The organism is Neolewinella litorea, from assembly GCF_004803465.1.
GTDB lineage: Bacteria > Bacteroidota > Bacteroidia > Chitinophagales > Saprospiraceae > Neolewinella > Neolewinella litorea.
In genome coordinates this window covers 173015-230685 of the sequence record NZ_SRSF01000002.1, presented here as the reverse complement: position 1 = coordinate 230685, position 57671 = coordinate 173015, and the positions used below count along the sequence as shown (strand labels likewise).

44 protein-coding genes (2 of these 44 running past the window's edge) are annotated in these 57671 nt (G+C 62.0%); 20 read left to right on the top strand and 24 right to left on the bottom strand.

All coding sequences use genetic code 11. From position 1 onward, the window contains the following. On the top strand, window positions 1-2492 hold the 3' portion of the coding sequence (locus tag E4021_RS06665) for a TonB-dependent receptor (RefSeq protein ID WP_136457650.1). 130 nt of this gene lie to the left of the window's left edge; only the last 2492 of its 2622 coding nucleotides appear in the window; its start codon lies beyond the left edge, outside the window; its stop codon occupies window positions 2490-2492. A 117-nt stretch (window positions 2493-2609) separates the two neighbouring features. Further along, entirely contained in the window at window positions 2610-3728 is a 1119-nt protein-coding gene (dnaN, locus tag E4021_RS06660) for a DNA polymerase III subunit beta (RefSeq protein ID WP_136457648.1), read from the top strand. Between the two features lie 71 nt (window positions 3729-3799). On the opposite strand, the gene E4021_RS06655 is transcribed toward dnaN, so the two are convergent. Continuing rightward, complete coding sequence (locus tag E4021_RS06655) at window positions 3800-7081, bottom strand: S41 family peptidase (protein WP_136457646.1); 3282 nt, start codon at window positions 7079-7081, stop codon at window positions 3800-3802. A gap of 146 nt (window positions 7082-7227) precedes the next feature. Here E4021_RS06655 and E4021_RS06650 point away from each other — a divergent pair, with 146 nt between their 5' ends. Both E4021_RS06650 and E4021_RS06645 read left to right on the top strand, forming a co-directional pair. Further along, on the top strand, window positions 7228-7674 hold the full coding sequence (locus E4021_RS06650) for a hypothetical protein (RefSeq protein WP_136457644.1): 447 nt from the start codon (window positions 7228-7230) through the stop codon (window positions 7672-7674). A 185-nt stretch (window positions 7675-7859) separates the two neighbouring features. After that, window positions 7860-9107 (top strand): M16 family metallopeptidase, encoded by a 1248-nt coding sequence (locus E4021_RS06645; protein ID WP_136457642.1) that lies wholly within the window; start codon window positions 7860-7862, stop codon window positions 9105-9107. On the opposite strand, the gene E4021_RS06640 is transcribed toward E4021_RS06645, so the two are convergent. From E4021_RS06640 to E4021_RS06605, 8 genes are all read right to left on the bottom strand, one after another. Continuing rightward, window positions 9104-10099 (bottom strand): aldo/keto reductase, encoded by a 996-nt coding sequence (locus E4021_RS06640; RefSeq protein WP_136457640.1) that lies wholly within the window; start codon window positions 10097-10099, stop codon window positions 9104-9106. The two genes, E4021_RS06645 and E4021_RS06640, sit on opposite strands and share 4 nt — an antisense overlap. Before the next feature lie 52 nt (window positions 10100-10151). Next, on the bottom strand, window positions 10152-11906 hold the full coding sequence (locus E4021_RS06635; protein ID WP_136457638.1) for a sulfatase family protein: 1755 nt from the start codon (window positions 11904-11906) through the stop codon (window positions 10152-10154). A 494-nt stretch (window positions 11907-12400) separates the two neighbouring features. Then, window positions 12401-13642, bottom strand: coding sequence for an Nramp family divalent metal transporter (locus E4021_RS06630; protein WP_136457636.1), 1242 nt, complete (start codon window positions 13640-13642; stop codon window positions 12401-12403). A 66-nt stretch (window positions 13643-13708) separates the two neighbouring features. Next, complete coding sequence (locus E4021_RS06625) at window positions 13709-14446, bottom strand: phytanoyl-CoA dioxygenase family protein (protein WP_136457634.1); 738 nt, start codon at window positions 14444-14446, stop codon at window positions 13709-13711. A 109-nt stretch (window positions 14447-14555) separates the two neighbouring features. Continuing rightward, the gene (locus E4021_RS06620) at window positions 14556-16025 is read right to left on the bottom strand and encodes a potassium/proton antiporter (RefSeq protein ID WP_136457632.1); all 1470 of its coding nucleotides are present in this window, start codon (window positions 16023-16025) and stop codon (window positions 14556-14558) included. 148 nt (window positions 16026-16173) lie between these two features. Further along, the gene (locus E4021_RS06615; RefSeq protein WP_136457630.1) at window positions 16174-17475 is read right to left on the bottom strand and encodes a serine hydrolase domain-containing protein; all 1302 of its coding nucleotides are present in this window, start codon (window positions 17473-17475) and stop codon (window positions 16174-16176) included. Between the two features lie 198 nt (window positions 17476-17673). Continuing rightward, window positions 17674-18069 (bottom strand): Hsp20/alpha crystallin family protein, encoded by a 396-nt coding sequence (locus E4021_RS06610; RefSeq protein WP_136457628.1) that lies wholly within the window; start codon window positions 18067-18069, stop codon window positions 17674-17676. A gap of 52 nt (window positions 18070-18121) precedes the next feature. After that, entirely contained in the window at window positions 18122-18646 is a 525-nt protein-coding gene (locus E4021_RS06605) for an RNA polymerase sigma factor (RefSeq protein ID WP_136457626.1), read from the bottom strand. Window positions 18647-18975: 329 nt separating this feature from the next. On the opposite strand from E4021_RS06605, the gene E4021_RS06600 reads away from it, so the two are divergent. Further along, window positions 18976-20058: a DUF3616 domain-containing protein gene (locus E4021_RS06600; protein ID WP_136457624.1), complete on the top strand. Its 1083-nt coding sequence runs from the start codon at window positions 18976-18978 to the stop codon at window positions 20056-20058. A 73-nt stretch (window positions 20059-20131) separates the two neighbouring features. On the opposite strand, the gene E4021_RS06595 is transcribed toward E4021_RS06600, so the two are convergent. After that, the gene (locus tag E4021_RS06595; RefSeq protein WP_136457622.1) at window positions 20132-22600 is read right to left on the bottom strand and encodes an FtsK/SpoIIIE family DNA translocase; all 2469 of its coding nucleotides are present in this window, start codon (window positions 22598-22600) and stop codon (window positions 20132-20134) included. An 855-nt stretch (window positions 22601-23455) separates the two neighbouring features. On the opposite strand from E4021_RS06595, the gene E4021_RS06590 reads away from it, so the two are divergent. Further along, window positions 23456-26953: a sulfatase-like hydrolase/transferase gene (locus tag E4021_RS06590; protein WP_136457620.1), complete on the top strand. Its 3498-nt coding sequence runs from the start codon at window positions 23456-23458 to the stop codon at window positions 26951-26953. A gap of 7 nt (window positions 26954-26960) precedes the next feature. On the opposite strand, the gene E4021_RS06585 is transcribed toward E4021_RS06590, so the two are convergent. Continuing rightward, on the bottom strand, window positions 26961-28460 hold the full coding sequence (locus tag E4021_RS06585) for a DASH family cryptochrome (protein ID WP_136457618.1): 1500 nt from the start codon (window positions 28458-28460) through the stop codon (window positions 26961-26963). A gap of 148 nt (window positions 28461-28608) precedes the next feature. Between E4021_RS06585 and E4021_RS06580 the strand changes: the two genes are divergently transcribed. After that, window positions 28609-29409, top strand: coding sequence for an alpha/beta hydrolase (locus tag E4021_RS06580; protein ID WP_136457616.1), 801 nt, complete (start codon window positions 28609-28611; stop codon window positions 29407-29409). On the opposite strand, the gene E4021_RS06575 is transcribed toward E4021_RS06580, so the two are convergent. From E4021_RS06575 to E4021_RS06555, 5 genes are read right to left on the bottom strand one after another with little or no spacing between them, the layout of a single operon-like run. Next, window positions 29406-30554 carry a mechanosensitive ion channel family protein gene (locus E4021_RS06575; RefSeq protein WP_136457614.1) on the bottom strand — a complete coding sequence of 383 codons (1149 nt, stop codon included), beginning with the start codon at window positions 30552-30554 and terminating at the stop codon, window positions 29406-29408. The genes E4021_RS06580 and E4021_RS06575 overlap by 4 nt on opposite strands. A gap of 55 nt (window positions 30555-30609) precedes the next feature. Beyond that, on the bottom strand, window positions 30610-31875 hold the full coding sequence (locus tag E4021_RS06570) for a hemolysin family protein (protein WP_136457612.1): 1266 nt from the start codon (window positions 31873-31875) through the stop codon (window positions 30610-30612). 19 nt (window positions 31876-31894) lie between these two features. Further along, window positions 31895-32893 (bottom strand): sugar phosphate nucleotidyltransferase, encoded by a 999-nt coding sequence (locus E4021_RS06565; protein WP_136457610.1) that lies wholly within the window; start codon window positions 32891-32893, stop codon window positions 31895-31897. A 60-nt stretch (window positions 32894-32953) separates the two neighbouring features. Further along, window positions 32954-34003 (bottom strand): type IX secretion system protein PorQ, encoded by a 1050-nt coding sequence (porQ, locus tag E4021_RS06560; RefSeq protein ID WP_136457608.1) that lies wholly within the window; start codon window positions 34001-34003, stop codon window positions 32954-32956. A 36-nt stretch (window positions 34004-34039) separates the two neighbouring features. Continuing rightward, window positions 34040-34699: a toxin-antitoxin system YwqK family antitoxin gene (locus E4021_RS06555; protein ID WP_136457606.1), complete on the bottom strand. Its 660-nt coding sequence runs from the start codon at window positions 34697-34699 to the stop codon at window positions 34040-34042. 42 nt (window positions 34700-34741) lie between these two features. Between E4021_RS06555 and E4021_RS06550 the strand changes: the two genes are divergently transcribed. Together E4021_RS06550 and E4021_RS06545 are read left to right on the top strand one after the other, a co-directional pair. Then, a complete protein-coding gene (locus E4021_RS06550) occupies window positions 34742-35419 on the top strand; it encodes a hypothetical protein (RefSeq protein WP_136457604.1) in 678 nt (225 codons plus the stop codon). A gap of 9 nt (window positions 35420-35428) precedes the next feature. After that, window positions 35429-35995 carry an FKBP-type peptidyl-prolyl cis-trans isomerase gene (locus E4021_RS06545; RefSeq protein ID WP_136457602.1) on the top strand — a complete coding sequence of 189 codons (567 nt, stop codon included), beginning with the start codon at window positions 35429-35431 and terminating at the stop codon, window positions 35993-35995. Window positions 35996-36280: 285 nt separating this feature from the next. Here the strand turns inward: E4021_RS06545 and E4021_RS06540 are convergent, their stop codons facing one another. Together E4021_RS06540 and E4021_RS06535 are read right to left on the bottom strand one after the other, a co-directional pair. Continuing rightward, window positions 36281-36892 carry a DUF4294 domain-containing protein gene (locus tag E4021_RS06540; RefSeq protein ID WP_136457600.1) on the bottom strand — a complete coding sequence of 204 codons (612 nt, stop codon included), beginning with the start codon at window positions 36890-36892 and terminating at the stop codon, window positions 36281-36283. A 71-nt stretch (window positions 36893-36963) separates the two neighbouring features. Next, a complete protein-coding gene (locus E4021_RS06535; protein ID WP_168797488.1) occupies window positions 36964-37812 on the bottom strand; it encodes a hydroxymethylglutaryl-CoA lyase in 849 nt (282 codons plus the stop codon). Between the two features lie 83 nt (window positions 37813-37895). On the opposite strand from E4021_RS06535, the gene E4021_RS06530 reads away from it, so the two are divergent. Then, a complete protein-coding gene (locus E4021_RS06530) occupies window positions 37896-38117 on the top strand; it encodes a hypothetical protein (protein WP_136457598.1) in 222 nt (73 codons plus the stop codon). 4 nt (window positions 38118-38121) lie between these two features. Here E4021_RS06530 and E4021_RS06525 read toward each other — a convergent pair whose 3' ends face one another. Then, window positions 38122-40476 (bottom strand): TonB-dependent receptor, encoded by a 2355-nt coding sequence (locus tag E4021_RS06525; RefSeq protein ID WP_246050240.1) that lies wholly within the window; start codon window positions 40474-40476, stop codon window positions 38122-38124. A gap of 7 nt (window positions 40477-40483) precedes the next feature. Then, entirely contained in the window at window positions 40484-41095 is a 612-nt protein-coding gene (locus E4021_RS06520; RefSeq protein ID WP_136457596.1) for an L-threonylcarbamoyladenylate synthase, read from the bottom strand. A gap of 198 nt (window positions 41096-41293) precedes the next feature. Here E4021_RS06520 and dnaK point away from each other — a divergent pair, with 198 nt between their 5' ends. After that, on the top strand, window positions 41294-43177 hold the full coding sequence (gene dnaK / locus E4021_RS06515; protein ID WP_136457594.1) for a molecular chaperone DnaK: 1884 nt from the start codon (window positions 41294-41296) through the stop codon (window positions 43175-43177). Between the two features lie 756 nt (window positions 43178-43933). Here dnaK and E4021_RS06510 read toward each other — a convergent pair. Then, window positions 43934-45829 (bottom strand): hybrid sensor histidine kinase/response regulator, encoded by a 1896-nt coding sequence (locus E4021_RS06510; protein ID WP_136457592.1) that lies wholly within the window; start codon window positions 45827-45829, stop codon window positions 43934-43936. A gap of 12 nt (window positions 45830-45841) precedes the next feature. Continuing rightward, a complete protein-coding gene (locus E4021_RS06505) occupies window positions 45842-46633 on the bottom strand; it encodes an alpha/beta fold hydrolase (RefSeq protein ID WP_136457590.1) in 792 nt (263 codons plus the stop codon). A gap of 136 nt (window positions 46634-46769) precedes the next feature. Here E4021_RS06505 and E4021_RS06500 point away from each other — a divergent pair, with 136 nt between their 5' ends. From E4021_RS06500 to aat, 3 genes are read left to right on the top strand one after another with little or no spacing between them, the layout of a single operon-like run. Next, the gene (locus tag E4021_RS06500; RefSeq protein WP_136457588.1) at window positions 46770-47237 is read left to right on the top strand and encodes a redoxin domain-containing protein; all 468 of its coding nucleotides are present in this window, start codon (window positions 46770-46772) and stop codon (window positions 47235-47237) included. 30 nt (window positions 47238-47267) lie between these two features. Then, a complete protein-coding gene (locus E4021_RS06495) occupies window positions 47268-47564 on the top strand; it encodes an ATP-dependent Clp protease adaptor ClpS (protein ID WP_136457586.1) in 297 nt (98 codons plus the stop codon). A gap of 3 nt (window positions 47565-47567) precedes the next feature. Further along, entirely contained in the window at window positions 47568-48251 is a 684-nt protein-coding gene (gene aat / locus E4021_RS06490) for a leucyl/phenylalanyl-tRNA--protein transferase (RefSeq protein WP_136457584.1), read from the top strand. Between the two features lie 19 nt (window positions 48252-48270). Here aat and E4021_RS06485 read toward each other — a convergent pair whose 3' ends face one another. Further along, window positions 48271-49686, bottom strand: coding sequence for a Gfo/Idh/MocA family protein (locus E4021_RS06485; RefSeq protein WP_136457582.1), 1416 nt, complete (start codon window positions 49684-49686; stop codon window positions 48271-48273). Between the two features lie 184 nt (window positions 49687-49870). Between E4021_RS06485 and E4021_RS06480 the strand changes: the two genes are divergently transcribed. Continuing rightward, window positions 49871-51196: an NAD(P)/FAD-dependent oxidoreductase gene (locus tag E4021_RS06480; protein ID WP_136457580.1), complete on the top strand. Its 1326-nt coding sequence runs from the start codon at window positions 49871-49873 to the stop codon at window positions 51194-51196. A gap of 12 nt (window positions 51197-51208) precedes the next feature. Here E4021_RS06480 and E4021_RS06475 read toward each other — a convergent pair whose 3' ends face one another. Continuing rightward, window positions 51209-51952: a SpoIIAA family protein gene (locus E4021_RS06475; RefSeq protein ID WP_136457578.1), complete on the bottom strand. Its 744-nt coding sequence runs from the start codon at window positions 51950-51952 to the stop codon at window positions 51209-51211. Window positions 51953-52189: 237 nt separating this feature from the next. Here E4021_RS06475 and E4021_RS06470 point away from each other — a divergent pair, with 237 nt between their 5' ends. From E4021_RS06470 to E4021_RS06450, 5 genes are all read left to right on the top strand, one after another. Then, entirely contained in the window at window positions 52190-53320 is a 1131-nt protein-coding gene (locus E4021_RS06470) for a glycosyltransferase (RefSeq protein ID WP_136457576.1), read from the top strand. Further along, window positions 53310-54377: a hypothetical protein gene (locus tag E4021_RS06465; RefSeq protein WP_136457574.1), complete on the top strand. Its 1068-nt coding sequence runs from the start codon at window positions 53310-53312 to the stop codon at window positions 54375-54377. Before E4021_RS06470 ends, E4021_RS06465 begins: the two co-directional genes overlap by 11 nt. An 84-nt stretch (window positions 54378-54461) precedes the next feature. Continuing rightward, the gene (gene lon / locus E4021_RS06460) at window positions 54462-56879 is read left to right on the top strand and encodes an endopeptidase La (RefSeq protein WP_136457572.1); all 2418 of its coding nucleotides are present in this window, start codon (window positions 54462-54464) and stop codon (window positions 56877-56879) included. Between the two features lie 76 nt (window positions 56880-56955). Then, window positions 56956-57603 (top strand): carboxypeptidase-like regulatory domain-containing protein, encoded by a 648-nt coding sequence (locus E4021_RS06455; RefSeq protein WP_136457570.1) that lies wholly within the window; start codon window positions 56956-56958, stop codon window positions 57601-57603. Between the two features lie 45 nt (window positions 57604-57648). Further along, window positions 57649-57671 carry the beginning of an ABC transporter ATP-binding protein gene (locus tag E4021_RS06450; protein ID WP_136457568.1) on the top strand. 1810 nt of this gene lie beyond the right edge of the window, so only the first 23 of its 1833 coding nucleotides appear in the window; the start codon lies at window positions 57649-57651; its stop codon lies beyond the right edge, outside the window.

Here is a 57671-nt window from a genome sequence, read left to right as displayed (position 1 = left end):
AGGTCGTGGGGTCGGTCATCGGCGACGTCACCGGCGTGGACGGCCACTACCGACTGGAGGTGCCGCCGGGCCGCATCCGTATCCTGGCTTCCTATATTGGATACGAGAATTTCGATACGACCATCCGGGTCACGCCCACCGACCGTCATATTGAGCTCGACATCCGGATGGGGGAATCCTTCGTGGAGATGGGGGAAGTGATCGTCTTCGGTCGGCGCGCTTCCGGCCAGGCGCAGGCCCTGCGGCTGCAGCAATCGGCCATCACCCAGCAAACGATCATCCACTCCGAGCTTTTCAATAAGTACCCGGACATCACGCTGGCGGAGACCGTGCAGCGGATGCCCGGCGTGACGATCACCCGCAACCGGGGGGAGGGAGAGCTGGTGCAGGTCAGGGGACTCCCCGAGCAGTACACCGCCATTTCCCTTAACGGCCAACGGCTGCCGGCGGTACAGCCCGAGGCCGACCGCGCGGGCAGTCTGGATATTATCCAGTCCAACCTGGTGGAACAAGTGCGCGTCATCAAAGCACGTAGTGCCGATATGGACGCCGATGCGATCGGGGGTACGGTAGACTTCCGGATCCGGCAGCCGGAGCGGCAGTTTGAGGTATTGTTGCAGGGCGGCGGCGGCTCGAACTTCGGGTTCGACCGCTTTAACCCGCAGGGTTCCGGGATCCAGCAGGGGGCTGCGGTACTCAATTCCGAGCTCAGCGACGAGACCATCTACGGGCTGATTGCGGGCAGTTACTTCCGACACGCCCGCGGTAACCGGATGCAGCGCTTCGACTACGGGGATGACGGCGTGACCGGCCAGGAAGTCAGCCGGGTGCGGCCCATCGACACCGACCGGGTAACGGCCAAGAAAGGCATGATCGGGGCCATCGAGTTGCGGCCCAGCATCTACAACCGCCTGCGGCTGAGCTACAACTATAGCGCGGTCGACGAAGACGTCTATACCCGTGAGGTCAACTTCTGGGGGCGCGAGAACGCCCGGGAAAACCGCATCGCCACCAAGTGGCAGGAACAGCGCCGCCTGAACATGGTGGCCCTGGAGGTGGAGAACAACTTCCCCAACGCCCAGCTGGCCTATGCCCTGAGCTTCGCCAGTACCAGTGAGCGGCTGACCGACCGGCAGCGGGCCGTCAACAGCGTAGCGGGCGGTAACGCGGAACCCCTGACGCCGGAGGAGTATCTGTCGCTCACCGCCGACGATACGCGCTATCCGGGACAGGGATTACCCCGCACGGCCACCGAACAAGAGCGCCTCAACCTGGAGGAGGACATCGCCATCGGTGGCATTAACTACACCCGCTACACCAACGCGAACCGGTCCAGTTTCTTCCGTGCCGGGGCCCGCTACCGGATCAAGGAGCGCAGCTACCAGGAATTTTTCGTCCGGCAGACCGGCGACCGCGGTCCCGACGTGGGGCCGGGCGGGTTTGCGGACCTGGACAGTGAAGCCAGGCTGGTCGAAAATCCAGACCTGGAGGCCGGCCCCAATTACACCGCCGGGGAGAAGATCGCCGCCGGTTACCTGATGTACGTCAACAACTGGAATGCCAAGCTAAGTACCTCCATGGGCCTCCGCTACGAGTATACCGATCTCGACTACGCCCTCGCGCTCTCCGGTCAGGTAGACTCCAGCAGCTATAATGACCTTTTCCCTAGCCTAAACGTCACTTACCGGGTCCGCCGCGACCGCCAGTTCCGCCTGGCCTACTACGAAGCCATCGCGCGGGTACCTTACGCCACCCTGGTGCCCACCCTGGACTACGCCGAACGCCGGCAGGCCCGTCTCGACGTGTTTTCCATCGGTAATCCGACAGTCGCGCCGACCTACAGCCGCAACATCGACGTGGGCTTCGAGCGCTACGGTCGCAACGACGGGCTAATCAGCATCGGTGCCTACGCCAAGTTTCTGGAAAACCCCACCGTCCGCACTGCCGAGTTCGCCCTCATCAACCAGCAGCCCTCCCTGGGGTACTCGATCGCCAATACCGCCGACGCTACGCTGCTGGGCCTCGAACTGGGCTTCTACCAGAACCTGGCCTTCCTCAATCCGGGCTGGCGCTTCCTTAACCTCAACGGCAACGTCAACTTCAACAGCTACAAGCTTGACGGGCAAAGCAGTGAAGACGCCACCCTGGCCCAGGCCCCGCGCCGTTCCGCCAACCTCAGCGTGGTATACAGCAACCCCAAGCAGCGCCTTAACCTCGTCATCGCGGGCAACTACCGCAGTTCTACGCTCGATCTGCTTCAGGACGGCCAGCCCGTATGGATCAACGCGGTAATCAGTCTGGATTTCGCGGCGGACTACGAGTTGTTCAAGGACATCTCCGCCTACGCCCGCCTCAACAACGCTACCGACCACGCTTCCGAGCGCTACATCGGCAAGCCGGACCAGGACAATTCCCTCTTGCTCTCCACCACCCAGTATGGCGTGTGGGGCGTATTGGGCCTGCGGTGGCGACCGGGCGGAGCCAATTTTTAAGCTCCGGCACGAGTAAATTCTCACCGCATGGCAGCCCCCGGAAGGGGCCGGGGCCGTCCGCAAGGAGTTTACCAGCAAACCGGGTAAATGCGTAAGTTTGCCAAAACCTTAACCACTATGAAATTTTCCGTTTCCAGTTCCGATCTGCAGAAAAAGTTACAACTCGCCGGGGGTGCTATTGCTTCCAACCCGGTGCTGCCGATCCTGGAAGATTTCCTCTTTACGATCGAGGGCAATACGCTGAAAATTGCCGCCACCGACCTGGAGACCAGCGTGGTCACCAGCCTTGAGGTGAACGCCGACGGCGACGGCGAGGTGGCCGTACCCGCCAAGATCCTGATCGACACGCTGAAGGCCCTGCCGCAGCAGCCGATCACCTTCGACGTGAACGAGGACAACTACGGAATTTCGATCACCTCCGCCTACGGTAAGTACAAGCTGGCGGGTGAACCCGGTGGTGACTACCCGAATATCCCCGAGCCTGCCGAGGCGGATGAAGTAAGCGTAACGGCCGCCGCCCTGCAGGAAGGGATAAACAAGACCCTTTTCGCCACCAGTACCGACGAGCTGCGGCCCGCCATGACGGGCGTGTTTTTTCAGGTTGATTTCTCCAAACTGACCATGGTGGCCACCGACGCCCATAAACTGGTCAAGTTCAGCCTCAACGACCTCAGCGGAGAGGTGACCAGCAGCTTCATCATCCCCAAAAAGGCACTCAACCTGCTTAAAGGTGCCCTGCCGCACTCCGACGTGGCAGTGACCGTCACCTTCGACAAGTCAAATGCCTTCTTTGAATACGGCGACACCAAACTGGCCTGCCGCCTGATCGACGCCCGTTACCCAGACTACAATGCGGTCATCCCCGTCGATAACCCCAACGTGCTGCTGGTCAATCGCGCCGATTTTCAGAACAGCCTGAAGCGTATTGTCATCTACGCCAACAAGACCACCAACCAGGTCATCCTTAACATCGCCGATGGCAGCCTGACGGTCAGCGCCCAGGACCTCGACTTCAGCAACGAGGCCACCGAGCAACTCAGCTGTTCCTATGAAGGTGCCCCGCTGCAGATCGGATTTAACGCCAAGTTCCTCGTGGAAATGCTGGGCGTCCTGGAAGGTGAAGAGGTTCGCCTCGAGATGTCCACCGCCACCCGCGCCGGCATCTTGCTGCCCACCGAGCAGCAAAACGGGCAGGACATTATGATGCTGGTTATGCCGGTTATGCTCAGTAATTAGTGAAGGAATGAATTAGTGAATGGGTGAATTGGCACGCATTCACTAATTCACTCAATCACCCATTCACCAATTCACTTTCTTTCATCTCCCAAAGCCGGACGGGGGTAGGGCGGATTGACCACCTCCACCTTTTTCTGCGCTTCCAGCAGGCGCAGGACTTCCTGCACCGCGCGCTGCAACTGCGGATCTTCGCCCAGGCTCAGGGAGCGGGCATCCTGACGCACGACGATGTCGGGGGCAATTCCCGTATTCTCGGCGATGAACTGTCCCTTGATCGGGTCGAAAACGGCGTTGTCCGGAGCCGTCATGGCACCACCGTCGATGAAGGGGTAGTGCACGGAAGATTTTACCAGCCCGCCCCAGGTGGTGACGCCGATCAGCGGGCCGGCCCCCTGCTGCCGGAAGGCCCAGGGGAAGAAGTCGCCCCCCGAGCCGGCGCGTTCGTTGATGAGCAGCGCCTTCGGACCGAGGATGCCGGCCGGCAGGGTAAAGGGCGTGCCGCCCGGCACTTCGTTGGTTAGGGCGGCGCGCAGGGAGCGCGTCATCAGGTCCACCATGTAGTCGTCGAGCAGTCCGCCACCGTTGAAGCGCTCGTCGATGATGGCGCCCTCCTTGTCCTGCTGGGCAAAGTAGTAGCGGTTGAAGTTCACGAATCCCGACCCACCGGTGTTCGGCACCCAGACGTACGCCAAGCGGCCGTCCGAAAGGGAATCCACCTTGCGGCGGTTGTCCTCTACCCAGGCGCGTTGGCGCAGGGCGTTCTCGCTGTCGATGGGTTCCACGATGACTTCGCGGTTATTGGCGAAGGCGGGGACGCTATTGAGGTGCAGTACCGTCTGCTTTCCCTGCGTGCCGTCGAGCAGGCGGAAGGGGTTGTCTTCGGCGGTGAGCTCCACGCCGTTGATGCCCACCAGGTAGGTGCCTTCCCGCACGTCGAGGCCGGGCCGGTCGAGCGGACTTGACAGGTTCGGGTTCCAGCTTTCCGTGGTGTAGATACGGGCGATGCGCCAGCGGCCCTGGTCCCGTACCAGGTCGGCCCCCAGCAGGCCCACTTTAACCTTCTCGGTTTCGGGGGTGTCGCCACCGAATACGAAACTGTGGCCCACGGATAGCTCCCCGCCAAGCTGGTCGAGCACGTAAGTGAGGTCGTCGCGGTGGCGGATGTAGGGCACCAGCGGGGCATAGCGTTCGTAGACGACCTTCCAGTCGCGCCCGTGCAGCCCCGGATCGTAAAAGTAGTCGCGTTCGTAGCGGTAGGCCTCCTCGAAAATCTGCTGCCACTCAGCTAGCCGGTCGAGCTTCATGCTCAAGTCGGGTTTGAGGGCTTTGCCGGACTCTCCGCTGTCGGCGCCGGTTTTGGCCAGCGTCCACTGCTCACCGGACTGGAACAGGATGGCCTGCCCGTCGGCGGATACGGCGAAGTTGCGGACGTTCTTCGCGAAGTCCTTGGCCTCCCGTCCCTCCAGGGTGAATTTCTTCAGCGTAGCGCCCTCACCGCCGGGGTTTTCTTCGGCCAGGAAGAGGGTGCCGGCCGGGCCCGCGGCCGTGGCGTAGTAGTTGGCACCCGATACCGGCAGGGCAATGATGCGGCGGCTGATGCGGTCGAAGTCGATCACTACGCGGGTTGCCCGCGCCGTGTCGGCCTTTTCCGATGCCGCCTCAGGTTCTTCTTGCCCCTTTTCATTGTCATCGTCATCGTCATCGTCCTCCTCGGCCACGGCTTCCTCGTCGCTTTCGGGCAGGAAGGGGCTCTCCAGGTCGGCGGGTAGTACGACCACGTAGGCCTTGTAGTTCGGGTCGGCCTGCATCGAGCTGGTGTTGGCCCAGCCGGCGCCCAGGGCCAGATCTGTACTGGCCAGGAGGTAGAGGTGCTTGCCGTCGCGGTCCCAGGCGGGCGAGAATGAATCGGCGAAAGCGTCGGTCAGCGCGTTTCGTTCACCGGTTTCCCGGTTCCAGGTCCAAATCTGCCGGAAGCGGTTGCTGCCGCTTTTTACGTAAGCCAGGTAGCGGCTGTCGGGCGACCAGACCGGCTCGGTTCGGCTGCGGTCCATGTTATTGGTGCCGGTATCTACGGTGCGGATGCGCTTGGAGGCGAGGTCCACGACCCGGATGCGTACGTCGTCGTCGACAAACGCGATGGACTTCCCGTCGGGCGACCAGGCCGGGTTCCAGGCCATTTTGGATTCCCCGATGGGGATGTTGGTGGTGTCCCCCCGGCCCGTCTGGTCGGCGAGGTGTAGGGTGTAACCGTCACCGCTCGCGTCGGTGAACCAGGCAATGCGGTCTCCCTTGGGCGACCATACCGGCGCGCGGTCGGCCGCGCCGGAGGTGCGGGTCAGGTTGCGGGAATCCCCCTTTTCGGTGGGAACGGTAAAGATTTCGCCGCGGGCTTCCATCAGCGCCCGCTTGCCCGTGGGCGAGAGGGATACCGAGGTAGCCTGCTTACCCACGTCTTTCCATTCCGGTTCGGCCCAGGGGAAGTCGCCCACGACTTCGATGGTCAGTTGCTCGAGAGTCCCCGTCGCGGGATCGACCAGGTGCAGGTAGCCATCGCGTTCCACGATCAGGTCGCTGCCGTGGCCGCTGAGCCACTTGATGTCGGAGCCGGTAAGTTGGGTAACCTGCCGCAGTGCTTCCGCTGCAGGATCGTAGGCCCAAACATTCATAGCACCGTTGCGGTCGGAGAGGAAGTACACTATTTCGCCAATCCAGGTGGGTTGCACGTCGGTGGTCTGCTCGTTGGTTAGTAGCACTTCCTCCTGCGTGGCCAGATCCAGCAGGATCAGGGGCGTATTCTGCCCACCGCGGTAGGCGCGCCACTCGCTGTCCCAGCGACTCATCCGGTCCAGGGCAATCCGTTGTCCGTCGGGGGAGTAGCTGCCGTCGTAGCCCCACTGTTCGCTCACCCTTTCAACCGGGCCGCCGCCGGTGGCCACCGTGTAGAGGCGGTGGAAGGGGACGGGGGCGGATTCCCGGTTGGAAGCAAAGAGGATACGGCTGCCGTCCGGTGTCCAGCCCCGCACCTGGTCCGCGGCCGGGTGCCAGGTCAGCCGGGTGGGGATGCCGCCTGCCCGGGGTACCACGTAAACGTCTTCGCTGCCGTCGCGATCCGAGGTGAAAGCCAGCCATTGACCGTCCGGGCTCAGGTGCGGGTTGGACTCTACGGCCGGGGTACTGGTGATGCGGCGCACGTTGCTCCCATCGCGGTCGGCGGTCCAGATGTCGGCCCCATATGCGAAAGCGATCTTGTCGGCCCCCAGGTCGGGTTGCCGGAGCAGACGGGTGCTTTGAGCGGCGAGCATAATCGAGCAGCAGCTGAACAGCAGCATCAGGAGGCGGGGACGCGGGTGCATGTATCGGTTGGTTTTGAACGGAAAGATAGGAGGAAGTACTTTTAGTACCGTGGCCGGCCGGCGAAGAACTTAGACGTGTAATTGTGTCGGCGATTAAGCCGAAAGTGTAGCCCCCGCCCCCGGGCCGACCGCCCTAAAACTGAATCATGAGAAGAATAAAAATCAACGTAGGGAGCCTGGTCATGGGAAGAACCCTCGACCGTGGCCTACTCTCAGCCGTGCCGGAAATCAGCGACGTCGGTACGACGAAGGACGACGACGATCCGCACCACCGCTTGCCCTGGCGAGCCCGATTTCAGGGCTACGCCGCACCGCCCCGTTCGCCGTACGAGAAATTGCATCAGCACCTGGTGCTCCTCCACGAGCGCTATCCAAAGCTGCGGGAAGCCGGGGTTGAGAAGGTGCAGGTTTACCTCACCTATTCCACCGACGATCCGCACCTGCCGACGGAATTGTCCGCGGAGGAAATAGCCCTCCTGGCCGGGGTCAACGGTTCGCTGTCCACGACCTTTGATTCCTCCTTCACGGAAAACTCCTGGATCCCCTTTGCGGACTCCATCGAGCAAGAGGGAGATCCGGAGACCACACCCTAGCGGAAGGGCGGAACCGGCACGCGCGGCCCGAAAGTCCACCGCACCCGGCACCCGCGCGCCGCCGCCTGGAAGTTACCTTTGCGGGTGGGGATAAACCCCGCCGGACCTCACCGGTTCTTTACTCACCCCACCAAGCCCAAGCCGCCATCAAGAACCGACACGCACCGATCATTCACCCGCCCCGGGTGCCGCCCCTGCCGCCCGCGCGGGAATGGACGCTGGGAAACGGCCTGCGGGTGGTGGCCGTCCACGTCGAGCAGGCTCCTATCCTGACCGTCGAGATGATCTGGCGGGCCGGACGGCCGTACGAATCTCAGCACTTCCTGGCCGGTGCCACCAATGCCCTGCTCACCGAGGGAACCAAACGGCACAGCGCCGCGCAGCTGGAACGCCTGTTCGAGCAGTACGGCACGAGCCTGGACACTCCCGACGACTACGACACCGCCAACCTTGCCCTGGCCACCATCACGCGCCACGCCGACCGCCTGCTGCCGGTAATGACGGAAGTGATCGCCGAGCCCGCCTTCAGCGAACGCGAGCTCAAGCGCTACCGCAAGCGCAGCCGGCAACAACTGCGCGAGGACCTGCAGGACCCCGACTGGCTGGCCTACCGCCACCTCTCGGAAGCCGCCTTCGGAGCCGAGAACCCCTACGGATACGGCGGCAGCAAGGAAGACTACGATGCCCTTACGTTAGAGGCCGTGCGCGACCACTACCGGAGATACTACGGAGCGGCGAACGCCACCCTGCGGGTAGTGGGACAGCTGAGCCCGCAGGTGGAATCCTTGCTGGAGCGGACATTCGGGCAACTACCCATGGGCCCCCGCGTAGAAATGCCGACGTACCGGGTGGATGCCGGTGAGCCGTGCCTAATCCAGATACACCGGCCCCGGGCGCAGCAGACCATGATCCGTCAGGGGCGACGGGGCTTCATGGTGACCGACCCCGACTACCCCGGCTTGGCGGTGCTGGAGACCATTCTCGGCGGCTACTACGGCAGCCGACTGATGCGCAACATCCGCGAAGAAAAGGGCTACACCTACGGCATTGATTCCGACCTGGACACCTATCGCTTCGACGGCACCCTCGGCATTGCCGCCGACGTGGCCAACGAGAACCTGGACGCGGTGCGCACCGAGATCCGCACCGAAATGGAGAAACTGCGTCAGGACCTGGTGCCCGCCGGCGAGCTGGATATGGTGCGGGCTTACCTGCTGGGCGGACTCATCATGGATCTCGACGGCCCGCTGGCCGTCAGCAGTCGGTACCGCTCGGCCATCATAAAGGGTTACGACGCTCCGGAGCACCTGCGGCGCCTGGACGATACCATCCGCCACATCACCGCCGAGGAACTGCGCGACCTGGCTGGCCGCTACCTGCGGCCCGAACTCGATTGGGAAGTGATCGTGGGCGGCGGGATAGTGGATGTCTAAAGACCGGTCAAACGCTCAATCGCCTCCGGATAGCGGGCGCTTTCCAGGTCGATCCGCTGCGCGGCCTCCTCGATATCTTCCAGGTCCTCCGGCGTTAGGTGCACCTCGGCCGCACCGATGTTTTCTTCCAGCCGGTGCAACTTCGTGGTGCCGGGAATGGGCACGATCCAGGGTTTCTGCGCGAGCAACCAGGCCAGGGCGATCTGGGCCGGGGTGGCGTCCTTGCTTTCGGCGATGCGGGCCAGCAGGTCGACCAGCACCCGGTTGGACCGGCGGGCCTCCGGCGTGAAGCGGGGCAGGACGTTGCGGAAATCGTTCTCCGCAAAGGTGGTACTGTCGTCGATCTTGCCGGTCAGGAAACCCCGGCCCAGCGGACTGTACGGCACCAGACCGATGCCGAGTTCTTCCAGCGTAGGAATGACCTCCGCTTCCTGCCGGCGCCACCAGATGGAGTATTCGCTCTGGACGGCCGCCACGGGCTGTTCAGCGTGGGCGCGGCGGATGGTGTTGGCACCGGCTTCGGAGAGCCCGAAATGCTTGACCTTGCCCTCGCCGATGAGGTCCTTGACGGTGCCGGCCACCTCCTCGATGGGTATCTCCGGATCCACCCGGTGCTGGTAGAACAGGTCGATCGCCTCCACCCCCAGGCGGCGCAGACAGCCTTCGGCGGCGCGGCGGATCTGCTCCGGCCGGCTGTTCAGTGCGTGGTGACCCACTGGCAGGTCCCGACTCAAGTCGAAGCCGAACTTGGTGGCGATCACTACGCGGTCGTGGTAGGGTGCCAGGGCCTTGCCCACCAGTTCCTCGTTTGTATACGGTCCGTACACTTCGGCGGTATCGAAAAAGGTGACGCCGCGGTCGACGGCCGCCCCGAGGAGGGCGTCGACGGCCGAATGATCGAGGGAATTGCCCAGGGAGAAATTCAGGCCCATACAGCCGAGGCCGATGGCGGAAACTTCCGGTCCGTGGTTGCCAAGTTTGCGGGTACGCATGACGTAGGATATTGGTGGGTGATCAAAAAAGAAATGTACGCTGCACGGGCCGCTACCACCCTTCGCTGAGGCCACTTTCGCGGTAGCCGATGCGCTGGGCCACGGCGCGCAGGGTATCGCCGCTGTCGAGGTCGAAGTCGATCGGTCCGGTATAGACCCGCCAGCCCGGTTTCCCGCTGTCCGCCGGCAGGATGCGATATGCGATCTGGGCGCCGGGGGTCTTGCTTTCCAGGATGAAGCGACCGAGGCTGTCGCGCCGCAGCTGGGGCCGGCCCGTAGTGGGCATTTCGTCCGCCCCGCCCCAGAAGCGGTACACCATTTCCGCTTCGGTCTCATCGCCGAGGTCGCCCACGCGGGCCAGCCATTGGTCAGTGGCGGTGCGCAGTTCCACGAGTTTGTCCTGGTACTCCGGCCGGCCGGCTAGGTTCTGCAGTTCATGGGGGTCGTTCCGGGTATCGAAGAGTTCCTCCGCTGGCTTGCGGTCGCGGAACCACTGCGCCTGGACGTCCGTGAGCTGGCCGGCGTCGCGCAGGCGCAGCAGTTCCTGCATACTGGCCATTTGCTCGCGGTAGGCGAGGGGCAGGTAGTAGCCGCGGTCGGGGTTATAGTTCCGCAGGTACTTGTAGCGGTGGTCGCGGGCGGCGCGGATGCGGTCGTAGTGCTCATCCAGGCGGTCGGAGGCGGCAAATACGTACTCCCTTTCCGAGGCCTTGAATGCGCCGAAATTAGCCTGCCCCTGCAGGTACTCGGGCGGTTCGATGCCGGCCAGACTGAACACCGTGGGCGCGAAATCAACGAAGCTGAACAGCAAACTGTCCATCTCTCCGGCGCGCCGGTCGTCGGGCCAGGCCACGATCATCGGCACGCGGATGCCGGAGTCGTAGAGCAGTCTTTTCTGGCGCGGCAGCGGTCCGCCGTGATCGGTGTACCAGAATATGATGGTACTGTCGGTCAGTCCGTCGGCCTCCAGCTGGTCCAGCAGCACGCCCACCTGCTCGTCCATGATACGGATGTTGTCGTACACCCGGCGCACGTCGCCGCGCGTTAGGTCGGTGTCGGCCAGGTAGGGCGGCAGGGGAAGTTCGTCGTCCGCCACCGCAATCTCCGGTTCGGGGCGCGCTTCGTCGGGGTACACATCGCCCCAGCCGTAGATGGTGGAGGTATCGTTTTCAAATCCCGGCCGGAAGCGCAGGTTGCCCTTGCTGGTCTGCCACACCTGGCTTTCGTGGGTGATCTCCAGGTTGAAGACGCTGAAGAAGGGTTGCCCGGCCGGCCGGTGGCGCCAGTGGGCGCGGGGCCCCTGCTCGTCCCAGGCGGTCTTCGGGGCCTCGAACTGGTAGTCGGTCTTCTGGTTATTGGTGGCGAAGTAGCCGTGCTCCCGCATCACCTGCGACATCATTTTCACCTCCGGATCGACCAGCGCCCCGTACTCGCCCGGCAGGCCGATCTGGCGCAGCCGCTCTACGTTCCCCTGGGTGCGCATGTGGTGGCCGCCGGCGCTGATGGGGTACACGCCGGTGGCGATGGCGAAGCGGCTCGGCGCGCACACCCCGGCCACGCTGAAGGTATTGGGGAAGCGCACACCACGGGCGGCCAGCCGACTCAGGTTGGGCGTCTGGATGGTGGAGTCGCCAAAGGCGGCAATGAGTGGACTCAGGTCTTCGGCCACGATCCAGAGGATGTTGGGGCGGGCGGGTCCCGCAGGTGCCGGGGAATCATCGGTTCCGGCCGGCTCGCAGCCCATCATGAACAGCAATAAGGACAGGGCGGCAAAAGCGCGGGTGCAGGGTAAGTGAGAGAATCGCAATGCGGGACGGGTTGTTCCGGTTAAGGTAGCTCGCGGCGAGTAATCGGGCAGGCCGGGCAACCCATCCGACGAGCGGGCATGTACCGGAACTCGCCGGACGAAGCCCCTGAACGAGCGCAGCGAGCAGGTATCAGCGGCAGCCAAATCAGGAATCAAGTATCAAGAACCGCGAACCAAAATCACCCTCCGGACGAAGCCCATGAACGAGCGAAACGAGCAGGTATCAGCGGCAGCCAAATCAGGAATCGAGTATCGAGTATCGAGAATCACGAATCAAAGATCAACCTCCGGACGAAGCCCATGAACGAGCGAAGCGAGCAGGCATCAGCGGCAGCCAAATCAGGAATCGAGTATCGAGTATCGAGAATCACGAATCAAAGATTAACCTCCGGACGAAGCCCCTGAACGAGCGAAGCGAGCAGGTAGCAGCGGCAGCCAAATCAGGAATCGAGTATCGAAAATCGAGAATCGATAATCGATAATCAACCTCTTACCTACCCAAAAACCTCCAATTGAACCCCCAGCAACACCAGAAAAAGCAGCAGGCAAATGCCCAGCAGCGTATTGGTGATCCAGCCGTTGCTCAGGCGGCCTACCCACCGCGATCGGTTGTTCATGTAAAGCAGGGTAAGGGCCAGGAAGGGCATGAAGGCCGCGCCGGAAACCGCGTAGGCCACTCCGATCCAGGCGGGGCGCTGGTAAACGGTCAGCAGGATGGGCGGCAGCGCCAGGTAGACCAGGAACCAACGGTAGGTACGGGTGTGGCGCAGTGGTTGGTCGAGGGGGGCGGTGTTCCCGTACCGTTTGCGGTACCGCCGCCAGAGGTCTGCGAAGAGATACGGTACCCCGCTCCATACCCCGATCATGGAGGTGAGCACCGCGGCCCAGAAGCCGACCAGGAAGCACCAGTACCCGAAGTCGCCCATCACCTTCGCCAGTTGTCCGGCAATGCTGGTCACCAGCGCGTAGCCACCCACGGCTTCCGGACGCACCCCGGCCGCGATGACGGTCACCGCGATCCCGAAAAGGGCGGTCAGGACGTAGGCCACGCCCAGGTCGAGCCGGATCTCGTGCAGGCGTACCTCCCGTAGCTGCCGCTTCTCCCGCAGCCAGTAGGCGTAGCACATGATCGTCAGGGTGCCGCCCACGCCCCCGATCAGGGCAAAGCTGAAGAAGAGCGCATCGGTAGACTCGGGTACGGACGGCAGCAGGGTGTTCGTCAGGACCGCCCCGTAAGACGGCGCCACCACCAAGGCACAGCCGATCACCACCACGAACAGCAGGGCGATGACGCCTTTCATGAGGCTCTCCACACCCCGGAACCCGCCCCAGCGGACCAGCGCCAGGACCAGTACGGACTGCAGGGCGCCCCACACCGTGGTACCCGTCTGGTCGGAAACGGGCAGCGGGAAGATGCTGTTGGCCACCACGCCGTTGTAGGAAATGAGGGTACCCGCCACGAGCAAGGCCCAGAAACAGAGGTAGGCCCCGAAAGCGAGCACGACAACGCATGGCAGCCGCTCCACCCACCCCTCCAGCAGCGTTGTATCGGTGGCGAGTTCCCAGCGGGCCAGTCCCTCGTTAAGCGTGAACTTCAGTACCGCCCCGAGCGCGATGGCCCAGAGCAGCGTGAGGCCGTAGCGCGCCCCGCTCAGGGAGGAAATCACCAGGTCGCCCGCCCCGACGCCGGTGGCGGCCACCAGCAGTCCGGCAGAAAGGGAGGGCAGTTTGCGCATGGAGGGAAGGTAGGGTTAAGAATTTCCTCCCGGGGAAAGGCCCCGCAAGGTGAGGGGAGCAGCCCCCTACACATCCAGGATAGCCCGGCCCCTTTCCCCGATCCGCTCCCGGGTCTCCGGGGTGATGTATTTCCGCTGGTCGATTTGCTGGGGTTGGTCCCGGGTGCAGAAGTAGCTGTGGATGCTCCGGCGGTCGCGGTCGGTATGGTTGGTGGTGCCGCCGTGCCAAACGTGGGAATTGAAGATCACGACGGAACCGGCGGGCGCGGTGATGAGGATTTCATCCGGGTGGCTGGCGTGGGGATCGGGCATGGCGGCGTCGGGCAATTCCTTCGACCGGTGGGTGCCCGGCACGATCCGGGTGGCGCCGTTGCGTTCGGTAAAGTCGTCGAGTAACCAGATGGTGTTGCATACCTTAAAGCCATCTCCTGCCACGGCATTTTTGTAGTCTACGTGTAGTTTCTGCTGGCCCATCCCGGGTTTGGCGGCCCGGTAGTTCAGCGACGATAGCTTGTAGTCGGCGCCCAGCACGGCTTCGATGCCGGCAAGGACGCGGGGGTGGGTGTAGCAGATGTCGAAGACGAAACCCTTGTTGACCAAGTCGGCTAGCCGGTCCGCGCCCTCCTCCTTCGGATGCCGGATGTACTTTGATTCAGCCAGTTCGGCTCCCGCGCGGTCGCCTTCCTGTTGCTGTAGTTCCGCCAGGCGGGCGTTGATGCGGTCGACTTCCGCGGGCGTGAGCAACTGGCCCAGGTTGAGGTAGCCGTGAGTATCCAAGAAGTCTTTTTCCTGTGGGGTTAGCATGATGAGGTCAATGGTAAAGGGGTGACGGTCTGGGCTGCGGGCGGAATGCCCGGGATTAAGATAATTATTAGTTATTGATACGTCCCCCCGGGGTAGTAGCCATCCAGCCTCAGGCATTGCCCCCCTTCAGCGTTTTGGCAACGGCATCCAGGACGCCCGGCCCGTCGGCCAGGACGATCAGGGAATCTCCCGTTTCCAGTTTCGTGGAGCCATTGGGCAGGAGGTAGTTTCCCTCCCGCTTAATCATGGCGATGATGGCGTTCTTCGGGAACCCCAGCTGCACGATCTCCTTGTCCACCGCGTAGCAGTCCGGGGTAATGGTAAATTCCTCCATCTCGGCCTTGGGATTATCCGCCAGCAACAGGTCGGTGGCGTTCAACTTCTTCGCCTGCTCGGGCAGGGCAACCTTCAGCCATTTGGCGAACAGCGAAAGAGTGGTACCCTGGATGAGAACGGAGGATACGGAAATGAAAAAGACGATGTTGAAAATGGCCGTGGCCTTGTCGATGCCGGCCAGCAGGGGGTAGGTGGCAAATACGATCGGTACCGCCCCCCGCAGCCCCACCCAGGAGATATACCAGCGCCTCCTCATTTCCATCTTGAAGAAGATTAGGCTGACCAGCACCCCAACGGGGCGGGCCACCACAATCAGGAAGAGTGATACCAGCATTCCGATGCCGGCGTAGGGCATCATCTGGGACGGGAAGACCAGCAGCCCCAGGGTGAGGAACAGGACAATCTGCATGAGCCAGGCCAAACCGTCAAACATCTTCAGGATGGTCCGTTTGTGGATCAGGTCCTGGTTGCCCAGGTACACCGCGCAGATGTAGATGGCGAGGAAGCCGTTGCCGCCCACCGCGTCGGTGGCGGAGAAGGTGATGAACATAAGGGCAATGACGAGCACCGGGTATAGTCCTTCGAAGTCGAGTTTGATCCGGTTGATGATCTGCTTGCTGAGGTGGCCAAAGGCGAATCCCCCAACGCCGCCCAGGGCCATTTGCAGCAGAAACATCGGAATGACTGAGGCCAGGCCCTGGTCCTGGTTGACCACCAGCGTCAGGAAGGCCAGCGTCAGCACGTAAGCCATGGGGTCGTTACTCCCGCTTTCCAGCTCCAGGGTGGGGCGAAGGTTGCTTTTCAGGGCCAGGTTCTTCGACCGCAGGATGGAAAAAACGGCCGCGGCATCCGTCGAGGATACAATGGACCCCAGCAGCATGCTTTCGTAAATGGTGAAGTCGGTAACGTACCACACGAAGGTTCCCAGGGAAACCGCCGTCAGCAGGACGCCCATGGTGGATAGCGCCACGCCCTCCCGCAGGATGGGTTTTACGGTGGCCCAGTTGGTGTCCAGTCCGCCGGAAAACAGGATGAAATTGAGCGAAACGATCCCGATGAACTGGGCGAGGCTTGGGTCGTCGAAAAGGATTCCACCGATACCATCCGACCCCGCCAGCATGCCGATAGCCAAGAACAGCAACAGGGTAGGGACGCCAAACTTGTAGGACGTCTTCCCCGCAACTATGCTGATCAGCAGCAGAATAGAGCCAATCAGCAGGATGTTTTCAATGGTAAGGTTCATGGATTCGGGGGTGAGGCAACAACTGGAAATGGCGGAGCGGAAACGATAGCTGAAACCCAATGGGTTCCCACCCAACAGCAAACGTCGTAAAGTATCAACTGGCCCCACCTCTCACCCGGCCCTCGCCGTGAGAAAGTGGGGAGAAAAGCTAATTCACCAGTCCCTCCAGCCCCCGGAAGATCTTCCTCCGCTCCGCCTGGTCGCCCGGTCGGTTAAGGAAGAGGTAAACCTGGCCCCCGGGGGGCTCGGAAACGCTGAACAGTTCAAATCCCCGCATGGAGCCATCCACCTCCACCGACGAGCCGCGAAAGCGGCGGGAGTGCTCTTCGTCGAACACCCGGTCCCCCCGGACCAGGGCGTAGAATCGCCGCAAGTCTCCGAGGGTGGAGTACATCCCCCCGCTTCCCTTGATCAGCCAGGATGTCGGACCCCAGTTCGGGGGGATATTGGGCAGTCCCACGAACTGGGGGCCGCCGCCCACGGCAAAATCCTGCATGCTAAATCCCTGGCGGTCACCGTACTCCCCGGTGCGGGTCATCCCCGCGGGGGTGAAGAAGTTTTCGCCGAGGAAATTCATGTACGATTGCCCGCTGACCAGTTCCACGATAGCCGCCAACATCCCGTAGGCGCCGTGCGAGTGAGCGCGACCAGTACCGGGCGGAAAGATCAGGGGCTGGTCCAGCAGCCGGCGGAGGGCCTCGTCGCGACCGATCCACTGCAGGTCGGCGTCCCAATCCGATTCGTTGTGGAAGAAGTCCGGCAGCCCCGAACGGCCGGTCATCAGATGGCGCAATGTGATGTCGCGCTTTGCGACCGGCACCCCTTGCAGGTGTACCCCCAGGGTATCGTCCAGACTTAGTTCGCCCCGTTGGTCCAGCAGCAGGATCGCTGCCACGGTGAAGTCTATCGGCCGCGATCCGATGGCGAAGATGGTGGCTGTGTCGTTGGCGACACCCAGACTTTCGTTAGCCATTCCGAAGGGTTGCTCGATCAGTACCTCGCCGTCGGATTCGACGTAAAGCAGTCCGGCCATGCCCCGATCCAGCATATACTCCACGGCACTTTCCGGACGCTCCAAATCGAAGGCGAGCCGCTCCTCTGGTGGCAGTACGGACAAGCCGGTCACCCGCTGGGCGTCAAAATCATAGGCAACGAGCAGTCGCTTTTCCACACCGTTTCCGATGAGGGTCAGGATGGCCCCGACATCTTCCACATCCAGCAGGATACCGTCGCGCAGTCCGGCAAGCTCCTGTTGCAGGGTGCGTATTTGGGTTACGAGCGCCGGTCGGTCTTCCACCTTGCCCATGTAGGTATTGATGAAGGTCGTAATGTCCTCCCCACTTTCCTGATCCAGCAGCCGCTCGACGGCCATGGCGGCGGATTCAATGCCCGTTTCCTGGGCCAACAGGGGAGCGGTCAGCAAGATCAACAGTGGAAGTAAATATTTCATGCCGCAGGGTATTGGTTGGAATTAAGTTACTGCGGTATGGCCAGTGGCCGGGACCCGTAAGCGCCGAAATGCCAATTCATCCCGGGCGTCCTCTCCCCCCGCCCGGGTTTTGTAGCGTATTGTAAACCGATAAGCGGAGACACGGGGCGGCGGCGCGCGGGTGCAGGGGAAGTCGGCAAGGCCTGGAATATCCGACGCCTAATCGATCACGACTTCCCGCTCAGGTCGCTGCGCTTCCGGGATCTTCGGGGCGGTGATGACCAGCACACCATCCTCAAAACGGGCGGTGATGGCCGCCTGGTCCACTGCCTCGCTGAGTTCGAACCAGCGCTCGAAGCTCTTGATGGGGTACTCCTGCAGCAGGAAGTCGGGGCGGTCGTTCTCCGGCCGGCGCGTGCCGCTGATGTAGATGAGGTTGTCGGTCAACTGGATCTTGACGTCCTCCTTGGCGAAGGTGACGCAGTACACCCGGGCCTCGAAGCCGTTTTCCGTTTCTTCGATGTTGACGGGAACGTTGTGCTTCGGACGGCGGGGACCGTACTGCGGGCGACGGCGACGTTGACCGCCTTCCTGGTTGCGATGGAAATGACGCATGGTGTTTAGGTTTTGCTCTTACCCCTGTTGACGAGAGACCATACCGATTACTTTAGTCGATCCCGAAATAATCCTCGTACACCTCCCGCAACGCCCCCTGCAGCCGCCGGCGCGCGTACCCCTTGCGCGAAATGGCGGTCTTCAGCGGAATACCGAGATCGACGGCGATCTCTCGCAGGGTTTCTCCGCCGAGTTCGTTGCGGACGAATACCTCCCGCTGGGCTTCCGGGAGCAGGGCCAGGGCCGCGGTGATCTCTTCATCCACGTCCTCGTCGGACAGGTAGCCAATGGATACTGGCGCGTCGGTCACCTCCAATTCAGCGGTAATGTCCTGAATGGGTGGCCGCGCGGCGCGGCGGCGGTAGAGGTCGGTAAGGCGGTTGCGGGCCACGCGGAAGAGCCAGGCCCGGGGGTCGCGCAACTCCTGTTCCTCCAATGCTCCGGTCAGTGCCGACCACACCTCCTGCAGCAAGTCATCGGCTTCCCCCGCCGGAGCCCGACCGCGCACGAACGCCTCCACCTCGGCGGCGTGCCGGTCGTAGATCACCTGCCAGGTCTGGAATTTCGGTTCGCGCATCGGTGGGGTAGACGTAGCGATGGAATGAATACTCTACGGGAATACTTCCTGAAGCTATTCCGGACACTGAATTTTCACCCACTTTATGCCGTTACTACCCTCCTCCTTTCTACCTATGGAGCCACGGAAGCTGTAATTGCACCGTCGTGGTGATTCGCTGTGGCGCTTTGGTTCAACTATCCGGGCGAGGCGAAGCGAGCCCGGCGGGGTTTTGCCTGGGGTGGCTGCTATTCCAGCTTCCTTTGTCCATTCCGCTTTTCCGACGGTCATGGCACCCGCGCGCCGCCGCCCCCCGTGCACAAATCAGCGCATCCGGAGATTCTACTCGCATGAAAATGAAACGCCGCGATCCCGTCCGTCAGGTGAGGCTGACCTTTGACAAGAAGGCGAAAAACCTCCAGGAAATCCGCTGCCAGCTGTCTACCTCGGTGGTGGTGGACAACACCCTTTTCGTGGCCTATGACGAAAGCTCGGCGATCGAGCGGCTGCTCGAGGAGGAGGGGGGCTACGGCAGCCACCAGACCTTTGAACTGGCCGACTTCTTTGACCTGCCCGACGGCAGCGAAGGGGAGATGGACATCGAGGGGCTGGCCTGGGAAACGCCCTATCTGTGGTTCACCGGGAGTATGTCGTTGAAGCGGCATACCCCGGACGAGGACGACGACGATCTGGCCGGCGCTGCGGCCCTGAGTACCATCAGCGTGGACCGCAACCGCTTCTCCATGGGGCGCATCCCCTGTCGGGTAAACCGGAAAACGGGAATCTGGACGCCCCTGCGGCAGGTCACCATCGAGGGAAAGAAACACACCGCCAAACTCTTGGAAGGGGGTTCCGACAGCACCGTGCTGACCGAACTGCTGAGCACCGACGTACATATTAGCAAGTTCATGCACATCCCCTGCAAGGACAATGGCTTCGACATCGAGGGGCTGGCCGTCCACCACGACCGCATCTTTATCGGATTGCGTGGACCCGTGATCGGCGGCTGGGCCGTAATACTGGAGTTCGGTGTGCATGAGCGGGGAGACTTCCTCCACCTCGATGGCCGCGGTCACGACGACAAGCCCTACCGCAAACACTTCGTCAAGCTGGCTGGCATGGGCATCCGCGAAATCAACATCGACCACCGCACCGGCGACGTCCTCCTCCTGGCGGGCCCCACCATGGACCTCGACGGCACCATCAGCGCCTGGTGCATCCGCGGCGGCTTTCCAGAAATGGAAGTTACCGTCTGCCACCGCCCGGAGCGGCTGTACGACGTTACCCACGGTGGGGAGCACGCCTACGGCAAGGACAAGGCGGAGGGAATGGCCATTCTGGCCGACGGCACCCACCTGGTCATTTACGACAGCCCCCTTCCCGAACGGCTGGTGGGAGAAGAGGCGGTGCTGGGGGATGTGTTTCACCCCTGAGGGGAAACGATGGGCTAGTTGGGAAACGATAAAGCATCGGGGACCTTCCGCCCGAGTGACGTTGGCCGCCGATCTACCCCCGATTCCGCAAGTCGTCGATGAAGCGCGTAAGTTCCATCTCGTCGTACACCAGTACTTCGCGTGGTTTGGAGCCCTGGGCCGGACCAACGATGCCGAGTTGCTCCATCTGGTCCATGATGCGGCCGGCGCGGTTGTACCCCAGCTTGAGGCGGCGCTGCACCATACTGGTGGAGCCGTGTTGCTGCTGGATGATGAGGCGGGCGGCGTCCTCGAACATGTCGTCAAGGTCGGCATACGACAGCGCCCCGGAGCCGGCCATTTCCTCGTCGGTATTGTACTCGGGCAGCAGATAGGGCTCCACGTAGCCGCGCTGATTGCCGATGAAGTTGATGACCTCTTCCACCTCGGGCGTGTCCACGAAGGCGCCCTGCAGGCGCACCACGTCGCCGCCGTTGCTCAGCAGCATGTCGCCCCGGCCGATAAGCTGGTCGGCGCCGCCGGAGTCGAGGATGGTGCGGGAGTCGACCTTGGCCGTCACCTTGTAGGCGATCCGGGCCGGGAAGTTGGCCTTGATGACGCCGGTGATGATGTTCACCGAGGGCCGCTGGGTAGCAATCACGAGGTGGATGCCTACAGCGCGCGACAGCTGGGCGAGGCGGGCGATGGGCATTTCCACTTCCTTGCCGGCGGTCATGATGAGGTCGGCGAATTCGTCGATCACCAGCACGATGAAGGGCAGGAACTTGTGGCCCTTCTCCGGGTTCAGGCGGCGGGCCACGAACTTCTCGTTGTACTCCTTGATGTTGCGCGAGGCCGCTTTCTTGAGCAGGTCGTAGCGCTGGTCCATCTCGATACAGAGCGAGTTCAGGATGTGGATCACCTTGGTGGTCTCGGTGGTGATGGGCTCCGTCTGTCCGGGCAGGAAGGCCAGGAAGTGGCTCTCGAGCTTGGCGTAGGGGAAGAGTTCCACCTTCTTGGGGTCGATCATTACCAGTTTGACCTGGCTGGGGTGCTTCTTGTAGAGCAGCGACATGATGATCGAGTTGATGCCCACCGACTTACCCTGTCCGGTTGCGCCGGCCACCAGCAGGTGGGGCATCTTGGCCAGGTCGGCGATCAGTACCTCATTCTTGATGGTCTTGCCGAGGGCCAGGGGGAGGTCCATCTTGGCGTTGCGGAACTTCTCGCTCTCCAGCACCTCTCGCATGCTCACCATCTGGGGGTTGGTGTTCGGTACTTCGATACCGATAGTGCCGCGGCCGGGGATGGGCGCGATGATCCGGATACCGAGGGCGGCCAGGGAAAGGGCGATGTCGTCCTCCAGGTTCTTGATCTTGGAAATGCGCACGCCGGGGGCGGGTACGATTTCGTACAGGGTGACCGTGGGCCCGATGGTGGCGCGGATCTTGGTGATCTCGATCTTGTAGTTGAGCAGCGTCTCGATGATCTGGTCCTTGTTGGCCTCCAGTTCGGCGCGGTCTACCTCGTGCTTGCTGGTATCGCCCTCCACCAGCAGCTGTAGGTGTGGCTTCTCGTAGGCGGGCAGGTCCAGGGTGGGGTCGTAGGGCTCGGTGTGGTCCTGGTTCTCTTCGGTTACTGCCAGACTGGTATCGATGCCGGTATCGCCGTCGGCTACGATGAGGTTGTCGGCGCCGGCCGCCAGGGGGTCGGGGTTCACGAGAGTGACGTCGCCCACGGATTCCAGCGGCATTTCCATCTGGTCGCCTCGGATCTGTTCCAGGCCTTTTTCGGAAAGGGTGCGCGGACTGTCGATCTCAAAGTTGCCGCGGTCGCCGGGCGAAAGGGAGGGTGGCGTAGCGGGGCGTTCCTTGGGCGCGGCCGCGGGTGCCGGGGTACGGGCCGCCGGGGGTGCCGGGCGGCGTGGTTTGCGGCCCAGGCGCATCATCTCGGAAAAGTGGTCGACCACGTCGTTGCGGATCTGGCCGGGCGAGCCGTTGAAGTCGATCCGCGCCTCGAAGATGAGGTACAGTCCGAACAGCAACAACAGCAGCAAAATCACCCCGAAGCCACCCAGTACGCCGCTGAGGTGGGAGACCAGGTAATCGCCTACGCCGCCGCCGAGTGGGAAGTCGGTCAGCCCGCCGAAGGCGAAGCTCAGCAGTACGGCCAGGCCGATCGTGAAGAGCATGAGCTTTACGAACAGGTTGGCCATTGGCTTCAGGGGCGCCCGGCGCAGACGGTTCAGGCCCAGCCGGCCGATAAAGTACACCAGCAGGAAGCTCGGCAGTCCAAAGCAGAAATAAATAAAGAAATTCGAGAGGAAAGCCCCCAGCCTCCCCAACCAGTTGTCCACCGAGGCGGCATCCTCGCTCAGCAGCTTCCAGCTGAAGCGCAATACGCGGTCCTGATCGATCTTCCAGGTGAAGAGGTAGGAGACGAAGGCTACCGTGAGGTAGACGGCAATGAAGAGTAGCAACAGTCCGAACAGTTTCGGAATGCGCTCGTCTTTCAGTCCCATTCGGAGACCCAGTTGTCCGCTCTTTTTTTGTGCTTTGGCCATGCAGTAAGTGGCTTGTGGGGCCGGGCGGCGAAATTACGATAAAAGGGGAGAACGCCGGGGTGGGGGGGAAGGAAGTTAACAAATGATACATCCGGGCCGTCGGGCCGTCGGGCCTGTGGCCCGGCGTGTAATTCGCGCGTAGCGCCGACTTGCGTGTAGCGCCGACTTGAGTCGGCAAGCTGCCGGTCCGGCGAGGAACAAAAGCAGCGTGACGGCTGAAGCCATCGCTACACGTAGCGCCGACTTGAGTCGGCCAGCTGCCTGCGCCGCATGGAAAAATGCAGCGTGACGGCTGAAGCCATCGCTACGGGTAGCGCCGACTTGAGCGTAGCGCCGACTTGCGTCGGCAAGCTGCCTGCGCCGCATGAAAAAATGCAGCGTGACGGCTGAAGCCATCGCTACGGGTGGCGCCGATTTGAGTGTAGGGCCGACTTGAGTCGGCCAGCTGCCGGCACGGCCAGGAAAAAATGACCCGTGACGCCTGAAGCCATCGCTACGGGTAGCGCCGACATGTGTGTAGCGCCGACTTGAGTCGGCAAGCTGCCATCACCCTCAAGAACAAAAGCAGCATGACGGCAGAAGCCATCGCTACAAGTGGCGTTGATTTGTGTGTAGCGCCGACTTGAGTCGGCAAGCTGCCGGAAAGGCAAGTGACAAATGCAGCATGACCGCTGAAGCCATCGCTACGCGCGCCTGTTATCCGGCAAGCACCTGCAAGTGACCGGTCGTTGCCCCGCTCGACCCGCAATGGTCCGGCAATTTCAACACTCGACCTGAAGGCATGCGGTATCAATAAGAAGCCTACCCCCCACAACAGGACACCCCCCACTGCCCGGCACAGTAAGTTTAGGGATCATGTACCGATTCCTTCCGCTGCTGCTGGCCCTCTGGGCGACCAACCTCCGCGCCCAGGCCGACGACCGACCGAATATTATCTTCATCCTTACCGACGACCAGCGGCACGACGCGCTGGGCTACACGGGTAACCCCCTGGCGCATACCCCGGAAATGGACCGCCTGGCCCGGGAGGGCACCTACTTCAGCCACGCCTTGGTCACCACGCCCATCTGCGCGGCCAGCCGCGCCACCTTGCTCACGGGCCTCCACGAACGCACCCACCGCTTTAATTTCCAGACGGGCGACATCCCCGAATCCTATATGCAATACGCCTACCCGGCCGTGCTGCGCCGATCCGGCTACCGCACCGGCTTCTACGGCAAGTATGGGGTACGCTACGCCCGGGCCGGGGAGCAATTCGACGAATCCGATTTCTACGACCGCAACAACGCCTACCCCGACCGCCGCGGCTACTGGTACAAGACCCTCAACGGCGATACCGTCCACCTGACCCGCTATACCGGTCAGCAGGCCCTCGACTTCGTGGATCGCCACGCCGACGATGAACGACCCTTCTGCCTCAGTCTGAGCTTCAGCGCACCGCACGCCCACGACCCGGCCCCGGAACAGTACTTCTGGCAGCCGGAAACCGACGCCTTATTGCAAGACGTCTCCGCCCCGGCACCCGCGCTCGGCGCCCAAAATGATTTTGACGCTTTGCCCCTCCCGGTGCGCGAAGGCTTCAACCGCCTGCGGTGGACCTGGCGCTACGACACCCCCGAAAAGTACCAGCACAGCGTGAAGGGGTACTACCGGATGGTCGCGGGCATCGACCTGGAGATCGGCAAACTGCGCAAGAAACTGGCCGAGAAAGGGATCGACAAGAATACCGTGATCATCGTGATGGGCGACAACGGCTACTTCCTGGGCGAGCGGCAACTGGCAGGCAAGTGGCTGATGTACGATAACTCGGTACGCGTGCCGCTGATCGTCTATGACCCCCGCACCCCCGGCGGCACCCCCACCGCCGCCCTCGCCCGCAATGTCGACGTGCCCGCCACCATCCTCGACCTGGCCGGTACCCCGGTACCTGACGGCTACCAGGGAATATCGCTGCAACCCCTCCTGCGCGGCAAGCCTGCTCCAGCCCCGCTGGATACCGTCCTGATCGAGCACCTCTGGGAATTTCCCGACATCCCACCCAGCGAGGGCGTCCGCACGGCAGAGTGGAAATACTTCCGTTACGTGAACGACCGATCGGCTGAGGAACTGCACTACCTCCCCGACGACCCCCGGGAATCGACCAACCTGGCCCGCAACCCTGCCTACCGCGCGCAACTGCTCACGCTCCGCCGGGCGCTGGAGAACAGGATTGAAGCCTACAGCGATTCGACTTCCGCCAGCCCCCGGGGGCTTTCCGTGGAATACCTGCGCGACCCCGCGAATGTAGCCCTGCACGACACTACTCCGGAGTTCGCCTGGGAAGTGCCCGACGGTGCCGTCCGCCAGGTGGCCTACCAGGTGCTGGTGGCTTCTACCCCCGAAATGCTGGCCGAGAACCGCGGCGACGTGTGGGACAGCGGCCGGCAAGCTACCAACGTTAACACCGGGATCCCCTACGCCGGAAAGCCCCTGCAGCCGGGTCACCGCTATCACTGGAAGGTGCGCATCTGGGACCACCTCAACCGCCTGTCCAGCTACTCGGCGGCTCAGTCGTTCCAGGGGCCGAAAGCGGATGCGGCTTACCTCACCACCCCCAATGTTTTTCAGGTCGACCGCGTGGCACCGGTGGTGCGGCGCGACACGCGGCAGGGCGTCTTCCTTGACTTCGGTCGGGCGGCCTTCGCGAACCTGGAACTGACTTACACGGCCAGGCGCTCGGGTACGGTGACCGTGAGGGTAGGGGAATTGCTCAAGGACGGGGCCATCGATCCCGCTCCCGGCGGCACCATCCGCTACCAATCCGTAGAACTGCCCGTCCGCCCCGGCACCCACGCCTACATCCTGCCGCTGCCGCCGGATGACCGCAATACCGGTCCGGCCGCCGTGGCCCTGCCCGATTCCTTTCCCGTGCTCCTGCCCTTCCGCTACGCGGAGGTGATCGGGCCGCGGGGCGGGACGGTCGATTCCGCCGTGCAACTGGCTTACCACGGCTACTGGGATGAGGAGGCCAGTCACTTCTCCAGCAACGATACCCTGCTGAACCGGATCTGGGACCTCTGCAAGTACACGATCAAGGCCACCACCTTCGCCGGACTCTATGTCGACGGCGACCGCGAGCGCATTCCCTACGAAGCGGATGCCTACCTTAACCAGCTGAGCCACTACACCACCGACCGGGAATACGCCATCGCCCGGCGCACCATCGAGTACTTCATGGAGCACCCGACCTGGCCCACGGAGTGGCAGTTGCACGTAGCGCTGATGTTCCACGCCGACTATATGTACACGGGCAATACGGAACTGATCGAGCGCTACTACGACGAGTTAAAATGGAAGACGCTGGTCGGACTCGTGGGGGAAGACCACCTCGTCAGCTCGGCCCGCGTCACGCCCGAATACATGCGTAAGCTGGGGTTCCGGGACAGCACCGAAACGCTGCGCGACATTGTCGACTGGCCCCCCGCCCAGAAAGACACCGGCTGGAAACTGGCCACGGCCGAAGGTGAACGGGACGGCTTCGTTTTCCGACCCAACAACACCGTCATCAACGCCCTCTTCTACCGCAATATGGAGATCATGGCGGAGTTTGCCGGACTCCTGGGCAAGTCCGACGAAGCCCTGCACTACCGGCTACTCGCCCTGCAGGCGAAGCGCGCCATCAACGAGAAACTGTTCGACGCCGAGCGCGGCATCTACGTCGACGGAGAGGGAACCGACCACGCCTCCGTGCACGCCAATATGTTCCCCCTGGCCTTCGGGCTCGTACCCGCGGGCCACGAACGGTCGGTGGGGGAGTACATCAAAAGCCGCGGCATGGCAGCCAGCGTTTACGGCGCCCAATACCTGCTGGAAGCACTCTACAATGCCGGCATGGACGACTATGCCCTGGAGCTGCTTACCTCCACCTCCGACCGCAGCTGGTACAATATGATCCGCAGCGGCTCGACGATGACCATGGAGGCGTGGGATATCAAATACAAACCCAACCTGGACCTGAATCACGCCTGGGGGGCGGTGCCCGCCAACATCATCCCCCGCTACCTCTGGGGCATTCAACCGCAGGAGCCGGGTTATGCCGTAGCCCGCATCCATCCCCGGCTGGGCGGGTTGACCCGCAGTGAAATCACCGTACCGACGCTGGGCGGGCCGATCCGTGCGACCTTTCGCCGGGAAAATGCGCGGGAAGAATCCTATACCGTTACCATTCCCGCCAATATGGTGGCGGAGTTTTCCGTGGACCTGCGCGAAGAGCAGGTCATGTCGCTAAACGGCGAGCTGGTGAATCCGGCCTTTCCGACACTACGACTGGGGCCCGGAGAGCACCAAATTACAGTTTCTATCCAGTCGTTTTAGGAGCGCTTCAGGCCGTGCGACGCCGCTTCTTGCGTCGACCGCCGCCGCCGGAACTGCCGGCGGGCCGGTCTCGCCACCGCTCACTGGGCACGAGGGGCCAGGGGTAGTTGCGACCAAGCTCCAGTCCGTAGGTCGTCTGCTCATTGGTAGGCAGGGCATCGGGCTGGTGGACGTACTCCGAGGGCAGATCGCTGAGCTCGGGGCACCACCTTTTCACGTATTCCCCACCGGAGTCGTAGCGTTCGGCCTGACTGAGGATGTTGAAATAGCGGTTCTCGCGGGGATCGGCGCCCACGCCGGCCACGTAGTTCCAGTTGCACCAGTTGCTGGTCACGTCGTAGTCGATCAGCATATGCTCGAAGTACTCGGCCCCGAGGCGCCAGTCGACCTTGAGGTCCTTGACCAGGTAGCTGGCCACATTCTGCCGGCCGCGGTTGCTCATGAACCCGGTGCGGGCGATCTCCCGCATATTGGCGTCGATAAAGGGGGTGCCGGTCTGCCCGTCGATCCACCGCTGCAGCAGCGAGCGGTCCTTCGTCCATTCGGGGTGCTCTTCCTCCCGGAAGCCGTTCTTGTGGAAGATCTTGTCGCCGTGTTTCTTGCCCATCAGCCGGAAGAAGTCGCGCCACAGCAGCTCGTAAATCACGGCGTAGGTGCTGTCGTTGGCGCCGTTCTTGGCCTCGTAGGCGCGGATCTCGGCGTACACGCGCTTGGGGCTCAGGCACCCCAGGGCCAGCCAGGCGGAAAACTTGGTGCTGTAGTCGCCGCCGATGAGTCCGTTGCGGGTTTCCTTATAGGTCGAGACGGCCTGACTTCCGAAGAGGTAGTACAGGAGGCGGTCCAGTCCGGCCGTTTCACCGCCGTGCCACTCGATGGCCGCGCGTTCGTCTTCGGGCGGCTCCGGAATGCCGAAGTCGTTCAGTTGGGGAATCTCCCCGGGGTTAATGCCGGTGTTCTCTGCCAGGGGAATTCGGGCCGGGGTAGGGAAGGGGTCGCGTACGGGCGTCAGCCGCTCGGTTTCCTTGCGGAACTGGCTGAAAGTATCCGGCGTCTGGGTAATGGGGAAGGGCAGGTCGGAGGTGTAGTAGAGCAGCTTGCCGCGGGAGTAGTACACCTCCCGACCGATGGTCCAGAGGTTCTGCTCGACCAGGTTCTGAACTCTTAGTTCCTCGCTGGTGCGCTCGCGGTTGCAGAATACCCAGCTGGCCTGGCACTGTTTTGACAGCTCGGGCAGGATATCTTCGGGGTGGCCGGTGCGGACCACCAGGTCGGCCCCGCGCTCGCGCAGGTTGCGGCGCAGGTCGGCTACGCTTTCCAGGATGAATTTCGCGCGGTGGGCGCCGATCTTCGGCAGGCCCGTCAGGGGCAGCGTGCCCCGCCATTCCCGGGGGTCGAAAATATAGACGGGAAGGAGCTCGTCGGCGTGCTTCATGGCATCCGTCAACGCTTCGTTGTCGTGGAGCCGGAGGTCCCGCCTGAACCATACTATCGCCGCTCTTTTGCTCATGTTCCCGTGGTGTTGATCAGTGATAGGGTAACCCGGTGGGGTGCGTATGGTTGCGGCAGCGGGACATACATTGCGGGGTGGTAAGCGGGCGGACGATCCCCGGTTTCTGCACCGACGTCCACTTTCCGGGAGGGTGGTAACTTCCGGCATGCGAACCACTTTTCTCGGCCTCTTGCTGGCCCTTGGCACCTGCGTCAGCGCCCAAACCGCGTACGAAACACTCACCGACCTCAACTACCGCCCTGACAGCACGGACGCCTACGTGCGGGAACGCTGCGTGCTGGACCTCTACTATCCGACCGACAGCAGCGGCTTTGCCACCGTGGTGTTCTTTCACGGGGGCGGACTCAGCGCGGGTGCCAAGTTCATCCCGGAAGCCTGGCTGGGTCAGGGGATCGCCGTAGCCACCGCCAACTACCGCCTGCACCCCCGGGTGAAGAATCCGACCTACATCCGCGACGCCGCCGCCGCAGTGGCCTGGGTGATGGAACACATCGAAGCGTACGGCGGCGATCCCTCACGCATTTACGTCAGCGGCCACTCGGCCGGCGGCTACCTGACCAGTATGATCGGACTGGACACCAGCTACCTGGCAGCCCACGGTAAGCACCCCGACAGCCTGGCCGGTCTCATCCCCTTCAGCGGGCACACCATTACGCACTTCACGCCCCGGCAGGAACGGGGACTGGAGTGGAACGACGTGGTAGTAGACCGCTACGCGCCAATTACTCACCTGCGGCCCGACGCGCCGCCCCTGCTGATCATTACCGGTGACCGCGAGCGGGAACTTTACGGGCGGTACGAGGAGAACGCCTACTTCTGGCGGATGCTGAAGCTCAGCGGCCACCCCCGCACCTGGCTTTACGAACTGCAGGGCTTCGACCACGGCGGCATGGCGCGGCCGGCGAGTGTGCTGACGCTCGACTTCATCCGCGGAAGGCTGCCCTAGCTGCGGTCGCCCTCCTGAATGGGTAATTCTTCCGCTGCCGGGCTCCGCTCGTGCGTGGTGGGGGAGGGGCTCATCTCCAGGCGGGTCTTGGGCAGGTGATCTGGGTAGTTTTCCTGGATCCAGCCGATGAGGTGTTCGCGGATGGCGCAGCGCAGGTTGAAGGTCTGACCGGAATCCGCGCCGCTGGCGATGATGCGGATGGTCATCACGTCGGCGCTGTTGTCGGTCACGGCCACGCCGAATACCTGCTTGTCCCAGAGCTCCTGAGTCTCAACGAAGCGCTGGGCTTCCTCGCGGAGCTTGTTCACCGGGAAGGTGTAGTCGACGTACATGAAGACGCTGCCGATCAGTTGGGTAGTGTTGCGCGTCCAGTTTTGGAAGGTATCGTCGATGAACTTGTTGAGGGGGACGATCATGCGGCGCTGGTCCCAGATCTTGAGGGTCACGTAGGTCAGGGTGATCTCTTCCACACGGCCGAATTCGCCGTTCACGATCAGGGCGTCGTCGATGCGGATGGGCTGGGTGAAGGCGATCTGAAAACCGGCCAGCAGGTTGGCGATGGACTTCTGGGCCGCGAAGCCGATGATGATGCCGCCGACCCCGGCCGAGGTGAGCAGACCGGTACCGATGCTGCGCACGGCATCGAATTGCAGCAGGATGAAGGCCAGGGTCACGATGAAGATGATGATCCCCACGATGCGCTGGATGTACTGCAGCTGGGTGAGAATCTTGCGCTCCCGCAGGTTGTTCTGATCGTCGATGTTGTAGCGGTGGCGAACGGTGTCGGCGGCAATGTTGACGATGCGGATCAGCAGCATCGCGCCGGAAATGTATAGGGCCGTGCGCGCCACCAGGATGAGCGGGTGGAGGTACCACGGATTATCCGGATCGCCCTCGGAGTCGAATACCTCCAGGCCGTTCCAGAAGACCACGATGAGGGTAAACGCGATCACCCAGAAGAAGGCGTTCCACGACTTTTTTCGAATGGCATCCAGGGTGTAGCTGTCTGTACGCTTGGCCCATCCGGCGACTACGGCGTAAAGGATGGAGGTGACCAGGGTAGCGAGGATCAGGGCCAGGCCAACGAAAATGGCCAATTGTACGTAAAGCGGGGTATCATTGATGTAGTTAATCAAGTATTCCATGCGTCTCCGGGGCTAAGTCAAAAACGGGTAACGGGTGAGGCCCGGTCGGGTTCGCTTAGTCCTGTTCCCGTGGTGGGAGCACGTGCAGGTGGACCACTTCGATGCGTGTATTGCTCACTTCCAGCATCCGGCAGTGGAAGCCTTCCAGTTCCAGGCATTCGTCGGGTTCGGGTACCCGTTCGGCGGTGGTCACGATGAAGCCGGAGAGGGTTTGGTAATCCCCTTCGGGCAGTCCCAGGTTGTATTTGTCGTTGAGGTAACTAATCTCGAGGCGGCCGCTGAAGCGGTAATAGCCATTGCCTTCGTCGATCTCGACGTAGTCGTCCTCGTCGTACTCATCCTCAATTTCCCCGAATATCTCTTCCAGCAGGTCTTCCATGGTCACCACGCCGGCGATGCCGCCGAATTCGTCTACCACGCAGGCGATGCTGAGCTGGTCCTTTACGGCCCGGTCGAGCAGGTCGGCCACCCGGCCCACTTCGGGTACGAAGGTGAGCTCCAGGATACACTGCCGGATGGTGGCGGGGTAGTCCAGCAACTGCTGGTGGTGCACGTAGCCCAGTACATTGTCGGCGTCGCCGTCGACCACCAGCAGGCGGCTCAGGTGGGTGTCGATGAATTTCTGTTCCAGTTCCTCAACGGTGGCGTTGACGTCGATGCTCTCGATCTCGGTGCGGGGCACCATGCAATCGCGGATCCGCACGTCGGCCAGGTTGAGGGCATTGCCGAAAAGTTTGGTGTCGATGGCCGCCTCCTGCTCCTCGCTGGTCTGGCTGCGGTTCACGAAGTTCTCCAGGTCAAGGCGGGTCAGCACCGTGTCGAGTTCCTCACTCGGGCGCTTGAAGAAGAGCCGCAGCACCCAGTCGCTCGTCGTGGTCATCACCCGGCTGGGGAGGTAGAGCAGGGCCTGCAGCGCGCGCAGGGGCAGCGCCCAGAAGTAGAGGGCGTTGTCGGAGTACAACCGGAAGATGGTCTTGGGCACGTACTCGCCGAAAATCAGCACCGTGATGGTGATGACCAGGGTATTGAGCAACAGTACCGCGACATCCGAACCGATATTGAGGTAAGCGTTGAGCACGTAGGTGAGCGGCACGGTGACCAGGGAGGTGAAGGCCACCAGGGCGATGTTGTTGCCCACCAGCATCGTGCTCAGGAACTGGGCCGGCTGCTCGAACCAGCGCGTGAGGATGCGGCTGCGGGTGTTGTTCCGCTTCTTCTTCAGTTCGACCCTCAATTTGTTGGCCGAGACGTAGGCGATCTCGGCCCCGCTGAAGAGGGCGGACATCAACAGGCAAATTATAATGGCGATCGCCAGGCTCATGGGGTGAATTTAGGCATATCTATCCGCCGAAGTCAATTTCGGTATTGTCGCCGATGTTGAGACTTTGCCGCATGCCGCCGATGCTGGCGTCGTTACCGACGACGGACTTCCGCAGGACGATGTCGTGAATACGCGCGTAATCGCCGATGATGCTGTCGGACACGATGGCGTTTTCCAGCTTGGTGTTGGCGCCAACCGTGACGTGGGGCCCGACGATCGAGTTGCTGATGATGCAGTCCTTCCCAATGTGTACCGGATGGATGATGATGCTGTTGTCGTAGGGTGGGGGATCGTCGGTTGCGAAGCCCGGCCGGTCGAGGAAGATGGCGTTGGTCTGCAGCAGTACTTCCCGGCGGCCGCAGTCGAACCAGTTGTCGACCCGAATGGTGCGCAGCTCGACGCCCCATTCCAGCATCCGCGCCAGGGCATCCGTTAACGGGTACTCCCCGATGCTGCGGATCTTATGTTCCAGGTTGTGGGCGCAGGCCTCGATGAATTTCTGCACCTCCCGGATCTTGTAGCAACCTACCATGGCAAGATTGGATCGCGGGATAGTGGGTTTCTCGATCAGCCCGCGGATGTTGCCCTCGCTGTCCTGCTCTACTACGCCGAACTGTCGGGGGTCCTCCACGGTCTTTACGCCAATGCAGCTGACGCGCGAGTCCACGAACTCGCTCAGGTCGGCATCGATGATGGCGTCGCCGAAGAAAATCATGATCTCGCCGGCGTCGACGTAGTGGTCGCGCGCCAGCCAGATGGCGTGGGCCGAACCCATGCGCTCTTCCTGGTTGACGAATACCGTATCCAGCTGCGGGTACACCCGCTCGATGTACTCCCGGATCTTTTCGCCCAGGTAGCCGATGATGAAGATAAAGTCCGACACCCCCAATTCGATCAGCTGATCGACAATGAAGCTGATGATGGGCTTGCCGGCCACTGGGATCAGGGGCTTGGGCTGGGTGTAGGTGAGGGGTCGCAGACGCATGCCCGCCCCGGCAACGGGGATGATGGCTTTCATGGGCGGAAGGTACGATACGTCATGGGTACTCTTATACGGAAGTCGGGGCAAAAGGTTCCCCTACCGGATCACGGTGCCGAGGGTAATTTGGTTGACGCCCCCGCCGAGGTGGTAGGTACCCCGACCGTAAGCCAGCCGGAAGCGCCGCGTATTCCAGGCAAAGCCGAAGCTGTAGCCGGCGGCGGACCGGAATTCCGAGAGTCGCAGCTCCCGGCGCAGTCCGTGGTTGTACCCCGCCCGCAGGCGCAGGTTGCGCTGTTTGCCGATGAGCAATTCCCCGCTGAAAACGAAGTGACGGGCCAGGTTGTCGAAGAACAGGGCCCCGGGTCCGCGCACCCCCGTTTCTTCCCCGTCCGGACTGAGCAGCTGAAAATCGTCGGCGGCCTCCGGATCGTCGTACAGCACGTTCCAGCGGTCGAGGTAGCGGTACACTACCGAGAAGCGGAAGGGCAGGTACTTCAGTTCCCGGCTCAGGCCCGCCTGCAGTTCGAAGGGCATGGGCTCGCGCCGGCCGTCGGCGGCGTAGTGGGTGAGTTGCCGACCGAAGTTGCGGGCCAGCAGCGTGATCCCGAACCGTCCGGAGGTGTCGCGGTAATGCACTGCCGCGTCCATGCCCATGCCCAAGCTACCGTAGCCCGCCAACTGGGAGGCGATGACTTTTACGTTGAGGCCCACGGTCAATCTTTCCTCAATGCTGCGGGCGGCCCCCACCGTCACGGAGTAGTCGGCGGCACTGAAGGTGCCCAGGTCCTGGCCAGTCGGATCGCGCCGCACCAGGTCGTTGCCGTAGCCCACGTACTGTAATCCGGCAGAAAAAGTAGTCCGCAGGTCCTCGCGGTGCCGGGCGTAAGCCAGGAAGCTGTTGTTGATGCCCGCCGGCAGGAAAGCGTGGCTGAGTTGGAGCGCGCCGTTATGGCTGGGGTTCAGCAGACTCGGATTGCGGGCAGCGAGCGAAAGGTCGTCGTCCTGCACCGCAATGTGGTGGCCGCCTAGGGCCGACACGGTGGCGGAGTTGGGCAGGTTCAGGAACTCGTACGCCGAGATCCCGCCGATCTGCGCCAGCAGGGGCGCGGCGGGCAGCAACAGGCCTAGGAGTACGCATATTCGCATGGAAGTAAAGGTACGCAAGGACACCGCCTTTCCGACCTACTTCGTGGCCTCGGCGTCGGCGGGCCGCGTCATGTTCGGGGCTTCGGCCGGCGGCGGGGTGCCGTCGGAGGCCCTCCACACGGCGGTACAGGCGCCGGCCTGGCAATCCCGGATCGCGCTTAGTTGCCCGCTTTCGTCGAACTGCCATAGCATACCCTGTTCTTTTCCGTCGGCGTAGGCCCCCGCCGCGCGTGGCTTACCGTTCTCGTACCACTCCCGGAAGGGTCCGTTCTCGCGGTTATCGGCGAAGGTGACCACTTCACGTACCGTTCCGCTGGGCCAGTAGCGGGTCCACACTTTGCCCATTACGCCATTGATGTATTGGCCGTGCAACCGCAGGTTCCCCAGGGAGTCGTAGGTCATGTAGTCGCCTTCGAACTGTCCGGCGCGGTAGTTTTCCACGATTTCCGGATTGCCGTCGGCGTAGAAGGTCTTGCGCGTCCCGTCCAGCTGGCCGTCGGCGTAGAGCTCCTCGGCAATTAGGTTGCCGGCGGGGTCATATCGGCGGGCGAAGCCTTCCCGTTCCCCCGTTTCTGGCGAAACCTCATATTCGGTACGGAAGCCCAAAGCATCGGTTTCCTCGCGGGTCTCGTTGGCGGGGCCGCAGGTGCTGAGCAGGGTAAGCAGGAGCAGGGCGGTCAGGGCACGGATCGGCATGGCATATGTTGTTTAACTTCGTGAATACAAGTACCCCCGATCATGTTCGTCCCAACGTTGTGCCGCCTGCTTCTCGTACTTTGCCTACCCCTGGGGCTGGCCGGCCAGCAGACCGAGGCCGAGTACTTGCTCACGTCCAGCCGGGAGGTGGACCCCAACCGCTACCGCGAGGTGCGCGGCGATCCTTACCGCTACTCCACCTTCCGTTCCGGCATTCTCTTTGACGGGGCGCTGAATCGCTACGTGGTCGATTCGTTGAATTTCAACGGTTTTACGAGTCAGTTCGAGTACCGCGCGAACGGCGAACTGCGTGAACTCGCCAACCGGCACTTCCTGCGAGTGCAAACCACCGGCGACGCGGGGGAGCCGCATATTTACGCCTTCGGCATCAACCCCAAGTTTCCCGACAAGTACGCCGAACTGATCTACACCGGCGACTTCGTCACGGCCACGCTGGTTTACGACGTCATCAATGACGAAAAGGTAGTACAGGATGTCGGCAAGACGGTACGCCTGCGGCGGTTCAATCCCAAGCCGCTGTACTACGCCTTCGTGGACGGGGAGCTCGTCGCCCTGCGCATGAGTGCCCGTCGCCTGCCTTCCGACCTAGGGCTGAAGGGACCCGTCAGTCGCTTCATCAAGGAGCACGGCCTTGACCCCGCGCGCCGGGCCGACCTGCTACGCATCCTGCAGTACGCCGATGATCTTTACAACGGATAAGTGTTTGCCATGACCCCCCTCTGCCCCCGCCCGCTTGCGCTGCTTTTGCTACTGTTTTTTTGCTCCTGCGGCCCCGCCGACTCCCCCCCGGAACCGGATCGACCGGAAGGGGAACGCTCCGCCATAGAATCGCGCCTCATCGGTGAGCTCAGCCCCTCCGACGACCGGGCCGGCCGCCAGCGCAATGCCATCATCAACCGGGCGATCGACCGCAACTACGACGTGTACGCGGCTCCGGAAGGCTACTTCTACGAAATCCTGGAAGAGGGCAATTTCAATCCCCTGGACTCGGGCGACATCGTGACGGTCCACTACACCGGTAACTTCCTCGACGGCACGGAATTCGACAACAGTCGCCGCCGCGGCACCCCCCTCCGCTTCCGCGTCGGTGACCTCATTCCCGCCTGGAACCTGGCCCTGCAGCGCGTACGGCCCGGTGCCCGACTCCGCATTCTCACTCCGAGCGACCTGGCCTACGGTGCCGCCGGCCTTGCCGCCCCCAACGGCGATACCCTGGTGCCGGCGCATGAGCCCCTGGAATTTCTCATTGAGGATATTCAGATCTGGGAGGAGTAGTCTCTGGGTTGTTGAGTTGGTGAATTTTTGAATTGGTGAGTTTGCCGTCTGGGGGTTGTCCCTCGCTTCGCTCGGGTCGGAAAACTCCTCTAAGCACGGCAATGATGCCCGTTAACTCACCAACTCAGGAACCTAACCACGCACGCCGAGCGAAGTGAGGCAAGAATGGCCGCCAATTCAATAATTCACCAAGTCAGAAAATCAATCACGCGGGTCCAGCAAAGCGAGGCAAGAATGCCCACTAATTCAAGAACTCACCAACTCAGAAATTCACCACCTAAACCCCTACCTACGCACCTGCCGCTCCGGCAACTCATAGCTGATATCGAAATCATCCAGCACGGAGTCCAGGATGCGGTCGTCGCCAATGGTGTACTGCTGTTTGAGTTTGTGACCGTAAAAGCCAGCCAGGGTAGCCCAGTAGCGGGCCGTGAGGCCTCCACGCAGTTCCTTGATGAGATCGTAAATGGGCTCTTCGGTTTCCCTTTCGATCATGGCGATGAGCACTTTACCCTGGGTTTTGGACATCTTCTTGAGCGGTTCCTCGAATTTCTCCTCCAACTCGTCTTGCAGGCGTTTGATGTAGCGCCGGCGATCGCGCTTGCTCATGTTCTGCGTCATGTACTCCGTTTCCCGGAAGATGCGGATGGCATCCACGGCGTAGGGGTAGGCGCGCTGGGCGTAGATCCGGTACCGGCGGTAGAGTTTGTACTCCTCGTCGGAGGCAAAGAACTCCGGTGAGCTGACGGAAATATCATTCAACTGAGCGATGATGATGGTGTCGCCGCAATCGTCGAGGGTGTAGGGGTACAGTTGTCCATTAAGCCGGGTATAGCCCTCCTGGGCCAGCAGGAGCGAACAGCAGAAGACCAGTAAACCGGGAAGGAGTAGACGCATGGGGGATTAGTTCCGAATATAAAACGAAAGGCGGGGCGGTGCAGTATAAAGGTACAGCTTCCTCAATAAGCCTAGCGGAAGACCTCCAGCGACGCGCCCAGCGACGCCGCAAAGCGGTCGGGATCCACCCCCGTAGCCTGGCTTCCAAAGTAATCAACGAGGTGCTCCGTGGGCATATTGCCGGTAAGCTCGTCGCGGGCCATCGGGCAGCCGCCAAAACCGCGGATGGCTCCGTCGAAGCGGCGGCAGCCAGCCTCCTCCGCGGCCACCACCTTTTCCCGCCAGGTATCCGGGGTGGTGTGCAGGTGCGCACCGATCTCGAGCTCCGGGTAGCGGGGGATGAGGTTGGCAAACAGGTAGCTGATGCTCGCCGGCGAACTCACGCCGATGGTATCGGAAAGTTGAAATATCGTGATGTCCAGGGCCGCCAGTCGCTCCAGCCATTGCTCTACGACCTCGGCGTTCCAGGGATCGCCGTAGGGATTGCCGAAGCCCATACTGAGGTACACCACCATCTGCCGTCCGGCGGCGACGGTGAGCTCCTGGATCTGCTTGACGCGCTCGAGGCTGTCGGCTAGACTGGCGTTCGTGTTGCGCAGCTGGAAGGTCTCGCTTACGCTGAAGGGGTAGCCCAGGTAGTCGATCTCCGGATGGGTAAGGGCGGCCTCGGCACCGCGGCGGTTGGCTACGATGGCCAGCAGTTTGGTCCTGGTCTGGCTAAGGTCCAGTCCGGCCACCACCGCGGCGGTGTCGCGCATCTGCGGGATGGCCTTAGGGGAGACGAAACTTCCGAAGTCGAGGGTGTCAAAACCACAGGCGAGCAGGCCCTGCAGATAGGCGGTCTTGACCTCGGTGGGGATAAATTCGTGCCGACCCTGCATGGCGTCGCGCGGACATTCGATAAGCTTGACGTTAGCCAAAGAGAGATAATTTAGAAGGCAATATCACCATTGCTGCGACAACACCCCCGCCCCCCGGGTAGTTTCCTTGGAAACTTGCCCCCATGTTCAAGCATTCCACCACCCTTACCGTCATCGGCTTCCTGCTTCTTTTCCTGGGATTGATCTCGCTGTTGCTGAATTTCGTGGGCGTGGACATTTTCTTTCTGACCTGGTTGTATGAACTCGGCGTAGGCATCTCCTTCATCGTACGACTGCTCATGGTCATCGGGGGGATTATTCTGATTTATCTGGCCCAAACGGACTGGGAGCAGGAGGAGATATGAACCGCTACCAGTAGAAGGTTGCCGCCAGGGCGGGGAGGACCGGAAGCTGGTCTACGCGTCCACCGCTGAGGCGATCGACGTAAAAGATGTTTTCGCGGTTGTAGGCATTGGTCACGCTGGCCGCAATTTCCAGCCGTGCGTGCGATCCGAAGATAAATTCACGACTCAGACTGACATCCAGCCGGTGCAGGTCGCTGAGGCGCCCCCCGTTGCGGTCGGTGCTCAGCAATACTAGGGGGTTCCCGTTACCGGTCAGAAAATCCGTCAGTACGGGGTTATCCGCTACCCCGGGGTCCTCGATGACGCCCACCGTTTGGGTAAAGGGGAAAGCGGAACCGAAGGTGAACCGGAAGCCGGTAGTCCATTGCTCCTGGCTTCCGAACCCTACGCTGCCGTACAGATTGACCGTGTGGCGCCGGTCAAAGCTGGTGGGGTACACCTCCGTCCCGTCGTTGCGGTCTACGAAGGCCAGTCCGTAATTGCCCGCCAGGCGCAGGGGGCCGGAGCGGTATTCCGCCGATACGTCGCCGCCGTAGGCCGTGCCGGAGAGGGCCACGAAGTCGGGGTCGGCGGCCGACAACTTCCCGCGGTTGAGTTCCAGCAGTTGGGTGAAGCCCTTGTAGTATCCCTCCAGGTTGAAGCTCAGCCGGTCACTCGCGTCGTATTCCACGCCCCCAACGCCGTGTATCGCCCGCTGCAAGTTGTTCTCGCCCTCCGTTATGCGACTCTCCGGCCCCACCAGAAAGCCCTGGAAGAAGTTGACGATGTCCAGGTCGTTCTGCGTGGCGATCAGGTTCTGGCTGTACCAGCCGCCGGCCGCCTTCAGCCGCAACCCTTCGTGCACCGCGTACTTTAGTCCCAGGCGCGGTTCCAACGAAACGGTGTTCAGGGAGGCGTAGTACTGTACCCTGAGGCCCGGCTCCACGATCAGGTCGCCCAGGCTGCGCTTGTACTTTGCGTAGCCGTTGATCTCCGAGGTGAAATCCTCCTGTCGGAAAGTGATCCCACTCGCGTTGAGGAAGATGAAGTCGGTGTTGATGCCGTTGAATTCAAATCCGTAGGCCACCTGTTCCCGCCCCCCGAAGTAGGTAAAGTCCAGACGCGCGGTATACTGAGCAATCCCGCTGCTGCGTGGGCCACGGTCAGTCTCAAGCAGGTTGACGGAGTAGGAGGAAGCCGACAACACCCCGTCGATGACCACGTCGCTGGTCGGGGGCACCAGCGTGAATCGTCCGCCGCCTCCGGTGTTCGACCAATTGAGCCCGGCCAATCCCTCGATCGCGAAGTCGTCGGTAAACTGAAAGCCGAATACGTCCAGGGCCGAGCCGTTCCCCCCGGAGAGGGTCACCTTGCCGTAGAGGTCACGGTAGTCATAAGGAAGCCCCCGCGGCGCGGCGGTGCTGTCGCCGCCGGTGCGGAAAAAACCTTCCGGCGTGGCGTATTCGTACAGCCGTGGACTGGTTTGCGGCAACAGGCTCTGCTTGCCGGTCAGGAGGAAGGATATACTGCCGCCGGATTCCCCCAGTGGGCGCAGGGGACCTTCCACCAGAGCCTTGGCCTGAAAGGGGCTTACCGCTACCAGTCCCGCCAGTCGGCGCTTGTTGCCGGTGCGGGTCTGCAGGTCGACGATTGCGGAAGTGCGGCCACCGTATTCGGCGTTGAAGCCCCCGGTGTGTACTTCCGCCACGCCGATCGCCTCCGTTTCGAAGACGGAGAATAGGCCGATGCTGTGAAAGGGGTTATAAATCGTTGTTCCGTCCAGCAGGATCTTGTTCTGCACCGGACTGCCCCCGCGGATGTACAGCTGCCCACCCTGGTCGCCGCTGCTGACGACCCCGGGCAGCACCGTCAGGTACTGCGCCAGATCGGGCGTGCCGCCGATGGACGGCAGCTCCAGGATATCGGAAGCCAGCAGGGTCACTCGGGAGACGGCCACGTCCTCGCGCTGTCTTTGTCGCCGGGCCGAAACGTTCACCGCAGACAGGTTCACCGCGGCGGGGGGGAGCAGCAGGCGCAGGTACTCGATTTCATTTTCCACCTCCAGGACCACCCGGGCGGTTGTACTGTCGTAGCCGACATAGGTGGCCACCACGCGGTAGTCCCCGGGGGGGAGGTTGCCGAATGTGAAGAAGCCATCGGCGTCCGTGTTAGTGCCCCGGCCGAGGGGCTGCAGGCGTACGGTAGCAAAGGGTACCGGGGCGCCGTCCTCCGCATCGTAGAGGTTGCCGCGCACGATTCCGTTCTGGGCGCGGGCGCAGGTGCCGGCCAGTATGGTAAGGCAGAGCAGGATGATTCGCAGCAGCGGGCCGCGCGGGGTAGGGCCGGGCGGCGGCCGGTCCACTGACGATTGAAGTGCCAAATGAAATCTACTTGAGCACGCCGATCCCCTCGCGTTGCAGCAGGGCTTCTTCCCCGGTACAGTCGATGATGGTACTGGCCTCGTTGCCGCCGATTCCCCCGTCGATTACGGCGTCCACGCGCTTTCCGTAGGCGTCGTTGATCTCGTGGGGGTCGGTGTAGTATTCCTTTACCGAGTCGCTGTGCTTTACACTGGCGGTGAGGATGGGGCGGCCGAGTCCGCGTACCAGGGCATCCACGATGTTGTTGTCGATGATCCGGACACCGATCGTTTCCTTCCGGTTCTTCAGCACCTTGGGGGTGCGGTTATTGGACTTGAGGATGAAGGTGAAGGGGCCGGGCAGGTTGTGCTTCATCACCCGGAAGATGTCATTGTTGATGGTGGCGGAGTATTCAGTGACCTGACTGATGTCCTGGCAAATGAAGCTGAACATGGCCTTATTGGGGTCGATACCGCGGATCTGGGCCACGCGTTCCACGGCATTCTTGTTGGTGATGTCGCAGCCGATGCCGTATACGGTGTCGGTAGGATAGATGATCACGCCGCCCGCTTCGAGGATGTCAACCATTTGCTTGATGAGGCGGGGCTGCGGGTTGTCGGGATTGATACTTACTAGCATAGCGTGGGTTTTGTGGCAATATACACAGGAAGGTCGATCGGCTCGCCTGCGGTTATGCTCCATCAATCGGGCGGGCACGATTATTGTTCGCAGGCCGCGGCCGGTATGCGGGGCAGTTTTTGCCGGGGACGGGTTTGCGGTGGATCAGGCGGATTGAATTTCCGCCAACCACCCCCCGCCCCTGCGCGTATACCCACTATGGCAAAGTATAGCATCGACCTGCAGGCAGGTAAAGTAAAGGAAGACGAAGCGGTTACCTCCGTAGGAGAAACGATCGTCGGCATCGATCTGGGCACAACCAATAGTTTGGTGGCCCACGTCAAGGACGGCCACGCCGTGGCCGTTGCGGGCCCCGATGGCAAGAGCGTACTCGTACCGAGCGTCGTGCACTTTCGTGCGGACGGCACGACGGTAGTCGGTGAGGCGGCGAAATCCCACCTGGAAACCGACCCCGAACGCACCATTTACTCCGTGAAGCGGCTGCTCGGAAAAAGCTACGGCGACCTGTCGGAAGTGAAGGACCGCTTCGGCTACCGCATCATCGACGAAGACGAGGACCGCCTGGTGAAGATCGCGGTACAGACCGCCGATGGCCGGGATCGCTACTATAGTCCCATTGAACTGTCGGCCGAGATCCTCAAGACGCTCAAGGCCCGCATCGAAGCGGAGCTGGGTACCACCGTCAGCCGGGCGGTGATCACCGTGCCGGCCTATTTCAACGACGCCCAGCGGCAAGCTACCCGCGACGCCGGCCGGCTGGCCGGCCTGGACGTGCTGCGCATCGTGAACGAACCTACGGCCAGCAGTCTGGCGTACGGTATCGGTCTTACCGACGAGGATGAGGGGCGCACCATTGCCGTTTACGACCTGGGTGGGGGCACCTTTGACGTCTCGCTGTTGCGGATCGAGCAGGGAATCTTCGAGGTGCTGAGTACCAACGGCGATACCTTCCTTGGCGGCGATGATTTTGACCAGGCCATCGTGGATTACTGGCGGGAGAACCATTCGCTGCAGCTCGACAGCCCCGAATCGCGCGGCACGATCCGACTGCTGGCCGAACGGGCGAAGAAGGCGCTTTCCTCCGAAACGGAATTCACGGCCGACTTCAACGGTATTTCCCTGCACCTGACGCGCACTGAACTGGAGAACCGACTCGCCCCGCTCGTGGAGCGTACGCTCGGCTCCTGCGACCGCGCCCTGAAAGATGCCGGACTGCAGAAGGAAGATATCGACCACGTCATCATGGTGGGGGGGAGTACCCGTGTACCCCTGGTGAAGCGATCGGTGAGTGAATTCTTCGGGCGGGAGGTTAACGACAGCCTAGACCCCGATCAGGTAGTGGCCCTCGGTGCCGCCATCCAGGCCGACGTGCTGGCCGGCAACCAAAAGGACGTGCTGCTGCTGGACATTACCCCCCTAAGCCTCGGAATTGAAACGGTGGGCGGGCTCATGGACCCCATCATTCCCCGCAACTCCAAGGTGCCCACCAAGGTGGGGCGGAAATACACCACGAGTGTCGACGGACAGGTGAAGCTGAAAGTCGCTGTCTACCAGGGTGAGCGCGACATGGTGGCCGATAACCGCAAGCTGGGTGAATTTATCCTGGAGAATATTCCGCCCATGCCGGCCGGTATCCCCCAGATCGAGATCCATTTCTACCTTGACGCCGACGGCATCCTGCGGGTGAAGGCCACCGAACACCGGAGCGGCACCGAACAGAGCGTTACGATCAAATCCCAGTACGGCATCAGCGAGGAGGAAATGGCCCTGATGCTGATGGACAGTCTGCAGAACGCCGAAGCCGATATGGCGGCGCGGGCCCTGGCCGAAGCGCGCACGGAGGCCAACAATGTCTTGTTGAGCGCCCGCAAATTCATCCGGCAGAACGAAAGCTGGCTCACCCCCAACCAGGTGGCGGAAATCAACCGTTACGCCGACGCCCTGGCCGAAAGCGTACAGGGTTCGGACAAGGACGAGATCAACCGGCGGCTGGAGGAACTCAACACCTTCACGACCCCCCTGGCGCATGAGGCGCTGGACCGTAACGTGGCCGCCGCGATGAAGGGGCAGGACCTGGCGTAGTATTAAGCTCGGATAAAAGAGATTTTGCCCACGCGGCGCGTGGGCGGTCCGTCGCCTCCCGGTGTCGCGTGAAAGGTTCGTCACCTCCAGGTGCCGCATAATCGGTTCGTCAGCTCTAGGTGGCGCATGGGCTGTCCTTTACCTCCAGGTACCGCATGAACGGTTCGTCACCTCCAGGTGGCGAGTGGGCTGTTCGTCACCTCCAGGCACCGCATGACGGTTCGTCACCTCCAGGTGGCGCATAGGCTGTTCGTCACCTCCAGGCACCGCATGACGGTTCGTCACCTCCAGGTGGCGCAGGCACGATTCAGCACCTCCAGTTACCGAGTGCAGGGTTAATAAAGCAATTGGTAGAGAGGAATATTTCCCACGCGGCGAGTGGGCTGTTCGTCACCCCCAGGTGCCGCATGACGGTTCGTCACCTCCAGGTGCCGCATGACGGTTCGTCACCTCCAGGTGGCGCATGGGCTGTCCTTTACCTCCAGGCGCCGCATGAACGGTTCGTCACCTCCAGGTGGCGAGTGGGCTGTTCGTCACCTCCAGGCACCGCATGACGGTTCGTCACCTCCAGGCACCGCATGACGGTTCGTCACCTCCAGGCACCGCATGACGGTTCGTCACCTCCAGGTGACGCGTGGGCGGTTGGTCACCTCCAGGTGGCGCACGAACGGTCCCGCACCTCCAGGTACCGCGTGAGCGCACCGCTGCCAACTGGCGGCAGATATCTCTACGCGTACCTCTAAGCGCTACGTCGCCCTACCACCGTTGCCGGGCGAGGCGGCGGGATAGTTTGTCGAGTTCCTGGCGGACGGTGGCTTTGGTTTTTTTGTCCGGTGAACGGCCGGCGCGGAGGTCGTCGACGATCTCCTGCAGGTTCTGTTTAACCGTTTCGGCTTCGAGGATCTGGAGCGTGGTTTTGAGCTTGTGCTTCAGGTCGCCGATCTCGTGTACGTCGTCGTCGGCGAACGCCTTGGTGAGGGCATCGGATGCCTGGTTGAGTTCCTGCTGCAGGATGATGGAGAAGGCCTCAAGCTCGGCGGGGTCGTGGTCGAGGGTGCTGCGTAGTTCGGGAAAATTCATGGCGGGAGGGCTGAGGTAGCGCCGTACGAAAGCGTGTAGTTGGCGGGGGTCAAAAGGTTTGAGGGCAAAATCGTCGATGTGCGCGTCGTGCATTTTTTCCGTCATGGCCATGCGGGCGCTGGCGGAGAAGGCGATGATGGGCACCTGATTTTTGGGCGGGGGCATGGAGCGGATCCTTTTCGAGGCGGTATAGCCGTCCATTACCGGCATTTTCAGGTCCATCAGTACGAGATCGTAGTCGTTGGCCTCAACACATTCCAGGGCCTCCTTTCCGTTGGCTGCCAGATCAAAATCCACTTTCCACCTGCGGAAATAGCGCGCGACGAGAAAAGAGTTGGTGCGATTATCCTCCACGATCAGGACGCGCCCGGCCCCGATCACCGGGAGGTCGCCAATGCTCAGGGTGCTCTGCGGTGGGATGTCACCTTCGGGCAGCACTACCTCGAACCAGAAGCGGGATCCTTGCCCCAGGGTGCTCTCCACCTGTACGGTGCTGTCAAAGTAATCGAGGATGCGCTGGCAGATGGACAGGCCCAGTCCGGAACCGCCGTACTTCTGATGAATGTGCTGGGTGGCCTGACTGAAGGGTTGAAACAACTTGTCCAGGTGCTCGGGATGAATACCTATGCCGTCGTCGGTCACCGAGAAACGAAGGTGGTGACCGAGCTCCGATTGGTCGAGCCACTCCACGGCGATACACACCTTCCCGCCCCGGGCAAATTTCGCGGCGTTGCCGATCAGATTGGTCAGGACCTGGTTGAAGAGGGTAGGGTCGCCCACCACGCCCGCCGGCACCCGGTCGTCGATCTTGATGGTATAGGAGGTGGTCTCGTCGGCACTGCCGTAGCGAAAGCTGTCAACGATGGATTGTACAAGCCTGCGAACCGAAAACGGCTGGTGGGAAACCTTAAGTTCGCCGAGGCCCGACTTGGCTACGATCAGGATGTTCTTGAACAGGGAAAGCAGGTGGTTGCCCGACTGTATCAGGATGGACTGCAGGCGCCGCTGGTTGGGGTCCAGTTCGCTGACGCCGAGCAAGTCAGCCGTACCGATGATGGCGTTGAGGGGCGTGAGCACCTCATGGCTGATGGTGGACAGAAAGGAAGTCTTGGCGCGGTCGGAAGATTCGGCCCGCTTGCGGGCCTCGAGCAGCTCCCGTTCGTATTTCTTCCGATCGGTGAAGTTGGTCACCACGAAGCTGTTGAAGCGGGTGGGGCCGTCGCCGACGACGTGGTGGGTGGCGGAGATGAGAACCGGAAGCTTGCTGCCGTCCTGCCGCACCAGCGTCAGGTTGATCTCCCGCACCTCGCCCTGGATGCCGAGCAGGGGGGCCAGGTGGGTGTCGAAGTAAATACTTCCGCCCCGGTTCAGGATGTCCTGCATGGTGCGCTGGCCCGCCAGGTCTTCCTTTTGGTAACCCAGCCAGTCCAGCAAGGTATCGTTGATGCCCAGGAGTTGTCCGTTAGGATCGGTGATCAGGTAGCCGCAGGGGGCGTTATCGACGAACTGGCGGGCGTGTTCCTCAATCGTCCGCGATGTAGCCGCGCTGAGCGAAGATTTGAGGAAATGCATAACTGCAGTTGATTATAGAAACGATTCGATCGAATCGATGATTTCGTCGGGAGCACTGAGGTGCGGGCAGTGGCCGTCCGCTTCAAGGTAGATAAGTTGGCTGCCCTCTATTTGTTCGGCGGTATACTGTCCGACAGCGGGGCCTGCGATACGGTCGTTGTTGGCCTGCAGAATCAACGTCGGAACCCGGTAATCGGCCAGGTCTTCCCGGTTGTCGCCGAGAAAGGTAGCCTTGGCGAATACACTGGCCACGTCGGGGTTCAACCGGCAGAAGGATTCCTCGAGTTCCTGGGCCAGTTCCGGACCGTTTTCGGGGCCGACGATCACCGGGGCCATAGCGCGCGACCAGCCGCGGTAATTGCTGTCGAGGCTTTCCAGCAACTCGTCGATGTCTTCCCGGTCGAATCCGCCTCGGTAGTCGCCGTCGTTGAGGTAATGGGGGGAGGGTCCGATCATCACGTGCTTGCTGAAACGACCCGGAAGCCGCTTGGCCGCCAGCACGCCGATCATGCAACTCACCGAATGGCTTACGAGCGCGATGTTGTCGAGTTCCAACTCCCGGCAGATGCGGGCCAGGTCGGCGGCGTATCCGTCAAGCGTGCTGTACCGTTCCGGATCGAACTCCCTCTGCGCTTTGCCGGCACCCACGTAGTCGAACAGGATGACGCGGTACCGGTCGGTGAAGAGGGGCGCCACGTGGCGCCACATCTGTTGATCGCAGCCGAAGCCGTGGGCAAAGATCAGGGGTTGGCCATCGGGCACGCCATGCTCGGTAACGTTGTGGTCGGTAACTACGGAGGACATAACACAAGGTTGGTGTACGTAAGGGCAAGGTCGGATTACCGGCCTGATCGTTGGCGGAAGCGGTTCAACCCGACAGTGCCCACAATAAACAATCCCGCAAGCGGATTGTCTTCACCACCGCACATAAATTTGCCCTATGCCCCTCAAAGTTGGCGACAAAGCCCCCGCATTCCAGTTGTATTCCGACAGCCGCAAACCGCTCCGGTTGGAAGACTTTTCCGGCCAGCCGCTGGTCCTCCTGTTTTTTCCCCTGGCCTTCAGCAGCGTCTGCACGAAGGAGCTTTGCACCATGCGCGACAGCCTCGGGGAATACGACCGGCTCGACGCGGCGGTGGTGGCCGTGAGCGTCGACAGCGTGTACACCCTGGCCCATTTCAAAGCGAGTGAGAGGCTGAACTTCCCGCTGCTGAGCGACTTCAATAAGGAGGTAAGCCGGCAATACGGTTGTCTGTACGATACCTTCACGATGGACATGCACGGCGTAAGCAAGCGTGCGGCCTTCGTTATCGACGGGGAAGGCGTCATCCGGTATGCCGAAGTGCTGGAGTCGGCGGGCAATCAACCCGATTATTCGGCCGTCCGGGCAACTTTGGCGGCCCTGTAAGAGTTTTTTCGAGAATTAGCGCCTGAACTTATGAGTATATATGCATCCGGCCAGGAAGACGTCCTGTTAGAAGAAGACATCGACATCGGTACCGGTGAACCGGCCGACCTTATCGTGTTCAACGACGATCACAACACCTTTGATTGGGTGATGCAGAGTTTCGTGGAAATTCTGGGGCATTCTTCGGAGCAATCCGAGCAACTCGCCCTGATGATCCACCTTAAGGGAAAGGCTACCGTGAAGTCCGCCGCCTTCAATGAATTGCGACCCAAGAAGGATGCACTCTGTGATCGCGGCCTGAGCGCCGTGATCGAGGGTAAAGGATAGTTAATGCCCTTTTACCGTCTTGACCCCCGTTTTCCAGAACTTTTTCCCGACCCACTACGGTCGAATGGTGATGGCCCGGCCTGCTTCGGGGGCGACCTGAGCCCCGAAAGACTGTTCAATGCCTACCGCCTCGGTTTCTTCCCCTGGTTCGCCGAAGGAGAGCCCATCCTTTGGTGGCACCCCGATCCCCGCTTCGTACTTTTTCCCGATGAGCTCAAGGTGAGCAAGAGCATGCGCCCGTACTTCAACCAGCAGAAGTACCGCGTAACTTATGATGAGCGTTTCCGGGAGGTGATGGAGGAATGCCGCAGGGTCTACCGGCCGCTACAGCGCGGCAGCTGGATCACGGACGACCTGATCGCCGGCTACGTGAGCCTGCACGAAATGGGCATCGCCCACAGCGTGGAAGTCTACGAAGGCGACGAGCTGATTGGGGGCCTCTACGGACTCGCCCTCGGCAAGATCTTTTTCGGGGAAAGCATGTACTTCAAGCGCCCCAACGCCAGCAAATTCGGCTTCATCAGTCTGGTACGCCGGCTGCACGAACGGGGCTATCGGCTCATCGATTGCCAGCAGGAGACTGACCACCTGCGGAGCCTGGGCGGGCGGCCCATCCCCCGCGCCGAATTCGTTGACCATCTCGCGGAGATCGACGCCGAAGAAACGGAGCGGGGGAAGTGGGGCTAACGCACGCGTGGGCGGTGCATCAGAATTTACGCATCTCGCCCGGGCCTACGAACTGGTTCATTTCATCAACGTTGGTCACGCGCATTTCCTCGCCGTCCCAGAGCAGGCGGGTGCGGCCGCGGATCTCGTACTCGTCGGGGGTTCCGCCCGTTTTCGGGAACCGGTACTCATAGCCGCGAACGGCCAGGTTGCCCATGAGGATGGTTTCCGTGAGGGGGCCGGCCTTGCCGAGGTGGCTGCTGGGCTGGTACCCTTCCTTGATGCCGTTGATCCAGTCCATCTCGTGGGAGGTTTCCACGCGGGGGAGGGTTTCCGGTACGTTGATTTCTTCCATGCGGCTGGTAGGCAGCAGGCGCGGGTTCTGACCGTAGGTGTCGGCCATCAGTTTGCCCTTGTCGCCCACCATGATGATGCCGCTGCCGCCGTCGCCCATTTGCTCGTCGACGCCGAGTTCGTCGGGCCGGCCGGGCAAGATGCCACCGTCGGTCCAGATGAGTTCGACCGGTGGCTTTTCTCCGCGGGCGGGGAACTTGACGTGGATCTTCGCGGCCGGCGGGCAGGTCTCAGGGGTGTAGTCGGGGTTCCAGTTCTGGCTGAATACCTGCACCACGCTGGCCTCGGCACTGTCGGGGTAGCCCAGGTTCAGGATGTAGAAGGGCGTATCCACGATGTGGCAGCCCATATCGCCGAGGGCTCCGGTGCCGAAGTCCCAGTAACCGCGCCAGGCGAAGGGGTGGTAGGCATTGTTGTGCGGGCGCATGGCCGCCGGGCCGAGCCAGAGGTTCCAGTCGAAATCGGCGGGGATGGGGTCGGTACCCTGGGGTACCTTGCCGCCCTGGGGCCAGATGGGACGGTTGGTCCAGGCGTATACCGTATGCACGTCGCCGATCAGGCCGGCCTCGTAAAGTTCCTGGGTGCGACGGATGCCTTCGCCGCTGGCACCCTGGTTGCCCATCTGGGTAACGAGTTGCGGCTTGCTCTTGGCCATTTCGGTAAGCATGCGTACCTCGGCGATGGTACGCGCGAGGGGCTTCTCGATGTAGAGGTGCTTGTCGAGATTCATTGCGGCCAATCCGGCAATGGCGTGCGTATGGTCGGGGGTAGTGACCACCACCGCGTCAAGGTCCTTGCCGTACTTGTCCAGCATCACGCGGAAGTCTTTGGTGTAGGAAGCCTTCGGGAAGCGGGTCCGCATTTCGGCGGCGCGGGAGTCGTCGACGTCGCAGAGGGCGACAATGTTCTGGCTCTCCAGCGCCTTGAGGGTGCTGGTAGCCTTACCGCCGGCACCGATGGCGCCGATGTTGACGGTGTCGGAAGGGGCTTTGAAGCCTTTGCCTCCGAGCACGTGGCGGGGAACGATGGTGAAGGCAGCCGCCGCGGTAGCGGCCGTGCGCAGAAATTGCCGACGGTTGGTCGGGATTGTCTTTTTGGGCATGATCGAGAGGTTAATAGCGGGCAATATACATATTGGGAATCGTTCCGCTTTCACGCGATTGTGAACTTGTTTGTCATTTGTCACCGATTGCAACCGACAGTTACGGCGGCCCCGCCGGGAGCCGGCCTGGGCACCCGCGCTCCGCCGCGAACCTAAACCCCCGGTATGAGCTTACACCGAACGTATGGATCCGACTACCAAAATCAACATTCCGGAGAGTGAGCTGGAACGCATCGTCATCGTAGGTGGCGGCTTCGGCGGTCTGCAACTGGCCCGCAAGCTCGTCAAGGCGGACTACCAGGTCGTGCTGATCGACCGCAACAACTACCACCAGTTTCAGCCGCTGTTCTACCAGGTGGCCATGGCGGGATTGGAGCCCAGCAGCATCGTATTTCCCTTCCGCAAGCTCTTTCAGGGCAAGGAGAACATCTTGATCCGTATGACGGAGGTAACGCACGTCGATCCGGTCGCGAAGCAGCTGCAGACGCCCCTCGGGCACTGCAACTACGATCACCTGATCGTCGCTACGGGAGCCGACACCAACTTCTACGGGAACGAGGAACTGGCCCGGCGTACCCTGCCCATGAAGTCGGTGTCGGAGGCCCTCTACCTACGCAACTCGATCCTCGACGACTATGAGGATGCCCTCACTACGCCTTCCTACGACGACCGGCAGGAGCTGGTCGATATCGTCATCGTGGGCGGGGGCGCTACCGGGGTGGAACTGGCCGGATCGCTGGCGGAGATGAAGCGGCACGTGCTGCCCAAGGACTATCCCGAACTGGACGTAGCCGGCGAGTTCGATATCTACCTCGTGCAGTCGGGCGACGTGATCCTGAAAGGCATGAGCGCCAACAGCAGCGCCAGGGCACTGGAATACCTCGAGGACCTTGGCGTAAAGGTGTTGCTCAACAGCCGGGTGGAATCCTTCGACGGCAAGCAGGTGATCCTGTCAGACGGGCGCACGATCGTGAGCCAAAAGGTCATCTGGGCGGCCGGTATCCGGGGCGAGCCGATTCCGGGCCTACCGGCGGAGAGCATCACCTACGGCAACAGGCTGGCCGTCGACCGCTTCAACCGCGTGCAGGGCACTGAGAACGTCTACGCCATCGGCGACGTGGCCTATATGGAGGAGCCGGACTTCCCCCAGGGGCACCCGCAGGTGGCCCAGGTGGCCATTCAGATGGGCGAGCACCTCGCCAGGAACTTCCGCTACCGCCACCTGCGTGGGGAGGATTGGGAACCCTTTCACTACAACGACAAGGGCAGCATGGCCACTATCGGGCGGGGCCGGGCGGTGGTCGACATCCCGAAGCCGGAGTACCATTTCGCGGGCGTCATGGCCTGGCTGGTGTGGCTGGTGGTGCACCTCTTCGCCATCCTCGGATCGCGCAACAAGGTCTTCGTCTTCCTGAACTGGGTCTACAACTACATCAACTACAACCAGAGTCTGCGCCTGATCATCCGACCGCGTAAGGTGCCGGCGGACAGCCCCACACCAAACCGTTAGCGGTTAACGGGCTCAGTCCAACCAGGCGATAGCCCGCTTGCGCTCCACGGTGGAAAAGGCGGCGAGGTCCAGTCCGGGCGTCAACAGGTCGCTTAGTTTGACGCTGGTCTTGAGCCACGTCTGATCGCCGATGATGGCCACGCGCTCCAGGTCCTTGTACAGCCGCAGGCTCGTTTTCAGGTCTTCCCAGAGGGTACGGGCGTTGATGCCGTCGGTGCTGATCACTTCGAGCAGGATCCGGGCCTTGCCGTAGTGTTTGACCTTTTCCTCGACCAGCAGATTGATGCGGTCGTAGTCGGCCGTAGTGAGTTTGCCGACGATGGCCAGCCCTAGCAGCCGGGGGTCGCCGAGATCGATTTCCTTGACGGCCTCGACCTTGGAGGGCTCCTCACGATCCAGGCGCAGCCACTGGTGGGCCACCTCTCCCTCGTTGAGGCGGAAGGTCTTTACCTCCATGTGCGGCGCCAGCCAGTCGATACCCTCACTGAGGGTGGACAGCCAGCCGTGGTCGGTCAGGATGGCGTACTTCTCCACCTTGTCGAGCAGTTCCTTCTTGGTTTTGATGGTGTTCCAGAAGGACTGGTAGCTGGCGAAGCCGCTCACGTTCTTGATGTTGCCGAGCAGGCGCAGCTTTCCATGGGTGATGACCTTCGCCTCTACCGCCATCAACAACTTTCGCATGCCTTCGTCGTCGACCTCGCCGTCGAGCGTAAAACCGAGCATGTTATCCTGGGAGAGGGGGAAGATGGTGACCATAGCGTTATTTTCTGGGTAAACTACGGTAAGGCGGCGAAGGATTAGACCTGTGGCTGATTAATCGACGAGCCGTCGGTTCCGGTCGATGTGGAAAACGATTTCCCCAAATCCCAAACCTTCCCCAAAAAATCCCAGTTACAAAATTGACCCTGAGGGATTTCCGATATGCCTGCCGCTTTCTAGCCGCCGACCGCTTCCCCCGTCCCCGCCCAACCACCCATTTTTTACCCCTGACCAATGAAGATTGCCGTAATTGCCCACCTGAAGTTCCCGATAAGGGAACCCTTCCACGGTGGACTCGAAATGCACACCCACGCGCTGGTGGAGCACCTATCCCGCCGTGGCCACGACGTCACGCTTTTCGCCCTGCCCGACTCCGACCCGAGGTTCCGGGTCGTCGCGCCGCCGCTCGATGCCGTTGAGGCGGCGGAGGGCATCGACTTGTTTGCGGAGGAACCGGGATTTGGCATGGATTTCGTCAACAAGTTCCACGCCTACGCCTCGGTAATGAATGCCATTCAGGAAGGGCCCTTCGACCTCGTACACAACAACAGCCTGCACTTTTTGCCCTTGGCGCTGGCGCATACGCTCGATTGTCCGATGGTCACCAGCCTGCACTGTCCGCCTTTTGCCTCGCTGCGCAGCGGCGTGATCCTGGCCCGCCCCTACCTCGGCAATCATTTCGTGGCCGTCAGCCAAAGCACGGCCCGGCAGTGGGCGTCAGACATTACACACTGCTCGGTGGTGCTCAATGGTATTGCCGTCGATCGCTGGGACTTCTCACCCGAGGGAAAGCCCCGTACCGCTTTCTGGTTCGGGCGTATCTGTCCGGAAAAGGGACCCGAGTACGCCATCAAGGCCGCCCGTCGGGCCGGTTTCCGGCTGCGGCTAGCTGGCTCGATCTATGATCAGGAGTACTTCGATCGCGCGGTGGCACCGGAACTCGACGATACGGTGGAGTACATCGGCCACCTCGACCACGCCGGCATCTGCCGCGAGGCCGGACGGGCGGCGGTAGGAATGTTCACCTCCACCTGGGAGGAGCCATTCGGTCTGGTGCTCCCGGAACTGTTGGCCTGCGGCACGCCGGTAGTGGCCTTCGACAGTGGTGCCACCCGTGAGATCCTGGACAACAGCTGCGGCGTAATCGTACCCAAATACGACGTGGAAGCCCTGGCCGCCGCCCTGCCCACAGCCGCCCGCCTGGATCGTAAGGACTGTCGCCGCCGGGCGGAGCGCGACTTCTCCGTCAGCCGCATGATCGACGGCTACGAAACCATTTACCGCCGACTCGCCCCGGCCTCCGCCCCCCGGGCCGCGGCGTGGTCGGTACCGTCCCTGCCAACCGCCGCAAGCAGTGTTGCCTAGCCCCGTAGGTTTTTACGCACACCACCACGGAGCCGGCCACGCTACCCGCACCCGCCTCTTGGCCAATGCCCTGCCCCGAAATGTACCCGTCCACGTATTCACCTCCGCCACCGAGCGCTTTGCGGGGTGGGAGCGGGGTCAGGTACACGCCTTGCCACCCGACGTAACGAGGGGCCGTGACCCCGCGCTGGACCTGCTGCAGGGACAGGTGCTGCACTACGCTCCGGTCGATCAGCCCGGGGTGCAACAGCGCATGGCTCTGCTCGCCGACTGGATCGCCCGCCACCGCCCCTCCCTCTTCGTAGTCGACCTGTCGGTGGAAGTGGCGCTGTTCGTGCGGCTTTGCGGCGTCCGAACGACGCTGGTTCGGTTGCACGGACGGCGCGACGATCCCGCCCATTTGGCCGCTTTCGGATTGGCCGAACGCCTCATTGCCCCCTTTCCTGCCGCGCTTGAAGATGCGCATACGCCGCAGTGGATAAGGGAAAAGACCCTCTACCTGGGTGCCTTCAGCCGCTACGACGACCGTACGGAGGGCCGCGTGGAATGTCGCATGAAGTTGGGCCTGTCAGTGGACGAACGGGTCGTCACCGTAATCAACGGAGAGGGCGGCGGAGCGCGGGAGCAAGGCCAGTGGGCCCGGATAGCCGAGGCCGTTCCGGAGTGGACCTTCTTGCTGGTGGGGCAGGTTATGGCCTCCGGAAGTGAGCCCGGCAACCTGCGCGCCGTCGGCCGCCAAGATGACACCTTTCCCTACCTGCGGGCCGCCGACGTGGTGGTGGGCAGCGGCGGGACCAATACCATGTTCGAGATCGGCGCCGCCCGGACACCCTATCTGAGCCTGCCCGAACCCCGGCCCTTCGACGAGCAGGCGTGCAAGATGCGCGCCCTGGAGAGGCTGGGGCTGACCCGCATCGTCGACCCTAAGCTTTCGCCCACGCAATGGCGCGAGGCACTGGAGCGCGCCCGCCAGCAGCCCGTGGGGGAGTGGGATAGTCTATTCGCCGGTAGGAGCCTGCGGGATGCGGCCGCGGAACTCCTCGCCCCAAAGCCCTAACCATCGCCGTATCCTTCCTTACCTTTGCCCCTTGCAACTGACCGCAAAGGATATACCGTGGGCCGACCAAAGATTACGATACAGATGGACAAACGAGGAATTGACGACGACCCGGACATGCTGCCCTTCCTGGGCCTCGAGGACGGGGATGAGGAGCTCGTGGACAGCGATACACCCAGCCCCATACCCATCCTGGCGTTGAAGAACGCCGTACTCTTCCCGACCATCGTCACCCCGATCAACATCGGCCGCGACCGCTCCATCAATGCCGTCAACAAAGCCGCCGAAGGAAACCGCCTGGTGGCCGTCTTCGCCCAGCGCGACCTGAACGTGGAAGAACCCGAGGTCAAGGACCTCTACGAGGTAGGCACCCTGGCCCGCATCCTGAAAATGCTGCGGATGCCCGACGGCAGCCTCACCGCCGTGTTGCGGGGCGGGCAACGCGTACGCCGGACCTCCGTGACCCAGGAGGCCCCCTTCATGGCCGGAACCATCGAACCCCTGGAATACGAGGAGCCGAGCGAGGAAATGACCTTTCAGGCTACGGTCGACAGCATCCGCGACATGGCCGTGCGGGCCGTGGAACTGAGTCCGAATATCCCGACCGAAGCGCGCGTGATGCTCGACAACATCAACCGGCCCAGCCAGTTGCTGAACTTCATCGCCAGCAACCTCAACGCCGAGATGAAGGCCAAGCAACAGCTGCTGGAAACCAACGGCCTGGCCGAAAAGGCCGAGGGCGTGCTCAACGAATTGCGCCGTGAACTCCATATCCTGGAACTCCGCGACCAGATCGAGAACAAGACCCGCGGCGACATCGAACAGCAGCAGCGGCAGTACTTCCTGAACCAGCAGATCAAGGCTATCCAGGACGAGCTCGGCGAAAATCCCAACGACCAGCAAATCAGCGAGCTCGAGGCCCGCGCCGAAGAGAAAAAATGGCCGCGGGAGGTCGCCCAGACCTTCGACCGGGAGCTCGTCCGCCTCAAGCGCATGAATCCCCAGGTGGCGGAATTCAGCGTCCAACTCTCCTACCTGGAAATGCTGCTCGACCTGCCGTGGCAGGAATACACGGAGGACAACTTCGACCTCAAATCGGTAGCCCGCGTACTGGATAACGACCACTACGGCCTGGAAAAGATCAAGGACCGCATCCTGGGACACCTCGCCGTACTAAAACTGAAGGGCGACATGACCGCCCCCATCCTGATGCTGCTCGGCCCTCCCGGCGTGGGTAAGACCAGTCTGGGCAAGAGCATCGCCCACGCCCTGGGCCGCAAGTTCGTCCGCATCAGCCTCGGCGGCCTCCACGATGAGAGCGAGATCCGGGGCCACCGCAAGACCTACATCGGCGCCATGCCCGGCCGCATCGTACAGTCGTTGCGCAAGGTCGGCAGCGCCAATCCGGTGTTCATCCTCGACGAAATCGACAAGATCGGGCAGAGCCACCGCGGCGATCCCTCCTCGGCCCTGCTGGAGGTGCTCGACCCCGAGCAGAATTCCACTTTCCACGACAACTACCTCGACCTGGACGTCGACCTGAGCAAGGTGCTCTTCATCGCCACCGCCAACAGCCTGCAGTCCATCCAGCCCGCGCTGCGCGACCGTATGGAGATCATCCGCCTGAGCGGCTACTCGACCGAGGAAAAACTGGAAATCGCCAAGCGCCACCTGGTGCCTAAGCAGCGCGAAGCCCACGGCCTCAAGTCGCGGCAAGTGAAAATACCGGTGGCCACCCTTCGCGAAGTCATCGACGGCTACACCCGGGAAAGCGGGGTACGCTCCCTGGACCGACAGATCGCGGGCCTCATGCGCCACGCAGCCAAGGGCATTGCTATGGAAGGCGAGGAAACGGTCAAGATCGAAAAGGAAGCGCTGGAAGAGGTGCTGGGCCCCCGCATCTTCGAGCGCGAACCGTACCGCGTCGGCAACCAGCCGGGCATCGCCATCGGACTGGCCTGGACGCAGGTGGGGGGTGAGATCCTCTTCGTGGAGGCCAGCCTGAGCCCCGGCAAGGGGAGCCTGCAGCAAACCGGTAATCTGGGTACCGTGATGAAGGAAAGCGCCACCACGGCCCGCTCTTACCTGCGCGCCAACGCGGCCCGGATCGGCATTGAGCAAGAGGCCCTGAAGTCGCAGGACCTGCACCTGCACGTACCCGAGGGCGCCACGCCCAAGGACGGGCCCAGCGCGGGCATTACCATGCTGACGGCCATGGCCAGCGCCTTTACCAACCGCCCCATTCGGCCCTATCTGGCCATGTCGGGCGAAATCACCCTGCGCGGCCGCGTGCTGCCCGTGGGGGGTATTAAGGAGAAACTGTTGGCCGCCCGCCGCGCCGGTATGAAGCAGGTCATCCTGAGCCGGTCCAACGAACGGCACGTCCGCGAGGTAGAGCCCCGTTACCTCAAGGGCCTGGAAGTGAGCTACGTAGACACCATGCTTGAAGTGCTCGACCTGGCCCTGGCCCCTCAGGAAGCCCACAACCCGGACGATAAATAAATCGTTAACATCTTCGGGGCACCCAACCCCGGGCGCGGCGAGCGCGTCCTTATCGCGAGTTACGTTCTCCCCGCTTATGAAGTACCTGCTTTTCCTCCTGCTCTGTTTCGGCTTCACTTCCGTGGCCCACGCCCAGCTTGTCGACCAGAACGGGGAACCCCTGGTACAATTTTCCGGTATGGTCCTGGACGGGACCAACAGCCAGCTGCAGCCCGTGCCCTACGCTACCGTACTGATCAAGAACGACGGCCGCGGTACCTACGCCAACCTGGAAGGCTTCTTCAGCATCGTGGCCCACAAGGGTGATACGATCCTCTTCAGCGCTCTGGGCTACGACGACGTGGAGTTCGTCATCGACCCCGCCCTGGAAGACGACAAGTACAGCCTGGTGCAACTCATGACCTACAACGCCATCGACTTGCCCGAGGCGGTGGTCTTTCCCTGGCCCAGCCGCGAGCACTTTAAGCTGGAGTTCCTGGCCATGGACGTCACCCCCGAACTGCAAAGCCGCGCCTCGGAGAACCTCTCGGCCGACAAGCTCGAGCGCCTGCAGGAAAGCGTGCCGCGCTCCGGTGCCGAGAACAGCAGTTACTACCTGCGCCAGCAGGCCCGGCAGACCTACTACATCGGCCAGAGGCCCCCCATGAACATCTTCAGCCCCATTGCCTGGAAACAGTTCTTCGACGGGTGGAAGCGCGGCGATTTCAAGCGCAAGGACGACTAGCCGTTACCCCGGCAACCTCCGCCCCTGACCCGCTGTTAGCTTGCCATGCCACCAGCACGAAGTCGCGG

Coding starts and splice junctions, on each gene's coding strand:
- dnaN (WP_136457648.1), top strand. CDS start 2,610: ATGAAATTTTCCGTTTCCAGTTCCGATCTGCAGAAAAAGTTACAACTC.
- E4021_RS06655 (WP_136457646.1), bottom strand. CDS start 7,081: ATGCACCCGCGTCCCCGCCTCCTGATGCTGCTGTTCAGCTGCTGCTCG.
- E4021_RS06650 (WP_136457644.1), top strand. CDS start 7,228: ATGAGAAGAATAAAAATCAACGTAGGGAGCCTGGTCATGGGAAGAACC.
- E4021_RS06640 (WP_136457640.1), bottom strand. CDS start 10,099: ATGCGTACCCGCAAACTTGGCAACCACGGACCGGAAGTTTCCGCCATC.
- E4021_RS06630 (WP_136457636.1), bottom strand. CDS start 13,642: ATGCGCAAACTGCCCTCCCTTTCTGCCGGACTGCTGGTGGCCGCCACC.
- E4021_RS06625 (WP_136457634.1), bottom strand. CDS start 14,446: ATGCTAACCCCACAGGAAAAAGACTTCTTGGATACTCACGGCTACCTC.
- E4021_RS06620 (WP_136457632.1), bottom strand. CDS start 16,025: ATGAACCTTACCATTGAAAACATCCTGCTGATTGGCTCTATTCTGCTG.
- E4021_RS06615 (WP_136457630.1), bottom strand. CDS start 17,475: ATGAAATATTTACTTCCACTGTTGATCTTGCTGACCGCTCCCCTGTTG.
- E4021_RS06610 (WP_136457628.1), bottom strand. CDS start 18,069: ATGCGTCATTTCCATCGCAACCAGGAAGGCGGTCAACGTCGCCGTCGC.
- E4021_RS06605 (WP_136457626.1), bottom strand. CDS start 18,646: ATGCGCGAACCGAAATTCCAGACCTGGCAGGTGATCTACGACCGGCAC.
- E4021_RS06600 (WP_136457624.1), top strand. CDS start 18,976: ATGAAAATGAAACGCCGCGATCCCGTCCGTCAGGTGAGGCTGACCTTT.
- E4021_RS06595 (WP_136457622.1), bottom strand. CDS start 22,600: ATGGCCAAAGCACAAAAAAAGAGCGGACAACTGGGTCTCCGAATGGGA.
- E4021_RS06590 (WP_136457620.1), top strand. CDS start 23,456: ATGTACCGATTCCTTCCGCTGCTGCTGGCCCTCTGGGCGACCAACCTC.
- E4021_RS06585 (WP_136457618.1), bottom strand. CDS start 28,460: ATGAGCAAAAGAGCGGCGATAGTATGGTTCAGGCGGGACCTCCGGCTC.
- E4021_RS06580 (WP_136457616.1), top strand. CDS start 28,609: ATGCGAACCACTTTTCTCGGCCTCTTGCTGGCCCTTGGCACCTGCGTC.
- E4021_RS06575 (WP_136457614.1), bottom strand. CDS start 30,554: ATGGAATACTTGATTAACTACATCAATGATACCCCGCTTTACGTACAA.
- E4021_RS06570 (WP_136457612.1), bottom strand. CDS start 31,875: ATGAGCCTGGCGATCGCCATTATAATTTGCCTGTTGATGTCCGCCCTC.
- E4021_RS06565 (WP_136457610.1), bottom strand. CDS start 32,893: ATGAAAGCCATCATCCCCGTTGCCGGGGCGGGCATGCGTCTGCGACCC.
- porQ (WP_136457608.1), bottom strand. CDS start 34,003: ATGCGAATATGCGTACTCCTAGGCCTGTTGCTGCCCGCCGCGCCCCTG.
- E4021_RS06555 (WP_136457606.1), bottom strand. CDS start 34,699: ATGCCGATCCGTGCCCTGACCGCCCTGCTCCTGCTTACCCTGCTCAGC.
- E4021_RS06550 (WP_136457604.1), top strand. CDS start 34,742: ATGTTCGTCCCAACGTTGTGCCGCCTGCTTCTCGTACTTTGCCTACCC.
- E4021_RS06545 (WP_136457602.1), top strand. CDS start 35,429: ATGACCCCCCTCTGCCCCCGCCCGCTTGCGCTGCTTTTGCTACTGTTT.
- E4021_RS06540 (WP_136457600.1), bottom strand. CDS start 36,892: ATGCGTCTACTCCTTCCCGGTTTACTGGTCTTCTGCTGTTCGCTCCTG.
- E4021_RS06530 (WP_136457598.1), top strand. CDS start 37,896: ATGTTCAAGCATTCCACCACCCTTACCGTCATCGGCTTCCTGCTTCTT.
- E4021_RS06520 (WP_136457596.1), bottom strand. CDS start 41,095: ATGCTAGTAAGTATCAATCCCGACAACCCGCAGCCCCGCCTCATCAAG.
- dnaK (WP_136457594.1), top strand. CDS start 41,294: ATGGCAAAGTATAGCATCGACCTGCAGGCAGGTAAAGTAAAGGAAGAC.
- E4021_RS06510 (WP_136457592.1), bottom strand. CDS start 45,829: ATGCATTTCCTCAAATCTTCGCTCAGCGCGGCTACATCGCGGACGATT.
- E4021_RS06505 (WP_136457590.1), bottom strand. CDS start 46,633: ATGTCCTCCGTAGTTACCGACCACAACGTTACCGAGCATGGCGTGCCC.
- E4021_RS06500 (WP_136457588.1), top strand. CDS start 46,770: ATGCCCCTCAAAGTTGGCGACAAAGCCCCCGCATTCCAGTTGTATTCC.
- E4021_RS06495 (WP_136457586.1), top strand. CDS start 47,268: ATGAGTATATATGCATCCGGCCAGGAAGACGTCCTGTTAGAAGAAGAC.
- aat (WP_136457584.1), top strand. CDS start 47,568: ATGCCCTTTTACCGTCTTGACCCCCGTTTTCCAGAACTTTTTCCCGAC.
- E4021_RS06485 (WP_136457582.1), bottom strand. CDS start 49,686: ATGCCCAAAAAGACAATCCCGACCAACCGTCGGCAATTTCTGCGCACG.
- E4021_RS06480 (WP_136457580.1), top strand. CDS start 49,871: ATGGATCCGACTACCAAAATCAACATTCCGGAGAGTGAGCTGGAACGC.
- E4021_RS06475 (WP_136457578.1), bottom strand. CDS start 51,952: ATGGTCACCATCTTCCCCCTCTCCCAGGATAACATGCTCGGTTTTACG.
- E4021_RS06470 (WP_136457576.1), top strand. CDS start 52,190: ATGAAGATTGCCGTAATTGCCCACCTGAAGTTCCCGATAAGGGAACCC.
- lon (WP_136457572.1), top strand. CDS start 54,462: ATGGACAAACGAGGAATTGACGACGACCCGGACATGCTGCCCTTCCTG.
- E4021_RS06455 (WP_136457570.1), top strand. CDS start 56,956: ATGAAGTACCTGCTTTTCCTCCTGCTCTGTTTCGGCTTCACTTCCGTG.